Below are 57,671 nucleotides of genomic sequence, written 5' to 3' on the forward strand. Positions count from 1 at the left end.
CGTGGGATAGAGCACGACCTTGGTCGAGGCGGCGACACGCTGCGCGAAGTACTCGGCCAGGAGCCAGTCGTTGTTGAGCGGGAGGTGAGGGCCGTGCTCCTTGGCCTCGGCGCCGATCGGAATGACGACGATGGTGGCGGTGTCGAGGCGGGCGATGGCCTCCGTCCAGGGGAGTTCGGCGATGCGGACGCTCCCGACCGCGGCCAGCGCACGCTGCTCCTTCGTGCTGTGCGCGTTGGTGGTCGCGCGCGCCTGCGCGCCGGCCCTCGTGCTCAGCGACGCGCACAGCGCCGCCCACAGCGTGACCACGGTTGCGAGCGACCGCCGGTGTGAACGGCGCGGGGAGGGGAGGAATCGGACGAGCGGCATCGGTGGCCAGGGCAGAAGGAGGTCGTCGGAAGTTGCCAGCTCTCCGCTCGCTGTCAACGAGTGGCCAGCACGATTGCCGATCGCCGGACCCCCGGGCATCTTCGTCGCCGCACCACGCCCCCCGTTCGGGTGTTCGCCTGCTCCTTTTCGACTCGTCCGATGTTCGCGTCCCGCCTGCGCCACCGTCCCCTGCTGACCCTCGCCCGGCTCCTGCTCGCGGGGAGCGCGGCGTGCGCGTCGCCTGGCGCGACCTACAAGAATGCAGCGCGCACGCCGGACGACCGCGCGGCCGACCTCCTGGCCCGGATGACGCCGGAGGAAAAGTTCTGGCAGCTCTTCGCCGTCCCGGACGATACGACCCTCGACCTCACTCGCCTGCAGCACGGGATCTACGGACTCCAGGTACGCCCTGGCCCTGGCGGTGGCGCTCGAGAGGTGGCCGAACGCATCAACACGATTCAGCGCTACCTGGTGACCCGCACGCGCCTCGGCATCCCGATGATCCCTTGGGAGGAGGGGCTGCACGGGCTCGCACAGGGCGGGGCGACCGTCTTTCCGCAGGCGATCGCCCTCGCCGCCACGTGGGACTCGTCCCTCGTCGCGCGTGTCGCGGCGGCCACGGCACGCGAAGCGCGCGCGCGGAATCCGTCAGCTGCTGTCGCCCGTGCTCAACCTCGCGACCGACGTGCGGTGGGGACGCGTGGAGGAGACCCTTGGAGAGGATCCGCTCCTGGCCGCTCGCCTCGGCGTGGCCTTCGTGCACGCGGTGGAGTCTGCGGGAGTGGTCACGACGCCCAAGCACTTCGTCGCGAACGTCGGTGATGGAGGGCGCGACAGCTATCCCGCGGAGGTCAGCCGCGGCTGGCTGGAAGCGCTGCACTTCCCGCCGTTTCGCGAGGCGCTGCGCGCCGGTGGGGCGCGCTCGGTGATGGCGTCGTACAACTCGATCGACGGCGCGCCGGCCACGGCAAGCCGATGGCTCCTCACCGACAAACTGCGTGGTGACTGGGGATTCGACGGCGTGGTCATTTCGGACGCCGGGGCCGTCGGCGGGGCCAACGTCCTGCACATGACCGCGCCCGACTACCCCACCTCCACCGTGCGCGCGCTCGATGCCGGGCTCGATGTCATCCTGCAGACTTCGGTCGATCACGCCGCGCTCTTCCGGCCGGCTTTCGCCCCCGGGCGGCTCTCGCCAGCGGTGATCGACCGGGCCGTGCTGCGCGTCCTGCGCCTCAAGTTCCAGCTCGGCCTCTTCGAGCAGCCGTACGTCGCGTTCGACAGCGCCGCCGACGCGTCGATGCGTGCCGAGCACCGTCAGCTGGCCGAGGAGGCGGCACGCGCCTCGTTCGTCCTCCTGCATAACGACGGCGGCGTCCTTCCGCTCGATTCGACGGTCCGGTCCGTGGCCCTCATCGGCGTGGATGCGGACGAGCCGCGACTTGGCGGCTACTCCGGACCGGGCAATCATCCGGTCTCGATTCGCGATGGGATGGCCGCACGACTCGGCGGGCGTGCGGAGGTGCGCTACGCCCCGGGGCCGGGGCGGGGGAGCGCCGAGTTCGTCCCGGTCCCCGCGTCGGCGTTAGGCGACGGGCTGCGCGGTGAGTACTTCGCGAACACCGCGCTCCAGGGCGCGCCCGCCGTCATCCGGACGGACGCCGCCATCGACTTCTCCTGGCCGTTCGGTGGCCCGGACTCAGCCCTGGCGTACGGCTGGTACTCCGTGCGCTGGCAGGGGACCCTGCGTGCGCCCGCCGGCGGCGTGTTGCGCCTGGCCGTCGAAGGGAACGACGGATATCGACTGTACGTCGACGGCGCGCTCGCCATCGATCGATGGGGGAAGCGCGGGCACTCCCTCACGAGCGTCTCCCTTCCGGTGGCGGCGGGGCGCGCGGTGGCGTTGCGGCTGGAGTACTTCGAGAGCAGCGGCGCCGGGCGCATTCGCCTCCTGTGGGATCACGGCACCTCCACCGATTGGCGCGGCGCGATTGCGACGGCCGCTGCCCTGGCGCGCCGTAGCGACGTCGCGGTGATCGTCGCCGGAATCGAAGAGGGGGAGTTTCGCGATCGCGCGTCGTTGCGGCTCCCGGGACACCAGGAGGCCCTGGTGCAGGCGGTCGCGGCCACCGGTCGCCCAGTCGTCGTGGTGCTCATCGCGGGAAGCGCCGTGACCAGCGCCGACTGGGGGAGCCGCGTGGGGGCCGTGGTGCAGGCCTGGTACCCGGGCGACGCGGGCGGTGATGCCGTCGCGCGACTCCTGCTCGGTGATGCGGCGCCCGCCGGCCGACTCCCCTTCACCGTGCCGGTCGCCGAGGGACAGCTCCCCCTGACGTACTTCCACAGGCCCACCGGGCGGGGCGACGACTATCTCGACCTCACCGGTCGCCCCGCCTATCCCTTCGGCCACGGGCTCGGCTACAGCGCGGTGGAGTATGAGTCGATCCGCGTCGAGCCCTCATCGCCGCGTGCGGGGGATAGCGTCATCGTGCGCGTGAGGCTGCACAACACGGGGCGGCGCCCCGCCGTGGAGGTCGTGCAGCTGTACCTGAGGGACGAGATCGCCTCCGTCGCCCGTCCGGTGCTGATGCTCGCGGGCAGTGCCATCGCCCCGCTGGCCGCGGGCGAGGCGCGCGAGGTCGCGATCGTCGTGCCGGCGGCGCGCTTCGCCATGCGCGATGCGCAGCTGCAACTGGTGACGGAACCGGGACGCTTCGTGGTGCTGGTCGGGGCGTCGTCCGCCGATATTCGGCAGCGGGCGGTCGTGACCTTGCGAACGCCCTAACGATACCGCGCTGGGTCGATCCCCACCCGCTGGCATAGCTCGTCGAACGCCGCGTCGCGCGCCGCGCGATCGTCGGTGTTGAAGCGCAGGAAGAACGGCCGGTGCTCCCAGTCGAACGGTTCCTCGGTGAGCCCGTGCACGTGGAAGAGGAGCGCGGCACAGTGCACCGCCTTGTCGCCCGGCCCCTGCAGCGCCTCGCGAAAGAGCGCGTCGACGACGGCGGGCGGATGAAACTCCGCCGCGTCGTCCAGCATCTCCGAGAGTCCCCCGAAGAACGACGCCTCCCGCAACCCACGCACGAGCGAGTCGGTTCGCGCTTCCTCGTCGACGAGTTCGGGCGCGTGCCGCACGACGGCGGCACGCACCTCGGCCCCCCCGTCACGCAGCGCCGTGCGCAGGGCGTCATGCGCGCGGTCAGTCGCCAGCGCCGCGAGCGCCTCGACGTCGCGCCACCCGCGCGTCGCGTGGGGCAGGAGCATCTGTTCGATCGTCGCTCGTTCGTTAGGCGTGGTGGCCGCCAGCGCGTCGAGATCGTAGCCGATCCCCTCGCGCCACTTGTCGTAGTCGATCGCCATGCTGTCGACGAAGCGGTCAAAGGCCGAGCGTGCCGCAGTCGCCGGAGTCACCCGCTCCAGATCGGGGCTGGACGACTCGGCCGATCGCGACGCGTCAGCATGCTCGGGCAGACCCAGACGCCGACGCGACGCGCGCTCCTGTGCCTCGAGCGCCTCGCGGATCGCATCCATGTCGGGAGGCGGCTCGGGCGGCAGCGGCGCCTCGAGGATGAAGAAGAAGCGCTCGCCGTCGTGGAACTCGCCGGCGTACTGCGACGAGTTGCGATGAAAGAACGCGACGCCGGCGCTCGGCGCGCGCGGGCGCGTGCTGACCGGATGGGCCAGCATGAAGTACACTCCCGCCGGCGGCGCCGGAAAGTGGCTCGCGACTTCCACGATGGAATTGCCCGCCGCGAGCTCCGCCTCGAGGAGTTCACGCAGTGGACGCGGGAGGCGGTCGGCCTCCGATCGAAACGGTTCGGGAATCACGAGTGCATCAGGGCGATGACGGCGCCACGAAGGAACGGACGCGCTGCACGATCAGGCCGGCTCGCCGGCGAGTCGTGCGCGCACGACTGCCTCGACCAGGTCGACGGCGCCGGCGATGCCGAGCCACGCCGTGTTGACACAGACGTGGTAGTGCGCGGCGTCGAGCCATTCGCGGCGCCAGTGGCGACGCACATACGCCTGCCGTTCGCGGTTTGTCTCATCGACGAGACGCGCGGCCTGCACCGGCGACAGCTGTTCGCGGTCGGCGACCCGGGTGATGCAGGCGTCGCGCGGCGCCACGCACAGGACGTGTACGGCATCGTGCCTGCTGGCGAGCCACGCCTGCGCCCCTCGTCCCACGAGGACGACCGGGCCGCGCGCCACCGCCTCGTCGATCACCCGATGGGTGACCTCGAGGATGCGTTCCTCGGTGGGCGGAAGCGGCGCGCCGAGTGGCGCGGAGAGCATTTCCTGCGAGCTGTAGGCAAAGGCGTCGGCGATGCGCTCGGCGAGCGACGGGCGACGCTCCTCGATCGCCTGCACGTGCGCCGGCGTGATGTGCAACCCGACGGCGACGCGCTCGATGAAGGCGTTGTCGAGGAGGGCCCAGTGCAGGCGTCGCGACAGCGCAGCGGCCACCTCGCTCCCGCCGGAGCCGAACATGCGCGAGACCGTAATCAGGGGCATGCGACTAGTCCGTGGGGAGTACACGGCGACGCACCACCTCGGCCGGCGCATAGCCGAGCGCGTCCCAGGTGAGATTCCCCTCCACGTTCTCGATCGTGCAGTGGAGGCGTACCTCGCGCAGCCCGTGCGTTCGGCACCATAACTCCGCCTCGGCCAGCAGCAGGCGCAACACCCCGCGCCGCCGGTGCGAGGCCCGCACGAACGCCGAGGTGATGAAGCCGTAGCGCGTCGGGTGCACCAGGCGCGCGCCCCGCGACACGGAGACGCGAAGCAGCCCGACCGCTTCCTCGCCGTCGTGCGCCAGCAGCGTGACCTCGGTGCGCGCCGTCAGCTGTGTGGCGGTCAGTTCACGCGTCAGCGCCGCGAGGTCCCGCCGCGGCCGGGCAAAGAGCGGGCTTCGGCGCTCCTCCCGCAGCAACTCCAGCCGCAACCCGACCACCACGTCCATGTCCTCGACCGTCGCCGCGCGCACGACCACCGGCGTGGCCGGGCGCGGGGAGGCGGCGCGACGGGTGGTCGTCACCGGCGTCAGGCGGAAAGTCCGCCCCCGAACTCCTGCTGCCCGCCGCGAGGACGACGTTCCTGCGGCGCGCGTCCGTAGTGCCCGGCATCGGAGCGCGAGATCTTGCGGCGCGCCACCAGCGACTCGAGCACGAGTTCGCAGGCCGCGGAGGTGAAGCCGTCATCCTTCGCCGGCGCGAGCCCCACGCGATGCACCAGCGCCACGAGCCCGGGGACGACGTCGAAGGCGCGTGCGAGCGTCCCGGCATCCACGTCGTCCGTCACCTGCAACGCCGCCCCATCCTCGAACCAGAGGATGATGTCATCGACGTTCACCCCCCCCGCACGGTCGCGGAAGACGGCGTCGGAGGCCCGGCGAATCAGCTCGCGCGCGATGTTGGCCGCGCCGACCAGCTCCCCCTCGTACTCCAGCTCGATCTTCCCCGTGATGGCCGGCAGCGCGGCGTACAGGTCGGAGATGCGCGGGACGATCTCGGTCCCCCCCAGGCGCAACGTGCGTCGCTCGGCGTTGGACACGACGCTCTCCATCACCGAGATCGGCATGCGCTGCGACACCCCGGAGCGCCGGTCGATGCGCTTGTCGGTGCGCGCCTCGAACGCAATGCGCTCGATCACCTCGGCGACAAACTCCGGAATGCGAACCGGGAGCGCGTCGCGCTGCGTCCAGGCCTCCTGCGCCGTGATCTGCATCCCCAGCGCGACCGTCTCGGGATAGTGCGTGATCACCTCGCTGCCGATGCGGTCCTTGAGCGGGGTGATGATCTTGCCGCGCGCGGTGTAGTCCTCGGGATTGGCCGTGAAGCAGAGGAGCACGTCGAGCGGAAGGCGCACGGGATAGCCTTTGATCTGGACATCGCCTTCCTGCATGATGTTGAACAACCCCACCTGCACCTTGCCCGCCAGGTCGGGGAGTTCGTTGAGCGCGAACAGCCCGCGATTGGCCCGCGGCAGCATCCCGTAGTGGATCGTCAGTTCGTCCGACAGGATGTGACCGCCACGCGCCGCCTTGATCGGATCCACGTCGCCGATGATGTCGGCGATCGTGACGTCAGGCGTCGCCAGCTTCTCCACATAGCGATTGCCGCGCTCCACCCACGCGATCGGCGTCTCGTCCCCCATCTCGTCGAGGCGCTGCCGCGCGTACTTCGAGATCGGCGCATAGGGATTGTCGTTGATCTCGCTCCCCGCCACGATCGGCATCTTCTCATCCAGCAGCGTGACGAGCGCGCGCAGGATCCGCGACTTGGCCTGCCCGCGCAATCCGAGGAGGATGAAGTTGTGCCGCGCCAGGAGCGCGTTCACGATCTGCGGCATCACGGTGTCCTCGTACCCGATCACCCCGTCGAACAGGGTGCCACCGGCCCGGATGCGCGCGATGAGATTCTCGCGCAGTTCGTCCTTCACCGATCGAAGGACGCGGCTACGCTCGCCGAGCGGATGGGCCTTGAGGGCGCCGAGGGTCGTGGGAAGGGCGTGCGAGGACACGGGAGCTCCGGAGGAGAAGGGTCGAAGCTACAACACCGGGCGACGGGGGGAAGTTCGAGCGCCCTGTTCGCCCCCCCCTCGTCGCGGCGCCGTCAGTCGGTCGCGCTGACCTCGACCAGGTTGTCGTAGAAGACCGGCCCGTGCCCCAGGTCGGTCTCACGTTGCGACGTCGTCGCGTTCGCATTCTGGCCGTCGGGCGAGAACTTCCCCCACCAGATCGACGGCGCCCACACGACCCCCTCGCGCACCCCCTCGTCCACGCGCAGCACCACGGCGAAGTGCCCACGGTCGTTGTGCACCACCACACGGCGTCCGCTCACCAACCCCCGCCGCTCCGCGTCGCGTGGGTGCATCACGCACTCCGGCTCGGCACGCTTCCGCAGAGAATCGACGTTCACGAACGTCGTATTGAGGAAGTAGTGCCGCGGCGACGAGATGAGCGAGAGCGGAAAGCGGGCGGCGAGTTCGGGGGCGGTTTCGGGGAGCTCGTACGGCGGCGTGTACGTCGGGAGCGGGTCGAGCCCCATCGCCGCGAGGCGTGCCGACCGGAACTCGCACTTGCCGCTCGGCGTCAGGAAGCCGCCGTTGGCGTACGGCGTGTACGGCGAGGGGATGTTTAGCCGAACCCACCCGTGCGCCATGAGCTGCTCGAAGGTCACCCCGTGCATGCGCTCGTGCGTCGAATCGAGCGCCACGCGCACCAGCTGCTCATCGTCGTCCTCAAAGAGTGCGGGGTCGAGACCCATTCGCCGTCCCAGCTGCCGGAAGACCTCCGTGTTCGGCTTCGCTTCGCCTAACGGGGCGATGGCCGGGCGGTTGAGCGTCGCATAGTGATGGCCATAGGCCAGGTGCACGTCCCAGTGCTCCAGCTGCGTGGTCGCCGGGAGGACGAAATCGGCCCAGTCGGCGGTGTTGGTCTGGAACTGTTCGAGCACCACCGTGAAGAGGTCCTCGCGCGCGAGGCCCCGCAGGACCGCGTTGCGGTCGGGGGCGACGTCCGCGGGGTTGGAGTTGTACACGACGAGCGCCCGCACCGGTGGCCCCCCCACGCCGGCGTCCGGCGTCGTCAACGCCTCGCCCAGCCGGATCATGTTGATGGTCCGGACGTCGGGATGCAGGTCGGGGCGTTCCAGCGCCTGGGCATTGAAGCGGAAGTTCGCGCTGGTGGACAGTTGCACGCCGCCACCGGGGTGGCGCCAGTGCCCGGTGACCGCCGGGAGGCAGGCAATGGTGCGCACCGCCATCCCCCCGCCGGCGTGTCGCTGGAGGCCGTAGTTGATCCGCACGAAGGCCGAGCGCGCCCGACCGTAGCGGCGCGCAAGGTCGCGAATCGTGCTCGCGTCGAGCCCGGTGATGGGGGCGGCGCGCTCCGGGCTCCACTCCTGCACCCGTTCGCGCAGTTCGTCGGCGCCCAAGGTGTAGCGGGCCAGATAGTCGTCGTCCTGCATCCCCTCGGCGAACAGGACGTGCATGATCGCCAGCGCGAGCGCCGCGTCAGTCCCGGGGCGTATCCCCAACCACTCGTCGCACTGTTCCGCCGTGCGCGACCGCACCGGGTCGATGGCGACGACGTGGGCGCCCCGCTCCCGTGCCTTGAGGATGTGCGGCCAGAGGTGGGGGTTGGAGGTGAGCGTATTGGTCCCCCAGAGGAGGACCAGGTCGCATTCGGGGACCCCTTCGCCATCGGCGCCGATATTGGCGCCCACGGTCATCATCATCCCCACCCGGCCAGCGGTCGCGCAGATGGTGCGGTCGAGGCGGGAGGCGCCTAACGCGTGAAAGAAGCGCCGGTCCACGCTCGACCCCTGCAGCAGCCCCATCGTCCCGGCGTACGAGTACGGCAGGATCGCCTGCGGGCCATCCGGCGAGTTCGCGATCTCGGCTAGGCGGCGCGCGATCTCCGACAGCGCCACCTCCCAGGAGACCTGCTCGAATCGCCCCTCACCCTTGGGGCCCACCCGGCGAAGCGGGTGCGTGAGCCGGTCGCGATGATACGTGCGCTCCAGATAGCGATTCACCTTCGCGCAGAGGAACCCAGCGGTGAAGGGGTGCTCCGAGTCGCCCTGGATCCGGATCGCCTCCCCGTCGCGCACGGTCACGAGGGTCGCGCAGGTATCGGGACAGTCGTGCGGGCATGCGCCGCGGACGATCGTGTCGGTCGCGGCGCTCGTCTCAGCGTTGATCACGGGACGCGAGGGAGAACGTGGTCATTACCGGGGCGAGAGGGGCCTGCGCCGGCCCGCTCAGTGTAGCACTGGGGCCCACGGGAGAAAACGCCCGCTCGCGCAGTATCCGTCGGGCGCGAGGTCAGTATGCCGTTCGCGATTGACAGGGATTCAACGATTCCGGCGGTAAAGGTGATGGGGAAACATGTTGCCACGTCATGACTTGAGTCGTCCGCCGCACTTGACTACTGCGCCCGAAGACATAAATTCACTGCGCTGTTGGGAGGCGGGCGGAAATCCCCGTGGGATGTCTCGACCCTTTGACTGCATCCAGGCGCACGACGCAGTCGACAACCTCCTGATTGCACGGAAGCTGAGAGCGCGGCGTGCTGCGGCCGGACTGGCCAAAGACGCATTGGTCTTGTTGTCCGGCTGTCTCTTGTTTTTTCCTTTCCCCCGTCCCCTGGAGAATCTGCAATGAAGCGTATCGCTCTCGCTGCCGCCGTCATGTTCGTCGCCGCTTGCGGCGGCGCCAAGGAAGAGGCCGCCCCGGCCGCTGATACGGCCGCCCCGGCCATGGCCCCGGCTCCGGCTCCGGCTGACAGCGCTGCTGCCGCCCCGGCTGACACCGGCATGAAGACCGACTCGGCTGCTGACACGACCAAGCACTAACTCTCACCCCTCGGTGAGCAGGAGCGGGCGCGACCTTCGAGGTCGCGCCCGCTTTCGTTGTACCGTGCGACACCCCCGTGCTGCCGCACGGCGTCTGGCGGCCTAACGAGCGTTGTGGTACCCCGGGCGCCGGTGCCCGGTCGAAGGTGCCCTAGCCGAGCGGGAACGGCAGCGCGACGACCCTCGCCCGCACCGTCGACTCGGCCGCGACGACTTCGACCTCGCTGTCGACCTCGATCTCGCGCCGGACCATCGCCAGCGCCACGCCCCCCAAGCGGGGCGAAATGACGGCGCTGCGCACGTCGCCGACCGACTTGCCCGCCGCGTCGCGCAGCCCGCTCCCGCGCGTCAGCATGTGCGCTTCATCGAAGCGAAGGCCGCGCAGGTGACGGTTGACATGCCCGCGGAAGTGCACGCGCGCGACCGTCTCCTGTCCCGTGTAGCATCCCTTGGTGAACGAGACCGCGTGGAGCTCCTCCATGTTGGCTTCCTGCGCCAGTGTGGCGTCGTCCATCTCGATCCCCCACTCCGGACGCCCCGCCTCGATCCGCGCGATTTCGAAGGCGTCGAGTCCGGCCGGGTGCGCGCCGCTCGCGCGGAGCGACGCCCAGAGCGTGTCGCGCGCGGCGATCGGGGCGATGATCGCGAATCCCTCGAGCTGCAGGTCCGGGACGCGGATCAGCTGCAACGTGTGCCCCAGCGCCACGAGTTGTCGGTGGGCAAAGGGCGCCATGTCCGCGAGTGACTCCCACGGCACCCCCAGCGCGGCCGCTACGACAGCGTGGGCACGCGTCCCGTACACGCTGAGGTCCACGGTCGATGCCGTGATGTCCGCATACCGCGAGAGGCGTGGGTTCACGTACTTGCGCACCATCCCCCACCATCCTGCGGCGGCACGCGGCGGCACGTCGACGAGAACGTCGTCGTCACGCACGAGGATGCGGGCGTCGCTCAGGATCTTCCCCTTCGGCGTCAGGGCGGCCGCGTAACACCCCGCGCCGGGGGCGAGCGCCAGCACGTCGTTGGTGACGAGCCCCGTGATGACGTCGCGCGCCTTCGGCCCGGCAAAGGTCCCACGCGAGCGGTACGAGCGGTCGACGAGGATGGCGCCACCGACCGGTCCGTGCGCCGGGTCGTGCCGAAGGGCCGAGTACTCGCCCGCGACGTCGCCGTAGTCGCGGACGGCGTCGATGGCCGAAGCCGCTGCAGCGGCAGGCGCTGGCTCCGGAGGCGTTGCGCCTGGCGGTGATGGATCGTGGCTCATGCGAAGCGTTCTCCCCCGCGGGCAACAAGGTGCTCGATGGCGGCGATGTCGAGCCTGGTGATGGCGGGAATGACCGCCTCGGCCTCCATCGCCACGTGCGCGGGGAGGTCTCCGACCGCGATGCACCGCAGCCCCGCCCCACGGGCCGATCGGATCCCGTGGCTCGAGTCCTCCAGCGCGACGACCACACCATCGCTCGGAACCGGGCGACGGCGTTCCAGTCGTCGCATGGCGGCAAGATATGGGGCGGGGGACGGCTTCGCGGGATAGACGTCTTCTGCCCCGATCACGCAGGCGAAGAGGTGATCCAGCTGCGCGAGCGAGAGGACGAATTCCACATCGCGGCGTCCGGCACGGGTCACGATGCCGAGTCGCGCGCGCGCGGCCAGTCGCTCCACGGCCTCGCGTGCCCCATCGGCGAGCATCAACCCCTTGCTCACGTGCGCGGTGAAGGCGCGATCGACGCGCAGCGCCAGCAGTTCGACCCCCGTCTCGTCCAGCGTCACGCCACAGCGTGCCAGCGCCCCACGCACGGCCTCAGGGGTCGGCAGCCCCGCGCAGCGATCGCGATAGTCCGTGTGCGACAGCGTGATCCCCTCCTCGGCGAGCACGGTCAGCATGGCGTCACGGCGCGCGGCGGCGGTATCGGCCAGCACCCCGTCGAATTCCATCAGCACGGCATCAATCACTCGATGAGGCATCGGCGTCGCACGTTAGGTGTCGCGCCGCGCGTACGAGGCGTCGAGCAGGTCGACCGGGTGCACCACACGGGTGGCGCTCCCGCTGCGAGACAGCCCGGCGCCGATCTGCATCAGGCACCCCGGGTTTCCCGTGGCGACGAGCGCCGCGCGCGTGTCGGCGATGCGCGCCAGCTTGGGGGCCAACACGGCGTCGGACGTCTCGGGTTCCACGAGGTTGTAGATCCCCGCACTGCCGCAGCACTGATCGGCGTCGGCCAGCGGGGTGAGCGCCAGCGACGGGATCGCCGCCAGCACCGCCATCGGCGGCGCGGTGATGCGCTGGGCGTGCACGAGGTGGCACGGGGCGTCGTACGTGACCGAGAGCGGCAGCGCCCCGCCGCGTTTCGGGCCGGCCGCGGCGAGCAGCTCGCTCACGTCGCGGACGCGCGCGGCCAGCGCGACGGCGCGCGCGTGCCAGGTCGGATCATCCTGCAGGAGGTGCCCGTACTCCTTCATCATCGCGCCGCACCCCGAGGCGTTGACCGCCACGAGGTCGGCGCCGGAGGCCTCGAAGGCCGAGATGTTGCGCCTGGCGAGCGCGCGTGCCGCCTCGACGTCACCCGCGTGCGCGTGCAGCGCGCCACAGCACCCCTCGCCCCTCGCATCCACCAGGCGGTAGTCGTTGACGGTCAGCACGCGCTCGGTAGCGCGGTTGGTGTGGGCGAAGAGCCCCTCCATGACGCAGCCGTGCAGCACGGCCACCGTGCCGCGCGATCCGTCGCCGCGAGCCGCGTAGCGCCCTGCCGCCACGGGTGGCTCCGTCGACTGCAACATCGCGAAGGCAAAGCCCAGTCGACCGTCGAGGCCGGAGAGGAGGCGCGAGAGTCCCACGGCGCGTGTCAGTCGCCCCATGACGAGTGCCACGCGCAGCGCCCACGGGCGCGCGAAGACGCCGAGGATGAGGCGCGCCACCAGCGGGAGCGGGCGCTGCATCGCCATGGTGGCGCGCGTGGCCTCGAGCAGCTGGCCGTAGGGGACGCCGCTCGGGCACGCGCTCTCGCATCCGCGGCACCCCAGGCAGCGATCGATGTGCGTCTGCACCGAGGGGTCGTCGAGGGCAAGGTCGCCTTCCACCAGGGCGCGCATGAGGACGATGCGTCCGCGGGGAGAGTCGTTCTCGTCGTTGAGCGCCAGATACGTCGGGCACGCCTGCAGGCAGAAGCCGCAATGGACGCAGTTATCGATTCCCGGCAACGCCCGTGCAAGCGGCGTGTCCGGGATGGCGCAGGGGCGAGTCGTCGGGAGGACGCTGCTCATGCCGTCGAAGCGGGAGTCACGAGTCCGGGGTTCAGCAGGTGCCGTGGGTCGAATGCCTGGCGCACGTTCGACGCGAGGCGCGCGTTGGCCTCGCCTGGGAGCAGTCCCCAGCTCTCAGCCGGCAGTTGCTCCCCGATGAGATGCCAACGCTCGGCGAGCCCCGCCAGTTGCCCGTGCAGCGCAAGGGCGGCGTCGGCGGGGACGATGAGCCGAACGATCCCTCGTTCGAGCGTGGCCTGCCGATACGCGCCCGGGATGACGGCGACGCAGCGTCCCAGGTCGTGCCAGAGGGCGGCCAGTTCCGAGGGGCGTCGCGAGGCACGGATGGTATACGCGCCCGGTGGCAACGATCCCTGCAGCCGCCCCCAGCACTCGGTGGGAACCTCGTGCGTGATCCCTAACGATTCCACGAGCGTTCGCTGCGCGGCGAGCGCGGCGTCATTCCCCGCGAGGCGCACCAGGATCGTCGCCTCGTTCCCGACGTCGAGCCGCCGCGCGAGCGCCCCATCGACCAGCTCGAGTGCCAGCGGCGTGAGCGGGGCGTCGCGCAGCGTGCGCAGGAGCGGGGCCAGCGCTTCGGGCGCCCGCGGAGCGTCGAGGGCGAGCGTACACTCCCGTGGTGGTCGCGCGCGCAGGCGCACGCTCACCTCGGTGATGATGCCGAGCGTCCCCCAGGCGCCTACCGTCAGCCGCACCAGGTCGAAGCCGGCGACGTTCTTCACCACGCGACCGCCACCGCGCACCACGATGCCGCGCCCGTCCACGAACTCGAGGCCGATCGTGAGGTCGCGCGGGAGGCCGATCGACCCGCTCAGCGGCCCCCACGACGCGGTGGCCAGCGTCGCGCCCAGCGTGGCGCCCGGTGCGGCGAACGGGTCGAGTGGGAGCCACTGCGCGTGCGGCCGCGTCGCCTCGTCGATCTCGGCGAGCGTGGTGCTCGCGCGCGCCGTCAGGGTCAGGTCGCCCGGGACATACTCCACGATGCCGCGGAGGGCTCCCACATCGAGCGTGCGCAGTCCCGGAGCGACCGGCGTGCCGGCCTCCATCCAGGTGCCACCGGCACGAATGCGTAACCCCGTCCGTGAGGCGTCCGCGTCGCGCACGGCGTCGGCGACATCGCGGGTATCGCGCGGGGCACCGGCGTGAACCGGGGATGCATCGGACGCCGTCATCGGAGCACCGGGGTCTGCATCCACTCACGGCAGGAGTGCACCGGGACGACCTTCCCCGGATTCGCACGTCGCTCCGGGTCGAAGGCGTCGCGCAATCGGCACATCGCGTCCAGCGACTCGGGGGTGAAGATGAGGGGCATGTAGTCCAGCTTGTCGAGTCCGATGCCGTGCTCACCGGTCACGCTGCCGCCGGCGTCGACGCACGTCTGCATGATCGCCTTCATCGCCCGGTGGACGCGCGCGCTCTCCTCCGGGTCGTTGGCGTTGTACGGGATATTGGGGTGCAGGTTGCCGTCGCCGGCGTGAAACACGTTGCACACGGTGAGCTGCTCCCGTTCGCCGATGCGGGCGATGGCGCGCAGCACCTCCGGCAACCGCGTGCGAGGGATCACGGCGTCCTGCACCACCAGGTGCGACGAGACGCGTCCCATCGCGCCGAACGCCTTCTTCCGTCCCTGCCAGAGCCGAGTGCGCTCCGCCTCGTCGCGCGCGACGCGCACCTCGCGCGCCCCACCGTCGAGACAAATGGTCCGCAGCCGATCGGCGTCCTCATCGATGCCTGCGGCCAGTCCGTCCAGCTCCAGCAGCAGGACGGCGGCGGCATCCACCGGGTAGCCGGCGGCATAGATCGAGGCTTCGACCGCCGCGATCGTGGCCTGGTCCATCATCTCGAGCGCCGCCGGTACGATGCCGGCGGCAATGATCGATGAGGTGGCGCGCGCGGCGGCGTCGAGGCTGGTGAAGTCGGCGAGGAGCGTGCGCACCGCCTGCGGATTGCGCGACAGGCGCACCGTCACGTCGAGCGCGACACCGAAGCATCCCTCGCTTCCGACGAAGGTGCCGAGCAGGTCGTAGCCGGGCACCTCGCCATCGGCGCTCCCTAACGAGACGATCTCGCCGTCGGGAAGGATGACCGTGAGCGCGACGACGTGGTTGAGCGTCACCCCGTACTTGAGGCAGTGCGGGCCCCCCGCGTTCTCGGCCACGTTGCCGCCGATGGTGCACGCGGCCTGGCTCGACGGGTCGGGGGCGTAGTGCAGGCCGAGTGGCGCGACCGCCCTCGTCAGGTGCACGTTCACGACCCCGGGTTCCACCACCGCCAGCCGATTCTCGGCGTCCACCGACACCACGCGCGTGAGCCGGTTGAGGCCAAGCAGGACCGTGCCCTCGGCGAGCGCCCCACCCGAGAGTCCGGTGCCGGCGCCGCGCGGGACAAAGGCGACCTGTTCGCGCGCGAGCAGGCGGACGACGGCGATCAGTTCGTCGCGCGTGCGCGGGAAGACGGCGAGTGCCGGGTGATGGCGATACCCCGGGAGCCCATCGGAGGTGTAAACGAGTAGCTCGCTCGGGCGCTGCAGCACCTGGCGCTCACCCACGATGGCGGCCAGCGTCCGGCCTAACGACTCGCGATTCATCCGTGCGCCCCGTGCCCGTTGCCCTTGGCGCGTGCGTGGACGCGCGCCCGGAGTTCGATCGATTCGACGATCGGCGCCAGCACCTCGTCCAGCTGCTGCAGCCGCTCCCGTGGCGAGCGCGAACGGAGCAGGCGCTGCTTGTCGGCGAGGTCGAGGTCGATGAAATGGGCGATCGCGAACGATAACTCCGCCGGCGAATCGGGGAGGTCGGGGAGTGCGGTGCTGTCGTCCTGCAGGGAACGCGCGGCGCGCGCCACGCGGACGAACAGCTCGCGAAGCCGCTGGGCCACCGGGGCGGCCTCGAGGCCGGGTTCCGCGTGGTCCTCGAACGTCGTCACGCGCGCCACATGGTACGGCGCCGCGTCGTCCACGAACGCGTCGAGCGTGAAGCGCCCGTCACCCGTCACGACGATGTTCGAGCGCCCGTCCGGAAGCGACTGCGCCGACTCGATTCGCGCGATGCAGCCCGCCGTCCCCGGGGCGATCTCCCGCTCCGCCACCTCCGGCGTGCGGCAGATGATCCCGAACTCCCCCGAACCCGCGAGGCAGTCGCTGAGGAGCTGCCGATAGCGCGGTTCGAAGATGTGCAACGCCTGGGTCGCTCGCGGGAAGAGCACGAGCGGGAGCGGGAAGATCGGGAGGCGGCGGGACGACGTCATGGGGTGGATCATGTTACCACCGGACACCCATCCACGGGAATCGGGTGATCCGGGGCGAGCGGGTCAGACGATCGACGCGTCGCGGCGGCCGGCCCGCGGGTGGAGCGGCGTCCTGCCGACGGGCGTGCGGCGTGGGGGCGCCCGCGTGACCGTCGAGGGGCGGAGACGGCGCCGGTACGCAGCGCGCGACGGGAAGCGCGCGACTCCTCACGGGTGACGAGGCGCCCCCGGTCGCTGTGCTGAGTTTGGCCCGAGGGGTGCGTTTGCCGGAGCCGCGCGGCCAATCCGTCAGCGCGGTCGGCCAGCGGCGACGCACCGCGGGCGAGTCAGGCTGCCTGACGAGATCCGCGGCGCGTTCGGCTCAGGGATGGTCGGCGGCGACCACGCGCTCCACGACCTCGCGCAATGCCGCGAGCTCGAAGGGCTTCTGCAGCACGACGCAGTCCGTGTTGCGCACGAACGTCGCGGCCTCCTCGCTCACCAGGTCGCCGGTCGAGAAGATCAGGCGGCGCAGGACGTCGGGGTGTCGCACCTTGAGCTGGTCGTACATCTCCATGCCGTTGAGGCCCGGCATGCGCAAGTCGGACACCACCACGGAGAAGCGCGGCGCTTCGTCCTGCGAGGCATCATTCGAGAGCAGGTGCAATGCGCTCTCCCCGTTCGAGGCTTCCTCGACGGACCATCCCAATCGCGTGAAGAACCGTCGCAAGGCGATGCGAATGGTGATCTCGTCGTCGACGATCAGCACTCGGTGCACGTGCGTCCGAACCGCGGCATCCATGTCCATGCATTTCCTTTGGCATCCCTGCCAGTCGGCCACGCACGTATCCGGCCTGCGTCGCCTCGGCGCCTCAGTATAGCTCGCCGGCAGATCGCTCGCATTAGTCGCGCCTAACCACGACCGTCTGGGGAAGCAGAACGGCCGGGAGTCTCCTCCCGGCCGTTCGTTCGGACTACCCCTTCGATGCGTGCGAGCTTGGTCGCCTTACGCTGCCGACCAGAAGCCGGCCAGCGCGCGACCGTCGGGCGATTCGCGAAGCTTCTCGAACGCGCGTTCGCGAATCTGGCGAATGCGCTCGCGCGTCACGCCCATGAGCGCGCCGATGCGCTCCAACGTCATGGCTTCGGAGCCTTCCTCGAGCCCGTAGTACAGGTAGAGGATCTTGCGCTCGCGCGGCGTGAGGTACTTCCGGAAGACGCGCTCGATGAACTCGCGCATCAGCTTGTAATCGGTGACTTCCTCGATCTCGGCCCCGTCGACGCCGGCGAAGCGCTCGCCTAACGTCGATGCTTCGCGGTCGCTCCGATCGATCGGCGCGTCGAGCGATACTTCGGTCGCCGACATCTGCCGGGCGGAGCGGACGTTCTCGGGCGTTTCACCGATCAGGCGGGCAACTTCGTCGTCGGTCGGATCGCGCCGCAGGACCTGTCCGAGGATCGTTTCGGCTCGCGAAAGGCGAATCAGCTGCGAGTTCTGGTTGAGCGGGATGCGGACCGACCGCGTCTGCTCCGCCAGCGCCTTGAGCACGGCCTGACGCACCCACCAGACCGCATAGGAGATGAACTTCACTCCCTGGTCCGGATCGAACTTGCGGACCGCCTTGAGCAGCCCTTCGTTGCCGATGGCCACCAACTCGCTCAAGTCGAGTCCGTGTCCCTGATACTTCTTCACGTAGGAGATGACGAACCGCAGGTTCGCCGTCACCAGACGTTCGGCCGCGCGCTCATCTCCCTTCTGCGCGAGGCGAGCGAGACGCCGCTCCTCGGCAGGGTCGGTGATCAGTGGGAGCTTTTGTATGTCCTGGAGATACTGATCGAAAGCGGTGGAAGGTGAGGAACGGACGAATGTCTTGGTTCCTTTGGGCCGGCTCTCGGTCACTTGCTGCATACACGCCCCTAACCGTCTATGTGGCAGATCGAGCGACAGTCACTGGTCGGCTGACCAGCTGAACGGGCGGCCACGATAAGAAAGGGCCCATGAGCCGTCAACAGCCAATTTTGGTGCCAGAATCCCCTGACGCGCTCGTAGGAATGTATCTGACAGCAGGGCAACAAGTTGGCGACTTTGAAGAAATAATGTGGAACGCGGAACTCCCCTTGGAATTGTATGCAAAATTGGCGGCACCACCCGAAAAGAACCCGGCCGCCACACGTCAGCGGGGCTCCGGCGGACGCCGTTTCGCTCCCGCCAGGAGGATGACACCGATCGCAAAGGCGGCCGCGATCACGACGACGGCAATGGGCACGTCGAGCAGGTAGGAGCCGAACGAGAGCAGGAGGATGAAGGCGATCATCCCAAGAATACCGGCGCCGCGAGCCGTCATGCCGCACCCTCCAGTGTCAGGAAATCCCTGCCGCCCGCCCCCGGTCGGGTGTCGCGGCGATGACGCTACTGCAAGACGCCGAGGATCTCATCGTCAGCGACGGCGATGCCGTAGCGCGTCTCGGCGCCGGCCATGCGCCCGACGGCGGCGGGGAGCGAGCAGATGATCCGTCCGCCGCGCCCCTTCTTGTCTACGCGCATCAGTTCGAGAAGTGTCGTCGGCGCCTGGTCGCTCGGGCGATCGACCGGAAGGCCGAGCGTGGCGAGCGCCTGCTGCACGGTCGCGCTGGTTCCCGGCTCAGCGAGGCCGAGTCGCTCGGCGAGGCGGCTCTCGAGGACCATGCCGATCGAGATCGCCTCGCCGTGCAGCAGGGAAAAGCCGCTCGCGGCCTCGATCGCGTGCCCAATGGTGTGCCCGAAGTTGAGCACCTGGCGCAGCCCCCCTTCGCGTTCGTCCTCGCGCACCACGCTGGCCTTGATCTCGATGCTGCGCGCGATGAGTGCGGCGAGGGCGTCGCCGTGCCACGCCACGTCGGTGCCGGTGATCAGGGCGGGACCTAACGCGACGGCCTGCTCGAGATACCCAGCGTCGGCGATGATCCCGTGCTTGAGCACCTCGGCCATGCCCGCGCGCCGGTGCGTCGCCTCGAGTGTCTGCAGGACGGTGGGATCGACGAGCACCGCCTGCGGCTGGTGGAAGGCCCCGACGAGGTTCTTTCCGGCCGGCGTGTCGACGCCGACCTTGCCCCCGACCGATGCGTCGACCATCGCCAGGAGCGAGGTCGGCACCTGCACGAATGGCACGCCGCGCATGAAGGTGGCGGCCACGAATCCCGCGAGGTCACCGACCACGCCGCCGCCTAACGCCACGACGGTAGTGTCCCGGCCGCACCGCTCGGCGAGCATCCAGTCGGTGAGGGCGTTCCACGTTTCGCGCGTCTTGTGCTGCTCGCCGGGGGCGATGGCCCGCACGAGCGTGCGCGTGTGCGGCAGGAAGTGGCGCAGCGACCCCACCACGGCCGGCAGCTGCAAATCGGCGACATGGGCGTCGGTGATCACGACGACGGTGTGGGCGGGGGCGACCTGCGCGACGCATCGGCCGACGTCGTCCACGAGCCAGGGGGCCACGTGCACCCGGTAGCCGAAGACCTCGATCGTGCGTTCCGTTGCGCGCGCGCCCCCGCCCGCGGCTCCTACCACGTCACCTCGCCCGCCCCGGCCCGCCGGTTGGCCACGCGGGCCAGCATGAACAGCAGGTCCGAGAGCCGGTTCATGTAGATCACGACCAACTCGGGGAGCGGGTCCGCACGATGCAGGGCGACGATCCGACGCTCGGCGCGTCGGCACACGGTGCGCGCCACGTGCAAGGCGGCCGACTTGGGCGTCCCGCCGGGAAGGATGAACGACCGCAGCGGCTCGAGTTCCCGCTCGCACTCGTCGATCGCGCGTTCCAGCTCGGCGATCCGGTCACTGTCGATGCGTGCCTTGAGCAGCTGCTCCCGCATCTTGTCGTGATCGGGGGTGGCGAGCAGGGCGCCGATCGAGAAGAGGTCGCGCTGGATCGGGACGAGCACCTCATCGATGCGCGGCATCATCTCGACGGCGCGCGCCATCCCGAGGAAGGCATTCAGTTCGTCCACGTCGCCGTAGGCCTCGACACGCGGATGGTCCTTCTCGACGCGTCCGCCGCCGAACAGCGCGGTCTGGCCGTCGTCGCCGGCCTTGGTATAGATCTTCAAAGTCATGGGATGAAAGTAACAGGCCGGGTGGTGGGAGACGCGAGACGGGAGAGTCGGCCGGATCCGCGTCGGCCAACGCACGACACGAGCGGGCCGTTCGCGGTTTCGGCGGGACGGGGCATCGTGCGTCGGCTCAGACCTCCGTCCACGCTTCCAAGCCCGATTACATTGCCCGCATGCCTACACACGACCTCGTCGACATCACGATCATCGGCGGCGGCCCGACCGGGCTGTTCGCACGGTTCTACGCCGGCATGCGCGGCGCCAGCGCCCAGATCATCGATGCGCTCCCGCAGCTTGGCGGGCAGCTCACGGCGCTCTATCCCGAGAAGTACATCTTCGACGTCGCCGGATATCCCAAGGTCCTCGCGAAGGATCTGGTCCGCGCGCTCGTCGAGCAGTCGACGCAGTTCGGTGGCCGGGAGTTCCTCAACCAGGAGGTCACCGGGCTCCGGGAGCAGGACGGGCACTTCGTCCTCAGCACGTCCGCCGGCGAGTTCCCCACGCGAGCGATCCTGATCGCCGCGGGGATCGGGGCCTTCTCGCCGCGCCGTCTTCCACAGGCGTGTGCGGAGCCGTGGTACGGCCGGGGGGTGCATGACGTGGTGCTCGATCCGGAGGAGTACCGCGGCAAGCGCGTGATCATCATCGGCGGCGGCGATTCGGCCTTCGACTGGGCGCATCAGCTCACGGGGAAAGCCGCACACGTCACGCTCGCGCATCGGTCGGACCGTTTCCGCGCGCACGACGCCACCGTGGTGGAGGTTCGGAAGGCGGCGGCCGAGGGAGTAGTGGACATCCTGACCTTCCATGAGCTGCACGACATCCTGAGCGACGGCGACCGGATGACGGGGGTCGTCCTTCGCGAGACCAAGACCAAGGCGACTCGCGAGCTGGCTTGCGACGCCGTCCTCCCGATGCTCGGCTACGTGAGCAACCTGGGCGAGCTGACCAAGTGGGGGCTGTCGTTCGAGAAGGACGAGATCGTGGTGAACTCGCTGATGGAGACGGGTCGCGCGGGGATCTACGCTGCGGGCGACGTCACGACGTTCCCTGGCAAGCTCAAGCTGATCGCGGCGGGCTTTGGCGAGGCGGCGACGGCGGTGAACCAGGCGGTGCACTGGATCTACCCCGAGAAGAAGGTGACGCCGGGGCACTCCTCGAACATGGCGATCTTCGGGCAGTCGGCCGAATAGCGGCGGGCGCTCGGCGGGCGCCACCTGGCGGGCGCCACCTGGCGATCGGGCGATGCACGCCGCGCAGATGACGGGTCCGGGTCCCTCCATACGAGGGGGCCGGACCCGTGTCGCTATCGGCGGGGGGCGTCCTCGTCGGCGCGGGCGGCGGCGGCGTCGGGGGAGAAGCCGTCGGGGTATCGGCGGCGGAGCTTCTCGAGGTTCGTGTGCGCTACGTCACCTAACGAAAGTCCCAGCGACGTGGCGACGGCTCCCAGGCACCAGAGCGCGTCGCCTAACTCGCGTGTGATGGCGTCCCGGTCGAGGGGGCGCTGCTGGAACTGGTGCTTGCGCACCGCGCCGAGGATTTCACCCGCTTCCTCCGCCAATCCTGCGGCGGCATCGAGCAGGCGCGCGTCGTCGCTGAGCGACGGGTTGAGGGTGCGGCCAGCGAGCGACTGGTAGGTGTCGAGGTCCACGGGGGAGGTGCGGAGGGGGGACGCGGGGGCACGGCGGTGCGTCGTGCGCCGTCGACCGGCGGGTGAAGCGCTGGGTGAACCGGTGGGTGAACCGGTGGGTGAAACGGCGTCGAGATCTTCGGGGCGCTGCGATTGACAGTATGGGTGAACGCGCGAGAACTTACGCCAGCCGATCGCGACCCGTCAAACACGAGGCAAGTGCGCGTCTCTCCGTGAGTTATCTCCTGCTGGCCGACGACAACGAAGACATGCGCCTGATGCTGCGCGAGCTGTTTCGCGCCTCGGGGCACGAGGTGTCGATGGCCGCCGACGGCGTCGAGGCGCTGGCATCGATTGCCGCGCGCGAACCCGACCTCGTCATCCTCGATCACTCGATGCCGAACATGAGTGGTCTCGAGGTCTGCCGACGCCTCAAGCAGAACCCGTTCACGGCGCGCGTCCCGGTCATGATGCTCACCGCCCAGAGCGGGGTGGAGAGCAAGGTCGAGGGTTTTGCCGCGGGGGCCGACGACTACATCGCGAAGCCCTTCGATCCCCGCGAGCTGCGCGCGCGCGTGCAGGCGATGTTGCGCCTCGTGCAGCGCGAGGGCGATCGCAACCCTACCAGCGGATTGCCGGGTGGTCGCGCGATCGAATCGGAGATCCTGGGGCGCGTGCAAGCGGGCGCGCCGTTCTCGGTCTGCTACCTCGACCTCGACAACTTCAAGCCGTTCGCCGACACGTTCGGCTTCGCGATCGCGGATGAGGTGATTCGCGGGCTCGGGTCGGCCATTCGCGACTCGTCGGCGGCGGTTCCCGGCGATGCGCAGGACGACTTCGTGGGGCACATCGGGGGTGACGACTTCATCGTGATCACCTCGGCTGACCGCGCCGAGCCGATGATGGGCGAGTGCGCGCGGCGCTGCTTCCAGGTGATCCAGACGGCGGTGGGGCCCAAGGCGGCGGCGCTTGGCTGCTACACGGGCGTCGATCGCGAGGGGCGGGTCCGCGAGTTCCCGCTGGCCGGCGCGTCGGCGGCGGTGCTCCACGTCACCCCGGCGTCGTGGGTGAACCTGGCGCACCTCGGGATGCGCGCGGCGGAGGTGAAGCGTCGCGCCAAGATGAAGGGGACCGGCGCCGTCCTCGTCGAGTCGGCCTGAGATGCGCGGGCGCGCGGGCGCGCGCGGGCGCGCGGGACGGCGCTGGTGTGCGACGGCGGCGCTGGGGCTCGCGTCGCTGGCGGCCCCTCGCGCCCTCGCGGCGCAGGCGCTGGCGTGCGACGACACCTCGATCGAGGTGCACAAACTCTCGTTTGCCGGCAACACCACCTTCCGCAGCAGCGACCTCGCGAACGGCGTGGCGACGACACAGTCGTCGTTCACCCGCCGCTTCTTCCGCGTCTTCGGCAAGCGGTACTGCCTCGACGCCCCGACGGTCACGCAGGACTCGCTCCGCCTCATCATCCTCTACCGCAACGCAGGATTCTCGCAGGTGCGGGTGGCGAAGGAACTCACGATGCGCTCGCCGCGGCAGGCGGAGTTGCGCTTCGTGATCGACGAAGGGACCCCCGTGCGCATCGACAGCGTCTCGTACGTCGGCTTCGAGGAGGTCCCGCAGTTCGACCGGCTGCGCCGCGGCATCGAGGTCAGGCCGGGGATGCGCTTCGACAAGTCGGCGGTGCTGGCGTCCCGCGACTCGCTGGCGCGGCGCCTGCGCGATCGCGGCTATCCGCTGGCCGAGGTGCTGCGCAGCTTCGATACCGACACCGCGCGCCATACGGCCGTGGTCGAGTTCAGTGCGTCGACGGGGCCGCGGGCCCGCCTTGGCGCCATCAACGTCACGGTCGACGTCCCGCCCGGCGAACGCCGGCGCATCGACCCCGGCCGCGTCAAGGGCGTGCTTGGCATCCGCGAGGGGCAACTGTACCGCGAACGTTCGCTGGAGGGGGTCAAGCGCGGTTTGTACCTGGCGGAGGCGTTCCGCCACGTGGACGTGCAGGTCGACTCGGCGTCGCTGGTCGATGCGGTGGACTCGCTCGTGTCCGTCAACGTGCAGCTGACGGAGGGTGACCTGCGCGCCTCGCGCGTCTCGCTGGGCTGGGGAAACCTCGACTGCCTGCGGACGCAGGGGAGCTACTCGGATTACAACTTCCTGGGGCGGCTGCGGCGGCTCGACCTCAACGGACGCCTCTCGAAGGTTGGTGTCGGCGCGCCGTTCGACTTCGCCAGCGGCCTGTGCCGGCAGGAGGTGAAGCGAGACATCTTCAGCGACACGCTGAACTACTACGCGGGCGCGACGCTCTCGCAGGCTTCGCTCTTCGGGTTGCGCACGATTCCGACGGTGACGGTGTACAGCGAGCGACGCTCCGAATTCCAGGCATACCTGCGCGATACACCCTTCGGCGCGATCGCCTCGGTGCAGCGTGGCGTGGACGGGGCCTTGCCGCAGAGCTTCTCGTACCAGCTCGAGTACGGCAGTACCTTCTCGTCCCCCGCCTTCTTCTGTGCGGTCTTCAATGTGTGCGAGGAGGCCGCACAGGCGCGCCTCCTGAGGCGCAACCGACTCGCCGTCGCCGGCTGGAGCGTGACGCGCAATCGCGCCGACGACTTCGCCAATCCGCAGCGCGGCTCGGTGATGCGATTCGAGGTGCGCCACGCGTCGCGCCTCATCGGATCGAGCACCGACCAGCAGTTCAGTCGCGGAGTGATCGACGCGTCGTTCTATCGCCCGGTCTTCGACGGTGGGGTCTTCGTCTTTCGGCTGCGCGGCGGGACGGTGCTCGGGCGCCGGCTCGGACTCGATGGGAGCCGCACCTTCGTGCCCCCGCAGGAGCGCCTGTACGCGGGCGGTCCCAACACGGTGCGCGGCTTTCGCCAGAACGAACTCGGGCCGGCGATTTATGTGGTCGACACCTTCAGCGTCGCGGCGGCCGCGGGCGACACCTCGTTCTTCGAAACGAACGACAACCGCGTGGCGAGTCGCGTCGTTCCATCGGGGGGCGACAACGTGGTGATCGCCAACGCCGAGTTGCGGCTGCGATCGGTCTTCCTCCCCGAACTCATCCAGTACTCGATCTTCGTGGATGCGGGCGAGGTGTGGAACCGCAACGGGTCCACGGCAAGCCAATCGACGATCCAGGTGAAGGTCACGCCGGGGGTCGGCGTGCGCGTCTTCACTCCGATCGGACCCGTGCGCGTGGACATCGGGTACAACCCGTATCAGGCGCCGAGCGGGCCGGCGTTCTTCAGCGCACAGCAGCGCGTGGGCGGTGAGGTGGAGCGCGCGCTGTACTGCACGAGTCCCGGGAACCGACTCGCGGTGACGCCCGGGTTGACGCTCCCCGGCGGGACGAGGCGCGCTACCGGTGCAGGCGGCCGGGGCCTGCCCGGCGACGTTCCAGCCGCCGCGGCGCGCCACGTTCCTCAGCCGTCTCACGTTCAACTTCTCCATCGGGCAGGCGTTCTAAGCCATGTCGCGCCGCCGAACCGTCGTCCTCGCGAGTGCCGCCACGCTGTTTGCGTTAGGCGGCCTGCTGGCGGGCGCGGTGGCGTTTGTGACGCAGACCGGCTGGGGGCGCGAACAGATTCGCACGCGCGTCATGGCCTTGATCAACAGCAAGGTCCAGGGGACGCTCTACATCGGGCACCTCGAGGGGTCGCTGTTCACGAACCTGGTCGTCGATTCGTTCGCCATTCGCGAGAAGAACGATTCGCTCTTCGTTGCCACCGGCCCGATTCACATCCGGTTCGACCCGCGCGACTTGCTCGATCGCCGCATCGTGGCATCGGAGGTGACGATCGAGCGGGCCTTCGTGCACATCCACCAGGATTCCACGAAGCAGTGGAACTATCGGCGGATCTTTCCGTCGGGGCCCAAGGGGCCGCCGAAGCCGGTGACGGTGCGCAACTTCGGCGACTACATCTTCGTGAACGCGGCGCGGGCGAAGGACGTCACCTTCCTCCTCACCATGCCGTGGCACCCGGACGACTCGCTCTCGGGCGCGCGCGCCGACAGCGCGGCGCGCGTCCAGATGGCGCGCACGGACAAGCACATCCGGCAGGTTGGGAGCCAGTACGAGGTGCAGCGGCGCTGGACCAACGGTCAGCTGCAACTCGGGCCGTCGCGCATCGATGACCGCGACGCGCTCGGGCGCCAGTTCGACGTGGTGCGCCTCGACGCCGACGAGTTCGACCCGCCGTTCAAGTTCCGGGAGGCGCGCGGGGCGCTGCGCAACAAGGGCGACTCGTTGTGGGCCGACATCTCGCACTTCCGCCTCCCGGGGTCGCGCGGGACGGCGAAGGGGAAGGTGTGGTGGGGGAGCGACCTTCCGACGCGCTACGACCTGACCTTCACCTCCGATTCCCTCTCCCTCGCCGACGTGGCCTGGGTCTATCCCACGCTGCCGACGACGGGCGGCGGGCGCATGACCCTGCACATCGGCAACGGTCGCGACCTGCGCCAGCTCGAGTACGCGCTGCGCGACATGGACGTGCGGACGATGAACTCGCGCCTGCGCGGCAACATGACCTTCGGGACGGGGGCTCCGGTCCTCATCGTGAAGGACATTGACCTGCGCGCGGACCCCATCGACTGGGTCCTGATCGAACAGTTCACGGGCGAGCCGCTGCCGTACCCGTTCAAGGGAGAGATCACCGCGACCGTTCAGGCCAGTGGCGGTCCGGTGAACCGGTTCGTCGTCGACCGCGGCGAATTCACCTGGCGCGACGGCAACGTGCCGGGGGCGGTGAATCGCGGGACGGTGAAGGGGACGCTCGACATCCTGGCGCCGGCTTTCACGACCTTTCGTGGCTTCGACGTGGCGCTGGCGCAGTTCGACTTGCGCACGATCCAGTTTGTGAATCCGGCCTTCCCGCGCTTCTTCGGCCTGATCTCGGGGACGGCGACGCTCGATTCGGTCTGGACCGACATCCGCTTCCGGAACGCCGACATCACGCATCGCTTCGAGGATGCGGAGCCCTCGCGCTTCACCGGCAACGGCCGCGTGACGATCGGCGAGACGTTGCTCACGTACGACCTCGCGGTCGATGCCAAGCCGCTGAGCCTGACGACGGTCGCCCGCGCCTATCCCGAGGCGGAGCTGATCTACAGGGGGACGTACACCGGGCCGTTGCGCCTGCAGGGCCAGGCCGATGACCTGGCGGTCGTCACGGAGCTCGTGGGGCCGCCGGGTCGGCTCGCCTACGATGGGCGCGTGGACGCCGATTCGGTCGGCGGCTACGGCTACACCGGGACGCTGCGTTTCAACGACCTCGACCTGCGCCTCCTGCTCGACACCGCGACCGTCCCGCATACCTCGCTCAACGGGACGATCGACCTCGACGTGCTCGGCGACTCGCTCCCCAATTGGGAGGGGCCGTTCGACCTCGCCCTCGACCGGTCGCTGGTCGACTCGGTGCGCGTGTACGCGGGGGCCCGTGCCCGCATGCGTTTCGGTGGCGGGCGGTTGCGGATCGACACGATGCACGTGGAAACCGCGCTGCTCTCGGCCACGGCGCAGGGCGGAATCGGGCTCATGCCTGGCATGCGCGACTCGCTGGCGTTCACCATCGCGGCCGACTCGTTAGGGGCGCTCCGGCAGTACCTGGTGCGGGCCAGTTCGGGTGACAGCGCCGCGTCGGCGTCGGCGCTGCGCGATTCGCTGGGGGCGGAGATCACCGGACGTGGCGTCCTCTCCGGTTCCATCGATTCGCTCGACGTGCGGGGGGCGCTCGACGTGCGTCGCCTCACCTACGCCACGTATGGCGCACGCGTGGCGCGCGTCTCGGCGGATCTCAAGCGTGTCGCACTTCCCGACATCAGCGGGACCGTCAACATCACGGCCGACACCCTCTCGCTGGGGGGCGTGGCCGTCTCGAGTGCGGGGCTCGACCTCGAGGTGCAGGGACGTTCTCGCGTGAACTTCGGCGTGCTGGCGACCTTGTCCAACGGCCCCGTGCTGGAAACGCGCGGGATGTTCGGCGTCTCGGGCGACACGACGCGCGTGGGGCTCGACGCCTTCCGCCTCGCGCTCGAAGGGCGCGCGTGGACGCTCCAACGACCGGCGACGCTATGGGCCGCGGGTGGTGCCTTCTCGGCCGACACGGTGCGCCTCCTCGGGAGTCGCGGCGGCGAGATCCTGCTGGCGGGGACGTCGACCGCCGACAGTGTGGTGCGCCTGCGCGCGCAACTCGACAGCGTCTCGATGGCCGACATGGCGAGCTTGTCTCAATCGAACCTCCCGCTCACCGGGTGGTTCTCCGCTCGGGTGGACGCCGAGGGGACGCGCTTGGCGCCGACCATGACGCTGACAGGGGCGATCGACGGGGCAAAGGTCGGGCAGGTGAACGTGGCGCGGGCAACGTTGCAGGGGACCTACGCGAATCGCCGCCTGCAGTTCGGTGCGGACCTGCTGCGCAACGACTCGACGGTCGTCACGCTGCGTGGCAATGCCCCCGTAGACCTGTCGCTCGTCCCGGTGGACCAGCGCCTGCTGCGCGACACGTTGCGGGTGGCGATGCGTGCCACGGAGCTCGACATGTCGGTGGTCGAGAGCTTCTTCCCGACGTTGACGAACGCCAAGGGGCGCCTGACCGCCGACATCTCGCTCGCCGGGACGAGCGATCGCTCGGCGCTGGAGGGGTTCCTCCGGCTCGACTCGGCGGCCGCGACGATTCCCGATCTCGGGATCCGGTTGCGCAACATGTACGCCGACCTGGTGGCGTCGCGTGACACGCTGCGCATCCGTCGCTTCTCGGTCGTGAGCGGCAACGAGCCGCGCGACTCGCTGTGGATGGGGGGATGGGTGGCGCGCCTCATCGACCAGGGGGGCGGGGCGGCGTTCGATGTGTCGTTAGGTGCGCGCGACTTCCAGGCGATCGCCAATCGGCGGGTGGCCGACCTGTCGCTCTCCGCCGGGTTGCGCCTGAACGGGACGCTCGACCGCTCGCGCCTGTCGGGGAACGTGACCGTCAACCGCGGGGTGATCGTGATCCCGCCGTTCACCGGGAAGCAGCTCATCTCGCTCGACGATCCGGAGCTGTACAACGTGGTCGACACGACGGTGTTTGCGAACCGGGCCCTGCTGCCGCGGACGCCGCCGGAGTTCGTCAACAACCTCACGGTCGACAACGTGCGCATCACGATGGGGCCCGACGTGCGCGTGCGATCGGAAGAAGCGGACATCAAGCTGGGCGGGGCGGTGAACGTGACGGTGGGCGAGCGGCGCGGCGGGAGTGCGCCGCAGCTCGCCCTTGACGGCGCGCTGCAGACGGAACGCGGATACTACCGGCTCGAACTCGGCGGGTTGGTGCAGCGCACCTTCACCGTGGAGGGCGGGGAGCTGCGCTTCCTGAACGAAACGGAGCTCAACCCGATCCTGAACATCAGCGCCCTGCACACGGTGCGGCAGATCTCGAGCAACTACGGCGGGCGCAACGACGTGCGCATTCGCGTGCGGGTGCAAGGCACGCTCATCCGCCCCAGCCTCCGCCTGGAAAGCGCCGATTCCTTGCAGCTCTCGGAGTCGGATCTCATCTCCTACCTGGTGGCCGGTGTGCCATCGTTTGGCCTCGGGGGGCAGCTGAGCGCCAATCGCTTCAGCGCCTCCTCGATCGCCCTCAGCACGATCTCGAGCTACATCTCGGCCAAGTTCTCGGGCGGCCTGTTCGACTACGTGAACATCCAGACCACCACCGGGGGGACGTCGACGCAGCAGCAGTCGCGTCAGGGGCTCCTCAATGGCGTGCAGTTCGGCATCGGGAAGCAGTTGGGCGAGCGTACGTTCCTGTCGCTCACGACCGGGTTGTGCAGGTTCGGGGCGTCGGGGGGACAGCTGAATCCGGTCTCCCTTGGCCGCTCGATCGGTGCGAAACTCGAGCAGCGCCTGTCGGCTGGCTATGGCTTCTCGTTCTCCCTGGAGCCGCCGCTCGACGAACTCTTCTGCTCCACCGGGACGGACCGCAGCTTCACCACCACGCGCCGCCAGTACGGCTTCGACCTCTTCCGCGCGTGGCGGTGGTAGACGTCCGGCGGGCGCTGTTGATCGTCAATCCTGCTGCTCGTCGTGGCGCCGCTGCTCTCGATGGGGTGGCACGCGTCTTTTCCCGCGCCGGCGTGCAGTGCACGATCCAGCAGACCGCGCACCGCGGGCACGCGGAAGCGATCGCACGGGCGCAGGCGCATGCGCACGACGCCGTTTTCACCCTTGGGGGTGATGGAACGGTGATGGAGGTGCTGCGCGCGCTCCTCGGTGACGCGACCCCGGTCGGGGTGATCCCAGGGGGGACGGGGAATCTCGTCGCGCGTGCCCTCGGGATCCCGATGTCGCCGGCGCGTGCGGCCTTCGCGCTGCTCGGCGGGGAGACGACGACCATCGATGTCGGGACGCTCGAGGACGGGCGGGTCTTCGCCTTCGCGGCGGGGATCGGGATCGACGCGACGATGATCGCCCGCACGAGCGCCGCGGCCAAGCGCCGGTTCGGCGTCCTGGCCTATGTCGTCGCGGCGACGCGGGCGACGCTGGCGCTCGATTCGTTCACCTTGCGCGCGACCGTGGACGGCGTGCCGCATACCTTTCGGGCGACGTCGGCCATGGTCGCCAACTTCGGGGCGGTCCTCGGCGGCCTCATCCAGCTGGGGCCGGGGATTTCCCCGAATGACGGAATGCTCGACTTGTGCGTCTTTTCCCCGGCGAGCGTCGGCGACGCGTTTCGCCTGGGATGGCGCCTCCTGCGCCACGATTTCGGCACCGATCCAGCCATGCACTTCCTCCGCGGCCGCACCCTGCACCTCGAGACCGATCCGCCCGGCGATACGCAGGCGGACGGCGAACTGCTCGCGCCGGGATCGTTGCGCGTGACGGTGGCACCGCGCGCCGCGCGGTTGCTCGTGCCGCGCGGAACCCGTTAGGCGCCGCGCGTGATCCCGACGGAACCGCGTGAGCGGGTGACGCCCGCGGGCGGCGGGGCGGTCGATCCCCTGGACACCCTGCTGTCCGGGCTCGAGCCGTCGGCCGCGGAGCGCGTGCGCGCGCTGGTGGAGCGTGGGCGTCGGCATGAGGCCCGCTTGCAGCTGCTGCAACAGATTGCCGCCGCACTGGCGCGCACGCTCGACGAGGATGAGATCCTCGAGGAGCTGGCGCGCGGGGTGCGGCGGGCGGTGGCGTGTGAGGGGGTCGTGGTATCGCGCGTCGACCTGGACCGGGCGCTGGTCGAGGTCGTCCACCACAGCGTGGGCGAGCACCTGGTGCCGGGGCGTGTGGCGCCACTGGGACACGGCCCGCTGGGCGAGGCGGCGCGGAGCGGCGTGGCGGTGCTCGTGTCGCCGTACGATCCCGCGCGCGCGCCGCTGGCGGCCGCCGACGACGTGGCGGCGGGGACGGCGGCCGGGGCGGTGCTCGCGGTGCCGATGATGCACGGGCGCCGCCTGCTCGGCGTGGTGGCCCTGCACGATCCGCGCGAAGACGCCTTCGACGGTGACGCGCGCGAGGTGATCGGGATGCTGGTGCGCCACGCGGCGGGGGCGCTCAGCAACGCCCGCCTGTTTGCCGACAGCGAGCGGGAGCGGCGCCAGAGCGAGGCGATGGCCGAGATCGCGCGCGCGGTGGGCGAGTCGCTCAAGATGGGCGAAGTGCTGCGCCTCATCCTGCGCCACGCGGTCGCGCTGCTGCAGGCGGAAGGGGCGTGCGTGGCGCTGCGCGAGGGGGAGTACCTCCACGTCGTGTCGGCGTTAGGCATCACCGAGGTGCTGTCCGGGGTGCACATGCCGATCGCCGGGAGCCTGAGCGGGCGCGTGGTGACGAGTGGCGCGGCGGTGGTGACCAACGACATCGCGGCGGAGCCCGATGTGCACCGCCCGACCGTGCGCCTGGTCCCGATCGCGCGATCGGTCATCGTCCCGCTCATGACCGCGCGCGGCATCCTCGGCGTGATCGCCGTCTACAATGGCCCGGCCGACTTCACGACCGACGATGCGCGGGTCCTGCAGCGGCTCGCCGACCAGGTGGCCGTGGCCGTCGTGAACGCCCGGTTGTACGAGGACGTGCGCGACGCCACGCGCGAGTGGTCGGCCGCCTTCGACTCGATCGGCCTCGGCATGTGCCTGGTCGACGACGAGGGCAAGATCACGCGCTCCAACTCGCGGGCGTTGCAGCTCACGGCGGATCCGTCGCTGCGCATCCTGATGGGGCGCCCGTTCTACGACACGGTCCTGGGCGCACACCCCGAGGCCGATGGCGATCCGCTCGCCCGCGCCATCGAGGACGGGATGCAGTCGCGCACGGTGTGCGAGGGGGTGAACGGGCGCTGGCTGGAGATCATGGCGGTCCCGCACCCCAACGGCGGCGCCATCGTCACCTTCGACGACGTCAGCACGCAGCGCGCCGTGTGGGATCGCCACCGGCTCATCGTCGAGGCGTCGGCCGACGCGCTGTGCACGCTCGATCGCGAGGGGCGGGTGATCTTCGCCAATCCGGCGGCCCGCGCCCTCTTTGCCCGCGACGACCTGACCGGCGCCTACTGGAGCGACCTGGTGCTCCACGAGATGGCCGACGAGGCGCGCGTCCACGTGCAGCTGGCGGCCGCCGACTCGCCGCAACGGCACGAGTACGTCGTGGTGCGCGGCGATGGCGAACGGCGCGTGGTCACGGCGGCCCTCGCCCCGGTGCATGAGCGTGAGGCGGTCGCCCTGGTCGTGGCCTCGTTGCACGACGTGACCGACGAGCGGCGCGCCCGCGAGGCGGTCACGAGCTCCGAGGCGCGCTACCGGCAGCTCTTTGATTACGCCACCGACGCGGTGCTCACGCTCAACCTCACCGGGGCCATCACCTCCGCCAACCCGGCGGCCTGCGAGGTGTTCGACACGCCGGGCGAACTGCTCCTCGGGCGCCATTTCCACCCGTTCCTCGCCCCGGGCGATGTCGACCGGGTGACGACCTTCCTCCGCGACGCCCGGCACGGCGAGCCGCGTCCGTGGGAATGCACCGTCGTCAGGCGCAACGGCTCGCCGAGGACGCTGGCCATCACCGCCATCCCCATGCGTGAGGGGCGCGCCGTGATCGGCCTGCTCCTCGTGGCGCGCGACGTGAGCGAGGAGCGGGCCCGTGCCGACGTGCTGCATCGCAGCGAGGCACGCTACGCCCTGCTCGTCGAGTCGGCCTCCGATGCCATCTTCACCGTCGACGAGGAGGGGAACTTCACCTCGGTGAACCGCGCCTTCGAGGCGGCCACCGGGCAGGGACGCGACGCGATCACGGGGCACCACTTCACCGCGATGCTCGACCCGCGCGACCGCGAATCCATCTGGGAGCTCTTCGTCGCGGTCCTGCACGGCGAACGGGAACTGCGCGAGATCCGCTACCTCGACGCCACGGGGCGGTCACGCTGGGGATCGTTGATCGCCTCGCCAATCGTCGAACGCGGGCGGGTGACCGGGGTCATGGGAGTCGTGCGCGACGTCACCAGCGAGAAGCGCCTGCTCGACGAGCTGCTGCGCCGCGAGCGACATGCCTCGGTGGGGCAGCTCCTGGGTGGGGTCGTGCATGAGCTCAACAACCCGCTCTCGGCCGTCCTTGCCTTCAGCGAACTCCTGATCGACGAGCACGATGCCACCACGGAACCGTCGCAGCGGGAGGGGTTGGAGACCATCCGGCGCGAGGCGGAACGTGCGGCGCGCGTCCTGCACAACCTCCTCGATCTCACGCGCGAGCGCCCGTTGCAGCTGGCTGCCGTGCGGCTGGCGGAAGTCGTGACGCGGGCCCTCGACGTGCGGCGCTACGCGCTCGGCTTGGCGGGCGTGACCCTGGTCGAGGAGCTGCCGGCCGACCTTCCGGTTACCTGGGGCGACCCGGCGCGCTTGCAGCAGGCGGTGCTCCACCTGGTCACGCGCGCCGAGCATGCGATGCGCGAGTGGCGCGGGATGAAGCGCCTCTCGCTGCGTCTCTCGCGGGTCGCCAACGCGCTCGTGCTCGTGGTCGAGGACTCCGGCCCCGGGATCGCCGCGGCCGACCTCGAGCGGCTGTTCTCGCCAGGGGTCACGATGCGTGAGGGGCTCGACCTCGCCGGGTTGGGGCTGGCGGTCGCCGAGGGGATCGTGCGCGAGCACGGCGGGCGCATCCACGTCGATTCGACCCCGGGCGATGGGGCGACCTTCGTGGTCGAGATCCCGATCACCCCCGCCCCGGACGAGGCGCCGCCAGTCCGCATTGGGGCGCCCGACGAGGGCGACGCGTCGTCGCTCGACATCCTCGTCGTCGACGACGAGCCGGCGATTCGCGCCGCGCTGGCGCGCATGCTCGAACGACTGGGCCACCGGGTCACGCTCGCGGCCGACGGCGAGGAGGCGCGTCGCGCCGTCGAGGCGCTGCCCTTCGATCGGATCATCCTCGACTTGCGCATGCCGCGGTTAGGGGGCGAAGCCCTCTTCGCCGAGCTCAAGGCGCGCCGTCCCGACCTGGTCCCGCGCGTGGTCTTCCTGACCGGCGACCTCGAGCGCGAGGCCGCCCAGCAACTCGCGCGCGACAGCGGACTCCCCGCGCTGTGCAAGCCGTTCACGCTCGACGACGTGCGACGCGCACTCGCGGGGACCGCCGCTCCGAAGCCGTGACCAGGGGGCGGACGCCATGGCCGACCTCCTGATCGTCGACGACGAGCCGATGCTCGCCGAGAGCTACGGGCGCTTCCTCGAACGCGCCGGGCACACGGTGCGCCTGGCGACGTCGGGTGAAGGGGCCCTCGCGGCGTGGCGCGAACGACGTCCCGACGTGACGTTGCTCGACCTGCGCCTGCCGGACATGACGGGGTTCGATGTGTTCGCCCGCATCCGCGACGAGGCGCCCGTGGTGATCATGATCTCGGGCCACGCCGACGTGCCGCTCGCCGTGCGAGCCGTGCAGGAGGGGGTGGAGAACTTCCTCACGAAGCCCGTCGAACTCTCGCACCTCGGCGTCGCGCTCGACCGCGCACTGGAAAAGGTCCGGCTGCGGCAGTTGTCGCGCTACCTCACGGCGCGTCGCTCGACCGGCGGGAGCCTGGCGATCGGGTCGTCACCGCGCATGCGCGAGCTCGCCGGCCAGGTCGAGCTGCTGGCCGCCAGCGAACGCACGACCGTCCTCTTGTTAGGCGAGAGCGGGACGGGGAAGGGGCGGATCGCCGAGCTCATCCACGCCCATTCGCCGCGTGCCAACGGGCCATTCGTGGAGGTGAACTGCGCGGCGCATTCCAGTGAAGCGCTGGACGCCGAGTTGTTCGGGGCGGAGGACGTCGCACGTGGCAGCTGGCGGGCCGGATTGCTGGAGGTGGCCACGGGGGGCTCGCTCTTCCTCGACGAGATCGGGGCACTCCCCGCGCCGCTGCAGCCCAAGCTCCTGCGCGTGCTGGAGGGGAAGTCCTTCCGGCGCGTCGGCGGGACGCGCGAGATCGCCGTCGACGTGCGCATCATCGCCGCGACCAACCAGGACCTCGTCAACGAGGTCAACGCCGGGTCGCTGCGCGAGGACCTGTACTATCGGCTCAGCGTCATGCCGCTCACGCTCCCTCCGCTGCGCTCACGCTCGCGCGAGGACCTGGTCGAGCTGATCGCGCGCCTCATGGATGAGCTGATACCACACCTGCCCAACGCGCCGCGCACGGTGAGCGAGGAGGCACTCGACGCCCTCCTGCGCTACGCCTGGCCGGGCAACATCCGTGAGTTGCGCAACGTGCTGGAGCGCGGCATGATCGTGGGGCGCGGGGCGTCGCTCCTGGAACTGCAATCGCTTCCGGTCGACGTGCGTGGCGCGGCACCTGGCGGGTCCGTGGCGGACCGGCTCGAGGGGCAGTCGCTCGCGGAGGTCGAGCGCGGGCACATCGAGCGCACGCTGCGACTGCACGACGGCAATCGTACGCACGCCGCACGCGCGCTCGGGATCTCCCGGGCGACGCTCATCAAGAAGATCAAGGAATACGGACTCCCCGTCGCGACGGGGTGACCGAACGAGCGAGGGATGCCATGAGCACGCAGCAGCACGAGCGCGACGCGATGATTTGCCGGGCCTGCGGAAACGAGGAACGCGCCTCGGAAGGCTATCCGTGCAACGACTGCGGCACCTTCATCTGTGTCATCTGCAACATGAAGGGGATCACGCAGTGCAGGACGTGCGCGGCGGCGGCCTCGGCGGCGGGCGCCGCGCCTAACGTGCCCCCGTCACCCCCAGGCTGACCCCGGGCGGCGGGATCACCCGCGCCCCCCGTATCAGGAGACCATCGCCCCCGCGGGCGTCGGGGCGACGAACTGCGGTGGGGCGGCCCGTACCATCAGTCCCACCTCGGCACGCGGCGTCTCGTCGAGCGCGATGCGCATCGTGTAGGCCCCCGACTCATCGAGCGGGAGGTCGATCGCGGCGATGAGCGGCAGGTCCATCTCGACCGCCAGCGGCGGGACCCCCTCGACGTCGAGCTGGCCGTCCGACGACCAGAGCTCGACCCCACTCGGGTTGACCCAGCGCAGGTTGACGTTGTGGCGTCCCACGTCGGCGGCGCCCCCCTTGAGCCGCACCACGAGGTGCGCCCGCGGATGTATGGCGGGAAGTTGTCCGACCTGCACGGCATCGAAGACGCCGAGGATGTTGAGCTTCCCTTCCTGGGACAGGTTCGCCGCGTCGGCGAAGAGTGCGAAGGAGACATGCATCCCGAAACTTAGGGAGGGCGTCTAGCTTTCGGCATGGCTGTCAGCGCGTCTGGAGTCGTCGCCTCGGGCGACGTGGTGCCGTCGGAGGCCGAGGCGCGGTGGGTGACCGACCTCCTCCTCCTCCTGATGGCAACCATCTGGGGGATCAACTTCTCGGTCCTGAAGTACGGGACGCAGTACATCGCCCCGCTCGCCTTCAATGGCGCCCGCATCCCGATCGCCGCGGCAGCCCAACTCGGGATCGCAGGTGCGATGCGGCTCGAGCGCGTACCGCGCCGCGTCCTGTGGCAGCTCCTCCTGCTCGGGATGCTGGGGAACGGCGTGTACCAGATCCTCTTCATCTTGGGGATCGTGCGCTCGCGCGTGGCGACGGCGGCGCTCATCGTGGCGTCGACGCCGGCGTTCGTCGCGATTCTCGGACGCCTGCTGGGCACGGAGCGGTTGACGTCGCGGCAGTGGGGCGGGATCGCCCTGCAGATCGTCGGGTGCTCGACCGTGGTCATGGGGTCGGCGCGAGGTGGGGCCGGTCACGATTCCCTGGCGGGGGGGATGCTCCTGCTCGGGGCATCCCTCAGCTGGGCCGTGTATTCGGTGGCCCTCAAGCGGGTCTCGACGCAGGTGCACGCGTTGCAGCTCGGGGGCTACACCATGCTGGGCGGGGCCATGATCACCTGCGTGATCGCCGCCCCCGCCATTCTGGCCACGCCGTGGACGAGTCTCCCCCTCGGCGTGTACGCGGCGCTGTTCTACTCGGCCATCCTGGCGATGGTCTTCGCGTACATGTTCTGGTATCGTGGCCTGCGCATCCTCGGGCCCACCCGTACCGCGGTGTACTCCAACTTGCAGCCGATCATCGCGGCGATCGTCGCGTACCTCGCCTTCCGTGAGGTGCCGACGTTCCCACAGGTGATCGGAGCGTCGTTCGTGATCTCCGGCCTGCTGCTCACGCGTCGGTAGCACGCGTCGTCCCACTTCTCGCCTGCCGACGCCATGAAGCTCGTCTTGTTCGACATCGACGGTACGATCCTCTCCACCGAAGGGGCAGGGCGGCGCGCGATGGAAGGGGCGCTCGTCTCGGCCTTCGGGACCCCGGGGGCGCCGGGGTATCGCTACGATGGCAAGACCGACGTGCAGATCGTGCGCGAACTCATGCGCGAGGCGGGGATGGACGACTCGGCGATCGAGGCGCGCCTGCCCCAGGTGCTCGACGACTATCTCGTGCGCCTGGAACAGGAGCTGGCGGACGCTTCGTTGCGCGTGCTGCTGTATGACGGCGTGCTAGCGCTGCTCGAGGCGCTCGAGGCGCGCGACGACCGGGAGATCGGGCTCCTGACGGGCAACGTGGCGGCGGGGGCGGAGCGCAAGCTGCGCGCCGTCGGGATCGACCCACAGCGGTTCCGCATCGGAGTGTTTGGGTCGGATCACGAGCATCGACCGGCGCTTCCCGGCATCGCACTCGAGCGGTCGCGCGCGGCGCTGGACGCGTCGCTCTCGGGCGATCGACTGGTGATCATCGGTGATACCCCGGCCGACATTGCGTGCGGGCGCGGGGTGGGGGCGCGCGCGATTGCCGTCGCCACCGGCCACTACTCCGTCGACGATCTTGCCGCGCACGCCCCGGCGGCGGTCTTCGCCGACTTGCGCGACACGGCGGCGGTGATGCGCGCCATCGACGATGCGTGAAGTCGAGTTGAAGGCGGTCGTCCCCGACGAGGCGGAGGCGCGCCGACGGCTGCTGGAGGCCGGCGCGATCCTCGTGTTCGAGGGGACGATGAGCGACCGTCGCTACGATACCGCCGATCGGGCGCTCACCGCGCGCGACCACGTGTTGCGGCTTCGCGTGCAGCGCGACGCCGCCGGCGAGCGCGCCGTCGTCGAGTTCAAGGGATCGGCCTCGATCGTCGACGGCTTCAAGATTCGCGAGGAGACGGGGACCTCGGTCGGCGACGCGGAGGCGTTCGATGGCATCCTGCGATCGATGGGATTCCAGGTCACGCGGGAGATCGACCGCGAGGTCGCGGTCTTCGCCGCCGCTGGCGCGACGGTGCGCCTCGAGCGCTACCCTCGCATGGACCTCCTGGTGGAAGTCGAGGGGGAGCCGGCGCACATCGAGTCGGCGATTGCGCTGCTGGCGCTGCCACGCGCGGGCTTCACCGCCGAACCGTTGATCGCGTTCGTCCTGCGCTTCGAGGCGCGGACCGGTGAGCGCGCCGCGATCTGTCGGCGCGAGGTGGCCGGCGATTTCCGGTATCGTCTCGATGACGCCTGAGCGCGAGGGGCGACTCGCCTTCCGGGCCGGCGCGGTGTCCGGGCGCTGGCGCGGGCGCGATCTCGCCGGCGCGGTCACGCTCTTCGTGGAGCAGGACGAGGTTGTCGTCCGCCTCGAGGCGACGGGGGACGAGGTCGCGGTCGCGCTGCCGCAGCTCACCGGGGCGGCGTGGCGCGCCGGGGTCCTCTGGTTGCACCTGCCGGATGAGGAGTTGCAGCTCTCGGACGGCGAGTCGCTCGACCGCGCCTGGTTCGCCGTGTCGCAGCGGGCCTGCGCCCTCCCCGAGGTCGCGCGCGCCATGCGCGCCCTCCGTGCCGAGTCGGCCCGGCATGCGATGGCACGCGAGCGCTTCTTCGCCCCGCTCCTGCAGGCGCGCCGACGCCTCGAGGGCGATGAGCCGGTCGATTGGCGCGTCGCCAGCTTCGACGCCGACGCGCTAGCCGAGCGGTTGCGCGGTACGCTGGCGGCGCTGGCGCTCGAGCGTCACGCGGAACGACCGCCGCATCGACGCGCTCTCGAGGCCGGCCTTCTCGATGCCTGTGACGCGCTCTTCGCACAGCTGCGGCGCGTGAGCGACGCCGGTCGTGCGGTGCACGAAGCGCCCGACGCGCACCGGTTCGTCGAGTGGCGGGCGTGGGCGGCGCAGCTGCGGGCGCTCTTCGTGCATGCCGACCAGGCGTGGCAGGCGATGACCGAGGTGCTCGCGGAGGGCGATCGCGGACATTTCCTGACGTTCGAGCGATGATCGGTCGGGGAATCCCTCTCAGCAAAGTGCCATCCGGTTTGCAGTATTCCGCGCCATGGTCGTAGGCCTCGGGATGGACCTCGTCGAGGTGGAGCGAGTCGTGCGAATGCTGGAAAAGGAAGGGCAGCCGGTGACGACGCGCCTGCTCACCGAGGGGGAGTGGGCGTACTGTGCCCGCATGCATACGCCGGCGGAGCACGTGGCGGCGCGCCTGGCAGCCAAGGAGGCCGCGTTCAAGGCGCTGTCCGGGACGGAAGACGCGCGGGGAATCGGCTGGCGCGAGATCGAGGTCAGCCACGACGACCATCGGCGCCCCGTGCTCACCTTCCATGGAAGGGCGGCGGCCCGAGCACGCGAACTGCAGATCTCGCGGGCGCTGCTCACGCTGACCCATTCGCACCACACGGCGGGCGCCGTCGTCATTCTGGAACGGGACGGCTAGCCGGCGATGCCTTGTGCCGATAGTTTTACTCGGAATACGGTTGAGAATCATTCTCAACCGTGTGAGAGATGGGGAGACCGACCGTCGCCCCGTTTGCCATCACCTGACCTCCACCGGCCCGCGCCCGCCCCTCGCCTGACGAGACAAGCGATCGCAAGCCGGCGTGCCCCTTCTGCGCTGAACCCCTTCGCCGTGACTGGTTTTCATCGTTGGTCGGCCCGAGTTGCCGTCGCGCTGGGACTCCTGGCCGTGGTCACTTCGACCGGCGCCACCCAGGAGCGACCGGCCAAGCGCCTGTCGAGCATCGTGGGCGTCGCGGTCGAGGAGTATGCCAAGGCGATCGATGCGCAGGGGCGCCTCATCTCCGACATGGAGTACGAGGAAGCGGTCTCGTTCCTGGCCGATGCGCGTGAGGTCGCGCAGCGACTGAGCGGCGACAAGGTGGGGATGACGCAGGCGCTGCTCGATTCGCTCGCCGCGGCCGTGCAGGCCAAGCGCCCGCCGGCCGAGCTCGCGCTGCTGCACGAACGCTTCAACGGGTCGTTAGGCGCCGATGGTGCGCTCGACCTCCCGACGCGCCCCGTCGACCTCGGCGCGGGACGCGCGATTTACGAGCAGCAGTGCGCGAAGTGCCACGGCGTGACGGGACAGGGAGACGGGCCGCAGGCGGCCGGGATGACCCCGCCGCCTCCCAAGCTGGGTGATCCGGTCACGATGCGCGATGTCTCGCCGGCGCTCATGTTCCGCATCGCTTCGGTGGGGATCGCCGGCACGTCCATGAAGGGGTTCGCCGGCGAACTCTCGCCTGACGACCGCTGGAACGTCATCTCCTACATCAATTCGCTGCGCGCCCCTGTCACCGTCGCCCCGGGAGAGGGGATCTACGCACAGCGTTGCGCGGGTTGTCATGGCGCCGGCGGTGCGGGCGACGGTCCCCTGGTCGCTGCCCTCAGCAAGATCCCGGTCGACCTCAACTCGTTTGCATGGCAGGCCGAACGGAGCGACGCGCAGGTCATCGAGGCGATCCGTGCGGGGGTGAAGGGGACGGCGATGCCGCCCACGCGCGACCTGGACGACGCGGAGTACGCGCAGCTCGTCGCGCACGTACGCTCGCTCTCGCTGCGCAATCCGGCCGCGCAGGCGGAAGCGTCCAGCGATTCGCTGGACGGGGCGGGGGTGTCCAAGAAGGTCATGGCGATCCTCGACGAAGCGCTAACCGCCGCCCGCGGCGGGCGCCGGAGCGAGGCAGGCGACCTCGCCTTCGATGCGTACATCGCGTTCGAGCCGCTCGAGACGCCTGCACGTGCCCGCAATCCCGGGTTGGTGGCCACCATGGAGCGCCACTTCGCCGACTTCAAGGGCGCCGTGAAGGCCAACGACGCACGCTCGGCCGAACGTGCGCGTGATGCGATCGCGGCCGGGATGCCGGAGATCATCGCGATGACGAAGCCGGCCACCGGCTTCTGGGGGGCGTTCTTCCAGTCGTTCCTGATCATCCTGCGCGAGGGGTTCGAGGCGATCCTGGTCATCGGAGCGATCGTCGCTTTCCTCATCAAGACGGGGAACCGGAAGCGGCTGCGCGACATCTGGATCGGCGTCGGGGCCGCGCTGGCGGCGAGCGCCGTGACGGCGGTGATCCTGGCGACGGCACTCAAGGCGCTGCCGGCCACGCGCGAGATCATCGAAGGGGCGACGATGCTCATCGCCGTCGCGGTGCTCTTTTCCGTGAGCTACTGGCTGATCTCGAAGGTCGAGGCGGCCAAGTGGCAGGCGTTCATTCGCGACAAGGTGAACACCGCGCTGAGCCATGGCGGCGGGACGGCGCTGACGGTGGTCGCCTTCCTGGCGGTGTATCGTGAAGGGGCCGAGACCGCGCTCTTCATGCAGGCGCTCTTTGCCGAGGGGGCGGCGATCCCGCTCTCGCTGGGGATCGCGGTCGGCTTCGTGGTGCTGTCGATCATCTTCACGCTCTTCCATCGGTACGGCGTCAAGATCCCGCTCCGGCCGTTCTTCGCCGTGACGAGCGCGCTGCTGTACTACATGGCCTTCGTCTTCATGGGGAAGGGGATCCGCGAGCTGCAAGAAGGGAACGTCGTTCCCATCACCATCCTCCCGGGGTGGCCGTCGGTTGAGGGCATGGGGATCTTCCCGAGCGTGGAGACGGTGCTGGCGCAGCTCGCGCTCGTGGCCCTGTTCGTCTTTGCGCTGGCCAAGACCTTCTGGCCACGGCGGTCGGTCGCGCTGCCGACGGTGCCGCCGTCGCGCCGCCCGGTGAGCGAGCCGATCGAGGACCGGGTGCGCGAGCTGGAGCGCAAGGTCGAATCGATCGAGCAGGCGGTGGGGAACGAAGGGATCAACCGTTAGGCATTCGACCGTCCAACGCACGACGCCCGCGGCATCTCGCCGCGGGCGTCGTCTTGTCTGGACCCTGCATGGCGCTGCCCCCAGGTGTTGCGGGCGAGCGGATGAGCGTGTGCGCCGCCGTGCGCGATGGACTCAGGCCGTGGCCGCGTAGATCCCAGGTCGCCCGGGGCCCGTGCGGGAGCGCATCACCATCACGACGACGCCGATGGCGGCGATCGTGAGGCCGATGACCTGCGCTGCGGTGAGCGGACCGAAGAAGCGGTCGTCCTTGGCGCGGAAGAACTCGACGATGAAGCGCTCGATGCCGGCGAGGACGCAGTACATCCCGAACAGCCATCCCTCGGCGTGCTTGTGATCGCGGAAGCGCCAGATGATGAGGAACATCACCAGCGCCATGCCGGTCTCGTAGATCTGCGTGGGGTGCACGGCCAATACGGTATCGGGCGTTGCGCCTGGCGGGATCGGCGTGCCGAACAGGCGGTTCATGATCCCGGCGGTGCTCGGCGGTGCCCCCTCGGGGAAGGCGACGGCGAAGCGCGAGTCCCACGGACGCCCGTAGTCGTCACCGACCGCCCAGCATCCGGTGCGCCCGACGGCGTAGCCGGCGGCGATCGCCGGTCCCGCGACGTCGCTGAAGCGGGCGAACGAGAGCTTCTTTCGCGTGATGTACAGCCAGCAGAGGAAGACGCCCCCCATCAATCCGCCCCAGAAGACGAAGCCCGCGCGCGTGAAGAAGTCGCGCCAGTCGTGCGTGATGACGAGGATGTAGTAGAGCTTTCCGCCGAGCAGCATCCCCATGACCGAGGCGAAGACGATGTCGGGGATGGCCTGCGACTCGAGCTCATGCCCACGGCGCGTGAGTTCGTGCTGCGTGACGATCTGCGAAATCATGAACCCCATCAGCACGGCAATCCCGAACCCGGTGAGCGAGAGCGGGCCGAGGTTGATCTGCCAGGGGTGATGTACGATGTGATCCATGGACGCGGTGCGCGATGTGTCGAATCAGCCCGCGAGGCCCGGAAGGGGCAGCGCGGCGTGTGCATTGAGGGTCCAGTCGCTCGACGTACCCCGCTCGGCGTGGAAGAGTGCGGCGCGGGCGATCATGGCAGCGTTGTCGGTCGCCAGGCGCGACGACGGTGCGTACACGGTCGCCCCGAGGTCACCAAGTCGCCGTTGCATCGCCTGCACGAGCGCGCGGTTGCAGGCCACGCCGCCGCCCAGTACCACGCGGCGGCGTCCGTGCTCCCGCGCCGCACGATACGTCTTCTCTACGAGCGTGTCTACCAGCGCGTCCTGAAAGGCGCGCGCGATGTGCGGCGCCTCGACGGCCAGGTCCGCGGCGTCGCGCACGGCGTGCAACACCGCCGTCTTGAGGCCACTGAACGAAACGTCGTAGAAATCGGCGTCGCCGGGATGCTGGTCCCGTCGCAGCATCGGGCGAGAGAAGCGAAGGCGTGACGGATCGCCCGTGGCCGCGAGCTGCTCGATGGGACGTCCGCCGGGATACGGGAGGCCGAGCAGCTTCGCGACCTTGTCGAAGGCCTCACCCGCCGCGTCGTCGCGCGTGGCGCCGAGCAGGCGATACGCCCCCCACTCGGCGACGTCGAGCAGGAGCGTGTGTCCCCCTGAGACGAGCAGGGCGGTGAACGGGGGGACCGCGTCGGCCGACTCGAGGGAGGTGGCGAAGAGATGCCCTTCCATGTGGTGCACGCCTAACAACCGCTTCCCGGAACCCAGGGCGAGTCCCTTGGCGTAGCTCACGCCCACCAGGAGTGCCCCCACCAGCCCGGGGGCGTGGGTGACCGCGATGGTGTCGACGTCGGCGAGCGAGCATCCGGCCTCGTGCAGCGCCTGGTTGACGACCGGGACGACGGCGGTGAGGTGGGCGCGCGAGGCGATCTCCGGCACGACGCCGCCGAAAATGCGATGAACATCCTGCGAGAGGATCACCAGCGACTGCAGTTGCACGGCGTCGCCGCGACCCTCGATGACGCTGGCCGAGGTCTCGTCGCACGAGGTCTCGAGCGCGAGGATGCGCATCAGGCGCTCCGCGCGTTGGCGCCGCAACAGGGATGGGAGCGCCCGGTCGTCCGCGCGACGGCGCGTCCGCTCACGGCGCGGCCGACTCGTTGACGCCGAGCAGTTGCGCGACGACAGCCCGGTTGGCGGCCGAGTCCCAGTTGTCTGCACCGAGACTGAGCTTGCGGATGCGCCCGTCGCGTCCGATGAGGAAGGTGGCCGGGATGCCCTGCGTCTGGAACGCCTGCTCGATCTTGCCGGTCCCTTCGTGCAGGATCTCGAAGGTGAGCTTGTGCTCGGCGACGAAATCGAGCACGCGCTGCTCGTAGCCGGGATCGTCGACGGCGACCGCGACGACCTTGAGGCCCGCGTCGCGGTAGCGATCGTACAGTCGCTGGATGCTCGGCATCTCGATGACGCACGGGCCGCACCAGGTCGCCCAGAGGTTGATCAGGACGACCTCGCCCTTGTAGTCGGCGATGCTCTTGGTGCGCGCCGAGCCGTCGAGCGTGGCGGCGTGGAACTCGGGCGTCCGTGCCCCCACGCGCACCTGCTCGACGGCACTGCCGCCTAACGTTGCACTGTACACTAGCCCCGCGCCGAGCAGTGCGACGATGAGCCCGACCACCTGCCACTGGCGAGCGGTACTCACACCGACTCCTGGCAGAGCCCGCGCAACGCCGCGATCTCCGCCTTGGGGTCCTTGGCGGCGAAGATCGCGTTGCCGGCCACGAAGGTGTCGGCACCCGATCGCCAGCAACTGGCGATCGTGTCGCGCGAGATGCCGCCGTCGACCTCGATCATCGCCGTGCGGTTCCCGGCCTCATCGAGGAGGGTGCGTGCCTGGCGGATCTTGTCGAGCGACCGCGGGATGAACTTCTGCCCGCCGAAGCCCGGGTTCACGGACATGATGAGGATCATGTCCACGTCGGCGGCGACATCGACGAGCGTGGCCACCGGGGTCGACGGGTTGATCGTGACCCCCGCCTTGCACCCCAACTCGCGGATGCGCGCGACCTGTCGGTGCAGGTGCGGGGCCGTTTCCTGGTGGATGGTGATGATGTCGGCGCCGGCCTTGGCGAACGAGTCGAAGTACTTCTCCGGCTCGAGCACCATCAGGTGGGCGTCGAGCGGCATCGTCGTCAGGCGCCGGCAGGTCTCGATGACCTTGGCACCATACGTGAGGTTGGGGACGAAGCAACCATCCATGACGTCGATGTGGATCCAGTCGGCGCCGCCGGCTTCGCACATGGCGATCTCGTCGCCCAGGCGGGCGAAGTCAGCGCTGAGGATGGACGGGGCGATGCGGACTTTCATGGCGTGCCTGCGACGCGAAGCGTGATGGTCGTGCCGGCCGCCACGGAGGCGCCGGCGGCGGGTGATTGGCTCACCACCGCCCCCCGGGGGAGGGTGGAGTCGGGGTCGTGGTCGGGGGGGGCGGTGACCAGGCCAAGCTGGGCGAGCAAGGCCGCGGCGGACTCGAAGTCCTGTCCCACCACGTCGGGCATGGTGAGCTGGGCGGGGCCGGCGCTCACGATGAGGTCGACCCTCGTCCCGAGCGGGACGACCTGCCCATCCGACGGATTGGAGCCGAGCACGAGGCCCCTCGCCGAGTCGGACGGCTGCTCTTGCAGCTGCCCCAGCTGCAACCCGGCCTTCTTGAGTTCGCGCTCGGCGTCCTCGCTCGCGAGGCCGACGAGCGCCGGGATCGTTGCCCGTTGCTGGCCGGCGCTCACGTCCAGCGAGATCGTCGTGCCGGGGGCGACGACGCTCCCCGCCGGCGGGTTCTGTGCGAGGACAGTGGACTTGGGGGCGTCGGCCGAAAAGCGGGATTCGCCTAACGAAACCTTGAGGCCGAGACCGGAGAGTCGGCGCTGGGCATCGGCCTGCGTGAGCCCGACCACGCCGGGAATGGTGATGTCGCCCAGCGCGATGTCGTCCGGGAGCACCACGAAGGCGATGAACAGGTAGGCGAGAAGAAAGCCGCCGGCCGCCATCGCCAGGTGCTGGAGCCACGCGCTGACGCGACGGGTGGGCTTCACCCGGCGCTCCGTCGCAGGCGTGCGGCGAATGCCCCGTCGGCGCCGTGGCGCTGGGGAATCACCCGCAGCATTCCGGCATCGATCGTCGACTCGGGGACCGTCCCCGCCGGAGGCGGCTCCAACTGAAAGTCGGGATGCTCGGCCAGGAACTGCGTCACCTGCGCGTCGTTTTCCTCGGGCTCCAACGAGCAGGTGCTGTAAATGAGCAGGCCGCCCGCGCGCACGAGGGCGGCGGCTGCGCGCAGGATGGCGCGCTGGGCCGCCCCACTCACGGCAAGGTCGGAGACCCGGAGGCGCCAGCGGGCATCAGGGTGCCGGCGGAAGGTCCCCGTGCCGGTGCATGGCGCGTCGACGAGTACCGCATCGACGGCGCTGAGCGCGGTCTCTCTCGCGTCGGTGGCCACGAGCGTGACGTTGCGGGCGTCGAGCCGCTGGACGTTCTGCCGCATGCGCTCGAGGCGCGCGGGCGAGCGATCGCACGCGATGACAACCGATGCCGTGCGGGCCAGCTCGAACGACTTGCCGCCGGGGGCCGCGCACAGGTCGATGACCGTGGCGCCCGGCGGGATCGCCGCATAGCGCGTGACGAGCGTGGCGGCCGGATCCTGTACGAAGAACAGCCCCTGACGAAAGGCACCGACCTCCGCGAGGGCGACGTGCCCCGCGACGGCGAGTCCGTCCTCGACGAGCGGGGCATCCTCCACCTGGACGCCCGATCCCTCGAGCGTGGCCTCGAGTTGCTCGCGCACGAGCCCCCACGGCCGCAACACCATCGGCGCCTCGGTGTTGTTCATGTCGAGAAGCGCACGCGTCTCGTCCATTCCCCACCGTTCGGCCCATCGGGCGACGAGCCAGCGCGGATGCGACCCCTGCAAGGCCAGTTGATCGATCGGGTCGAGGCCAGCGGCGCTGGGCGACGGCGTCTCATCCTCGCGCTCGCGATCGACACGACGCAGCACGGCGTTCGCGAGCTTGCTGGCCCCGATGCCGTGCCGCCGCTTGGCGAGTTCCACGCTCTGGGCGATGGCCGCGTAGGGCGGGACGGAGCGCATGTGCAGGAGCTGGTAGACGCCGAGCCGCAGGATGTCGGTGAGGTCGGCGTCGAGGCGCGCGAGCCCGCCGCGCACCCGGTCGGCGAGATACGCGTCGAGCAGGGCACGGCGCCGCAGGGTGCCGTAGACCAGCTCCTGGACCCAGCGCCGGTCGCGGGCGTCGAGCCCGGATGCCCGTCGGTCGAGCGCGGCGTCGAGCAGGTCGCCTCCCCGCAGGTCGGCCATGATGTCGGCGGCCGCCACGCGCGCGTCGGTCACCCCACCCCGGAGCAGGGTGGAGCCGCGGGCACGCGAACCGTCGGTTGGAATCATGCGAAAAAGATAGTCGGTCCGAGGGAGGGACGAGGTGGGGCGAATCACCCCATGGGCGTCATGCACCGGGAAGGGTGGCGCACCGTGGGCCCTATCTGTCGCGCCGGGCGCCGCACGATTCCCGCACGACGAGTTCGCATGACAGCCGCGTGTCGCGCGGCGGGAGGTCGCGCTGTGCGATGCGCTGCAGCATCACGCCAAGCGCCACTTCACCGATCTGTCGTGTGGGCTGCCGCAGCGTGGTGAGCGGGACGGGGAGGAGGGACGCGTACTCCACGTCGTCGATCCCCACCAGCCGAACGTCGCGCGGCACGCTGTAGCCCAGTCGTCGGAGGGCGTGCATCAAGCGTCCCGCCGTGCGGTCGTTGGCGCAGACGATGCCGTCCGGGCGCTCGCGCATCAGACTCGCGACCGCCTCCTCGTCGTCCGGGTCGAGCCGCCGCGCGAGGGCGCGGTCCACGAGCGCACCGCGTGTGTAGAGTGCCTCGCGATACCCCGCTTCGCGGGCGTCGACGGTGGCGGCGGCGTGGGGAATCGCGACGAAGGCCAGGCGTTGGCAGCCGAGGCGCAGGAGGTGATCGGCGGCGACGGCGCCGGCGGCGCGATTGTCGATACCGACGACATCGTGTCTTCCGGGGATGGGATAGGGGTCGAGGGGGCGATCGAGCAGGACAAGCGGGATGCGCGCCTCGTCGAAGGCGCGGGCGATGCGTTGGTTGACGGCATCGCGCTCCGGCGTGTGTTCGAGCGGGGCAAAGAAGATCCCCGAGACACCGCGCTCCAGATAATGGAGGGCGAGTTGCCATGCGCGCTCGGCCTTGGACGGCGCATCACCGGCACCGCTCCCCCACACCAGGGCATGCTGGCGTGCGAGCGGGGAGTCCATCATTCCCTGGCACATCGGCTCGAAGATGTCGGTCTCACCCAGATCGGGAATGAGGAGACCGAAGGAGAGGGCACCGCTTGCCGACGGCCCGCGAACATATGTGCCGGAGCCCGCGCGCCGTTCGATGAGCCCCTCGACCTGCAAGTCGCGCAGGGCGCGACCGACGGTGATGCGGGAGTGACCGAATCGCCGGACGAGTTCGGCCTCGCTTGGCAGGCGATCGCCCACCCGCCAGCGCCCCGACTGGATCTCTCGTCGCAGCGTGGCGAAGACGTGCGCGTGTTTCAGTCCGGTCGGCGCGAACTGGCTCATACGGTAGCGTCAGTTTGACATGACAAATTCATTCTCGTGATGCGCCGGTAAACTTCGTGTAAATCATTGTCATTTATGAAGTTATGAGGCACAGATCCTTGACGGACGTCGCGGCAATCGGCTACGATAGCGTCATCTCATTGCTATAGCAATAAGAGTCTCTAGCGGAGGAACACGCATGACCGTTTCGACCACGACTCGCCATTTCCTCCTCGCATCGGACTTCGACCAGACGCTGAGCTTCAACGATTCCGGGCATGTGCTGGCCGAGCTGTTGGGGATCTCGGGATATGAAGCGAAGGTGGAAGGGCTCGCGCGCAGCAGCCTGGTCCAGCAGGGGGGCGAGCTGGCGTACCTGATTCGACACGATCCGGAGTTTCGCGGCGTGCGCCGGGCGCACCTCGCCGAGGCGGGGCGGCGTGTTCGGTTGAAGGGGGCGATCCCGGCGCTGGTGCAGTTCCTCGAGCGTGGCTTCGACGACGCCCGTTTCTCGTTCTACGTGATCTCGGCGGCGCCTCGCGACGTGGTGGAGGCGGCGCTCGAGGGGATCGTGAAGCCGGAGCACATCATCGCGACCGAATTCGATTTCGAGCCGGGCTCGGGAGAGGTCCGGGCGGTGCGTCGCGTCGCGGCGGGCTACGGCAAGGTGGCGGCGATCGAAGAGCTCGAGCGCACGCTCGGCATCCCCCCCGATCGTGTCGTGTACGTGGGCGACGGAAGCTCCGACGTGCATGTGATGCTCCACGTGAACAACCGCGATGGGCTCACGATTGCCGTGTCGGAGAACCGCCAGTTGGCGCGCATCGCCAAGCGCACGGTCCTGAGCGACAGCGCCTTCCCGGTCCTCATCCCGATCATGGAGCAGGTCTTTCACTGGAAGCCGGCGGCGATCCGTGCGCTGTTCGAGGTCAACGGCTTCACCCTCAGCGACTGGGAGCGGGAGCGCACGGATCGGGTGACGGTCTCCTCACCCGGCGGGGAGACGGGGCGCGAGGCGGCATGACGATGCTCTCCGCGTACGTGACGCCCTACCTCGGCTGGATGGCGACGATCGTCTTCACGGCGTCGTACTTCGCGCGACGCGCCGAGACCCTGCGCGTGCTGCAGATGGCGGGGGCGACGCTCTGGCTGCTGTATGGCGTGGCGATTCGCGCGACCCCGGTGATCGTGGCCAACGTGCTGGTGCTGGGGGCGGCGACGTGGACGACGCTGGCGCCGCGTGTGGCGCGCGGTGGGGCGGTGCGTGGGGAGGGCGTACGCTGAGCGTCGTTAGTCGCTGATGCCGTCGCGCCTGCGGACGGCCATCATGCTCCCCTGCATGGCGGCGATGAGGCGCGGCACCTCGCCGTCCACGGCGAACGCCTCGCCTCGGCGTGCAGGAAGCCGTGCTGTCGCAGCAGCGCATCGTTGCGGCTGACGGTGATCGCCACGAGCCCCGGAGCGACGCGCTGAACCGCCGCGCCCAGGTGCGCCATGAACGATTGCCGGGCGAAGGAGCGCCTGACGCGCTCCTGGACGGTCACGCCGCGGTTCCCAGGACGTCGCCCACGGCGATGCCGCGTCCCTGCGCCCAATCGAGCGAGGCGAGCCGGCGCTTGCCGGCGGGGTGCACGTAGGCGATGCGCACCCCCCCCGCCCCGCAGGCGACCAGCATCCCGCTCTCGTCGATGCCGAGCACGGTCCCGGGCTCCCCCTGCGCATCCATGGCCACGCGCACGCCGTACAGCTTGACGTCGAGGCCACGGAGCGTGGTGAAGGCCCCTGGTCGCGGGTCGTAGGCGCGGATGCGGCGCGACACCGCGTGGCCGTCCTGCGTCCAGTCCACCTGGGCCTGCTCACGCTCGACCTTCGAGGCGAAGGTGACGAGCGCCTCGTCCTGTGGCACCTCGGTGACGGGGCCGAGGGACAGGAGGGTGAGCGCCTCGACGATGGCCAGGGCGCCGAGCTCGGACAGTCGCAGCTGCAACTCGCCGTAGGTCTCGTCGTCGAGGATCGGGGTGGGGACCTGGAGCAGCACGTTGCCCGCATCCATGCGCTTCACCATGCGCATGATCGAGATCCCGGTGTCGGCATCGCCGGCGAGCAGTGCCGCTTGGATCGGGGCGGCGCCACGCCAGCGTGGGAGGAGCGAGGCGTGGATGTTGAGCGTGCCTAACGGCGGGAGGTCGATGACCGACGTGGGGAGGAGGTGCCCGTAGGCGACCACGACGGAGAGGTCCGGAGCGAGCGACCGCAGGGCGCGCTCGAAGTCGTCGCCGCGCGGCTTCTCCGGCTGCAGCACCGGGAGTCCCTCCTCCTCGGCGATGACCTTGACGGGGGACGGGACGAGCACGGAGCGCGATCGCCCCTGCGGTTTGTCGGGCTGGGTGACGACTCCGACGACGTCATAGCCCTCGCCCAGCAGGGCGCGGAGCGGCGGGCAGGCGAAGTCGGGGGTCCCCCAGAACAGGACGCGCATCTACAGGCGCTCGTCGTCGTGCTCGTGGTCCTCGCGCAGGCGCTTGACCACGTCGGGGGTCAGCTCGCGCACGAGGTCCGGATACTTCGACTTCTGCAGTTCCCACTTGGCGATGGCCGCGCGCCGCTTGAGGAACGACAGGTAGTCGATGAACAGCTTGCCGTGCAGGTGGTCGATCTCGTGCTGCAGGCAGCGGGCGAGGAGTCCGTCGGCTGCAATCTCGAAGTGCTTGCCGTGGCGGTCCATCGCGTGGACGACGACCTGTGTGGAGCGCTCGACCTCGCCATAGATCTCGGGGATCGACAGGCACCCTTCTTCGTCCTTGGCGCTCCCGCTCTCCTCGACGATCTCGGGGTTGATGATGACGTACTGCTCCCCCTCGATCTCGATGACCGCCAGGCGTTCACTGCGCCCCACCTGCGGGGCGGCGAGGCCGATCCCCTGGGCGGCGTGCATCGTCTCGAACATGTCGTCGATGAGCAGCTGCAACTCATCGGTGATCTCGGCCACCGGAGTCGTCTCGACCCGCAAGATCGACGAGCCGAGGACCTGGATCTTCAACAGGCTCACGGTGTGGGGGCGGCTGAGGGTTCACCGGAGAGGACGCGTGCCACCTTGCCACGCTCGACCACGACGCGCGACTCCCCGCTCTTGATCGTGATGTGATCGTCCATCGACTTCTCCGCGGCCCCGTCCTTCGCGGATTCCTTGATGTGCATGACCTCGCCGACGAGGCCGCCGGCGGTCACGACCGTGTCGCCACGCTTGAGGGCACGCAGGCGGGCCTCGTGTTCCTTCCGCTGCTTCTGCTGCGGGCGAATCATGAGGAAGTAGAAGATCCCGAAGATCGCCGCGATCTGGAACAGGAAGGGGAGGAGCGGCGAGGATGCACCGGCCGCCTGCAGCAGGAACGGCACGGGGAGCATGGAGACGATCATTGCGGAGGGGTGGCGCGGGACGTCAGGCGAAGGAGCCAGTCGCTGCTCCACGACTCGAAGCGGTGCTCGAGGATCGCGAGGCGCGCCTGGCGCATGAGGGAGAGGAGGAAATGTACATTGTGCAAGGAAAGGAGGCGCAGTCCCAGGATCTCGTCGCTCACATAGAGGTGGCGCAGGTAGGCGCGTGAGAAGCGGCTGCAGGTGGCGCAGTCGCAGGCGGGATCGAGGGGGCGCGGGTCGGCGCGCAGGTCGTTGCGCTTGACATTGAGCCGCCCCTCGCTGGTGAAGGCGGTCCCGTTGCGCCCCATGCGGGTGGGGGCGACGCAGTCGAAGAGGTCGACGCCGCGTCTGACCCCCTCGATGAGGTCTTCGGGGAAGCCGACGCCCATCAGGTACCGCGGACGGTCGACCGGGAGCTCGGGATCGACCACGTCGAGCATGGCGTACATGTCGGGCTTGGCCTCGCCCACCGAGAGCCCCCCGATTCCGTAGCCGACCCACTCGCCGGCGCTGCGGATGGCGCGTGCGGCCTCGCGCCGCAGCTCGGGGTGGATACCGCCCTGCACGATGGGGAAGAGTGCCTGCGGGGTGCCGTGCGGATCGCCCTGCTCGCGCTGCAGACGCTCGAACTCGCTGCGGCAGCGGTCGAGCCAGCGCAGCGAGCGCTCGCTGGCGTCGCGCGCGGCGGCGAGTTCGGACTGCCCCGGGATGACGTGATCGAACTGCATGATGACGTCGGCGCCGAGGTTGCGTTCGATCTGCATGACGCGCTCTGGCGTGAAGAAACGCTTCGAGCCGTCGATGTGCGAGCGAAACTCCGCCCCTTCCTCGGTGATGGTGCGTAGCGTCTCGAGCGAGAAGACCTGGAAGCCGCCGGAGTCGGTGAGGATGGGGCGGTCCCACTGCATGAAGCGATGGAGTCCCCCCATGTCTCGCACGAGCTCATCGCCGGGGCGCAGGTGCAAGTGATAGGCGTTGGCGAGGATCATCTGCGCGCCCGCGGCGCGCAGGTCGTCGGGGTCGAGCGCCTTGACGGTGGCGAGCGTCCCCACCGGCATGAAGATCGGCGTCTCGACGACGCCGTGCGGCGTGCTGAAGCGGGCCGCGCGCGCGTGTCCGTCGGTGGCGAGGCGCTCGAAGGAGAACGAGGTGTCGGTCACCGATCAGCGCGCCGGCGTGGTGACGGTGACGTGCGCGCGGTCGCCGTCGCAGCGATAGGCGATGCCGACCGGCTCGCGGTGCGCCTTGGGGGCCGCCGCGAACTTGAGCTGCGCCGCGACGGTGCCGAAGACGCCATCGAGCAGCGGATCGGGGGTGCCCCGTACCAGCTCGGCACGCGTGGCGGTGCCGCTGGTGTCGACGTCGACGACAAAGCGTGCGCTGCCAGTGTCGGGGTGCTGTGCCTTGCGCAGCGCCTCGCACTGGAGCCGCACGTACTCGGCGAGCACCGGCTCGGCCGTCGTCGTGGTGTACGTCGGGTTGGCGGGCGACGGGAGCCAGGCGCGCGTGGTGGTGGTGACGCACGCTGCGGCCACGGCGCACAGCGCCAGCCTAGAGAATGACCATCGCATCGCCATAGGAGTAGAAGCGGTAGCCGTCGCGCACCGCGGTGCGGTAGGCGTCCATGATGAGCTCGTGGCCGGCAAAGGCGGCGACGAGCATGAGGAGCGTGGAGCGCGGCAGGTGGAAGTTGGTGACCAGGTGATCCACCGCGCGAAACGTGTAGGGCGGATAGATGAAGATCGAGGTCTCGCCTTCGCTGGCGTGAAAGCTCCCGTGCGCGTCGACGTTGGACTCGAGCGTGCGCACGGAGGTGGTGCCCACGGCCCAGAGGCGCGCGCCGTCGGCGCGTGCCGCGTTGAGCTGGCTCGCGGTGGCGGCGTCGAGGCGATACCACTCCTCGTGCATCACGTGCTGCGTGACGTCGTCGACCTCGACCGGCTTGAACGTCCCGGCGCCCACGTGCAGCACGACGTCCGCCAGCTGCACACCCTGACTCGTCAGGCGCGCGAGCAGTTCGGGGGTGAAGTGGAGTCCGGCGGTGGGGGCGGCGACGGAGCCGGCCTCCCGGGCATACACCGTCTGGTAGCGCTCCACATCGGCACCGGCGTCGGCACGATGGATGTAGGGGGGGAGCGGGATGTGGCCGTGCGCCTCGATGGCGGCGCTGTCGTCGAGCGCGCAGGCCAGCCGCACGATGCGGGTGCGGCGCTCGGTGACCGACTCGATGTGCACGTCGAATCCCGGCGCCACGTGCACCACGCGCCCCGGGCGCAGCTTGCCGCCCGGGTGGATCATCGCTTCCCAGCGGTGATCGCCTAACGGCTTGAGCAGCATGACTTCGGCAGGGGCGCCGGAGTCGCGCGTGCCAAGGAGGCGGGCGCGAATGACGCGCGTGGTGTTGCGCACGAGGACGTCGCCCGCCGGGACGTACTCGGCGAGGTCGGCGAAGGTGCGGTGCGTGATGCGACCGGTGGCACGATCGACGACCATCAGGCGCGACGCATCGCGCCGGTCGCTGGGCGACTGGGCGATGGACGACTCCGGGAGCTCGAAGTCGAAGGCGGCGGTGGGATAGGTCGGTATGCGCATGCGATCGGGGTGTCACGCAAAATCGCCGGGTGCGTCGGCTCGTCCAAGCCCGTGCACCCGGCGAATGTCACGCGGGGGAGCCGCTGGCTAGCCCTGCAGCAGCTTGAGCAGCGTGTCGGTCGATGCCTTGGCGTCGCCGTAGAGCATGCGCGTCTTGGGCTTGAAGAAGAGCGGATTCTCCACACCGGCGTAGCCGGCCCCCTTGCCGCGCTTGAAGACGATGCAGCTCTCGGCGTCCCAGGCGTGCAGCACCGGCATCCCGGCGATCGGCGAGCTGGGATCGTCCAGCGCGCTGGGGTTCACGATGTCGTTGGCCCCGATCACGAGGACGACGTCGGTCTCGGGGAAGTCGGCGTTGATCTCGTCCATCTCGAGGACGATGTCGTACGGGACGTTGGCTTCGGCGAGCAGGACGTTCATGTGCCCCGGGAGGCGTCCGGCCACCGGGTGAATCGCGAAGCGCACGCTGGTCCCTTGCTTGCGCAGGACCTCGACGATCTGGCGGAGCGGATGTTGCGCGTGCGCCACCGCCATGCCGTAGCCGGGGACGATGATGACCGAGCGTGCCTGCTTGAGCTGATCGGCCACTTCTTCGGCGGAGGTGGCGACCATCTCGCCTTCCACCACGGCACCGCCAGCCGGCGCGGCCCCTTCGTCGGCACCGAAGCCGCCCAGGATGACCGAGACGAACGAGCGGTTCATCGCCCGGCACATGATGTACGACAGGATTGCACCTGACGAACCCACCAGCGCGCCGGTGATGATCAGCAGGTCGTTGTTGAGCATGAAGCCCGCCGCCGACGCCGCCCATCCCGAGTAGCTGTTGAGCATCGAGACGACGACCGGCATGTCGGCGCCGCCGATGGCCATCACGAGGTGAATGCCGATGACGCCCGAGATGGCCGTCATGATCAGGAGCGACTGCAGCGCCTGCGGGCCGTCCTGCACGAAGACGACGCCGAGATACAGCGACGCGACGAGCATGGCCACGTTGAGCAGGTGGCGACCCGGGAGGAGGAGCGGCTTGCTGCGAATGACCCCCTGCAGCTTGCCCCACGCGATCACCGAGCCGGTGAAGGTGAGGGCGCCGATGAAGACACCGAGGAAGGTCTCGACGGCGTGCACCGTCTTTTCGGCCCCGGTGAGCTGCTCGAGCGGGCCGAGGTGCGACGAGACGCCGACGAGCACGGCGGCCGCCCCAACGAACGAGTGCAGGATGGCGACGAGCTGCGGCATCGACGTCATCTGGACGCGGGCCGCGAGGACCGCGCCAATGCCGCCGGCGACGATGATGGCGCCGATGAGGAGCGGCGAAGTGATGATCTGCGCCTGGATCGCGACCGCCAGGACGGCGATCGCCATCCCGATGGCGCCGTACGTGTTGCCGCGCTTGGCCGTCTCGGGATGCGAGAGCCCCTTGAGGCTCAGGATGAAGAGAACGGCTGCGCCGATGTAGGCGGAGTTGAGGAGGGAGTCGCTCACCGGTGGAACATCCTCAGCATGCGCTGCGTGACGAGGAAACCGCCGGCGATGTTGATCGTGGCGAGGACGACGGCGGCGAGTCCGACGAGGGAGGCTGCGGAGCTTCCCTTCACCTGCAGCATGCCGCCGATGACGATGATGCCGCTGATGGCGTTGGTGACGCTCATGAGCGGGGTGTGCAGCGCCGGCGTCACGCTCCAGATGACCTGGTAGCCGATGAAGCAGGCGAGGACGAAGACGGTGAAGTGCGTGATGAACGAGGCCGGCGCGGCGTAGCCGACGGCGAGCAGCGCCAGTCCGGCGACCAGGAGTCCCCAGCGCCCGAAGGCGGAGGATTCACCCGACGGTGCACCGTGACCGTGGCCGTGCCCCTGTCCGTGCGCCGGAGCCTTGGGCGCCGCCGCGACCACCGCCGCGGGAGGCGGAGAGGCCGGCGCTGGCGGCGGCCACTTCATCTCGCCCGCCTTGAGCACCGTCATCGGCCGCACGATGTCGTTCTGGTCGCTGACCGAGAACTTTTCGGCGCCCCCCATCTCCTCGAGGAGGTGGGTGATGTTGGTGGCGTAGAGTGTCGAGGCCTGCTGCGCCATGCGCGACGGGAGGTCGGTGTAGCCGATGACCGTCACGCCGTTGACGTCGACCGCCTTGTCGCGCTGCGTGAGTTCGCAGTTGCCCCCCTGTTCGGCGGCGAGGTCGACGACCACCGATCCGCGCTTCATCGCCCGCACCATTTCGGCGGTGATGAGCGTGGGGGCCTTCTTTCCCGGGATGAGCGCGGTAGTGACGATGATGTCGACTTCCTTGGCCTGCGCCAGGAAGAGCGCCATCTCCGCCTCGATGAACGCGGGGCTCATCTCCTTGGCGTAGCCGCCGGTACCGCTGCCGTCTTCGTCGAGGTTGATCTCGAGGAACTCGGCGCCCATCGAGACCACCTGCTCCTTGGCCGCGGGGCGCGTGTCGAACGCGCGGACGATGGCGCCGAGGGCGCGCGCCGCACCGATGGCCGCGAGGCCGGCGACGCCGGCCCCGATCACGAGCACCTTGCAGGGGTGGATCTTGCCAGCGGCGGTCGATTGGCCACGCAGCGGGCGCTGCATGACGTTGACCGCCTCGACGATCGCCCGGTATCCCGAGAGATTCCCCATCGACGACAGCGCGTCGACCTTC

Annotated in this window: 51 protein-coding genes (2 of these 51 running past the window's edge); 17 read left to right on the top strand and 34 right to left on the bottom strand. The window is 69.7% G+C overall.

Features of this window, described 5'->3' with window-relative positions; all coding sequences use genetic code 11:
* A protein-coding gene (locus IPN47_04605; GenBank protein ID MBK9407327.1) for a creatininase family protein crosses the window boundary here: on the bottom strand, positions 1-369 show its 5' end (the start). It extends 546 nt beyond the left edge of the window; 369 of the gene's 915 nt are visible here — the first part of the coding sequence; the start codon lies at positions 367-369; the stop codon falls past the left edge of the window.
* Between the two features lie 700 nt (positions 370-1,069).
* On the opposite strand from IPN47_04605, the gene IPN47_04610 reads away from it, so the two are divergent.
* Positions 1,070-3,154, top strand: a complete 2,085-nt coding sequence (locus IPN47_04610) for a glycoside hydrolase family 3 C-terminal domain-containing protein (GenBank protein ID MBK9407328.1) — start codon at positions 1,070-1,072, stop codon at positions 3,152-3,154.
* Here the strand turns inward: IPN47_04610 and IPN47_04615 are convergent.
* The 5 genes from IPN47_04615 to IPN47_04635 form a co-directional block, all read right to left on the bottom strand.
* Positions 3,151-4,197, bottom strand: coding sequence for a hypothetical protein (locus tag IPN47_04615; GenBank protein ID MBK9407329.1), 1,047 nt, complete (start codon positions 4,195-4,197; stop codon positions 3,151-3,153). The genes IPN47_04610 and IPN47_04615 overlap by 4 nt on opposite strands.
* Before the next feature lie 51 nt (positions 4,198-4,248).
* The gene (locus IPN47_04620; GenBank protein MBK9407330.1) at positions 4,249-4,884 is read right to left on the bottom strand and encodes a cytidylate kinase-like family protein; all 636 of its coding nucleotides are present in this window, start codon (positions 4,882-4,884) and stop codon (positions 4,249-4,251) included.
* Between the two features lie 4 nt (positions 4,885-4,888).
* Positions 4,889-5,407 (bottom strand): GNAT family N-acetyltransferase, encoded by a 519-nt coding sequence (locus IPN47_04625; GenBank protein ID MBK9407331.1) that lies wholly within the window; start codon positions 5,405-5,407, stop codon positions 4,889-4,891.
* 5 nt (positions 5,408-5,412) lie between these two features.
* Complete coding sequence (locus tag IPN47_04630) at positions 5,413-6,891, bottom strand: magnesium chelatase (protein ID MBK9407332.1); 1,479 nt, start codon at positions 6,889-6,891, stop codon at positions 5,413-5,415.
* Between the two features lie 92 nt (positions 6,892-6,983).
* Positions 6,984-9,077, bottom strand: coding sequence for a molybdopterin oxidoreductase family protein (locus IPN47_04635; protein ID MBK9407333.1), 2,094 nt, complete (start codon positions 9,075-9,077; stop codon positions 6,984-6,986).
* A 456-nt stretch (positions 9,078-9,533) separates the two neighbouring features.
* On the opposite strand from IPN47_04635, the gene IPN47_04640 reads away from it, so the two are divergent.
* Positions 9,534-9,728 carry a hypothetical protein gene (locus IPN47_04640; GenBank protein MBK9407334.1) on the top strand — a complete coding sequence of 65 codons (195 nt, stop codon included), beginning with the start codon at positions 9,534-9,536 and terminating at the stop codon, positions 9,726-9,728.
* Between the two features lie 151 nt (positions 9,729-9,879).
* Here the strand turns inward: IPN47_04640 and IPN47_04645 are convergent, their stop codons facing one another.
* The 11 genes from IPN47_04645 to IPN47_04695 all read right to left on the bottom strand — a co-directional run bounded on the left by IPN47_04645 (position 9,880) and on the right by IPN47_04695 (position 20,297).
* Positions 9,880-10,992 (bottom strand): folate-binding protein YgfZ, encoded by a 1,113-nt coding sequence (locus IPN47_04645; GenBank protein MBK9407335.1) that lies wholly within the window; start codon positions 10,990-10,992, stop codon positions 9,880-9,882.
* Complete coding sequence (locus IPN47_04650; GenBank protein MBK9407336.1) at positions 10,989-11,693, bottom strand: HAD hydrolase-like protein; 705 nt, start codon at positions 11,691-11,693, stop codon at positions 10,989-10,991. The genes IPN47_04645 and IPN47_04650 overlap by 4 nt, the downstream gene beginning before the upstream one ends.
* Positions 11,694-11,705: 12 nt before the next feature.
* On the bottom strand, positions 11,706-12,989 hold the full coding sequence (locus tag IPN47_04655; GenBank protein MBK9407337.1) for a 4Fe-4S dicluster domain-containing protein: 1,284 nt from the start codon (positions 12,987-12,989) through the stop codon (positions 11,706-11,708).
* Complete coding sequence (locus tag IPN47_04660; protein ID MBK9407338.1) at positions 12,986-14,161, bottom strand: FAD-binding oxidoreductase; 1,176 nt, start codon at positions 14,159-14,161, stop codon at positions 12,986-12,988. The genes IPN47_04655 and IPN47_04660 overlap by 4 nt, the downstream gene beginning before the upstream one ends.
* Complete coding sequence (locus IPN47_04665; protein ID MBK9407339.1) at positions 14,158-15,576, bottom strand: FAD-binding protein; 1,419 nt, start codon at positions 15,574-15,576, stop codon at positions 14,158-14,160. The genes IPN47_04660 and IPN47_04665 overlap by 4 nt, the downstream gene beginning before the upstream one ends.
* Positions 15,573-16,235 (bottom strand): LON peptidase substrate-binding domain-containing protein, encoded by a 663-nt coding sequence (locus IPN47_04670; GenBank protein ID MBK9407340.1) that lies wholly within the window; start codon positions 16,233-16,235, stop codon positions 15,573-15,575. The genes IPN47_04665 and IPN47_04670 overlap by 4 nt, the downstream gene beginning before the upstream one ends.
* A gap of 361 nt (positions 16,236-16,596) precedes the next feature.
* Complete coding sequence (locus IPN47_04675; protein ID MBK9407341.1) at positions 16,597-17,022, bottom strand: response regulator; 426 nt, start codon at positions 17,020-17,022, stop codon at positions 16,597-16,599.
* A gap of 198 nt (positions 17,023-17,220) precedes the next feature.
* Positions 17,221-18,114, bottom strand: coding sequence for an RNA polymerase sigma factor RpoD/SigA (locus tag IPN47_04680; GenBank protein ID MBK9407342.1), 894 nt, complete (start codon positions 18,112-18,114; stop codon positions 17,221-17,223).
* A gap of 274 nt (positions 18,115-18,388) precedes the next feature.
* Entirely contained in the window at positions 18,389-18,559 is a 171-nt protein-coding gene (locus tag IPN47_04685; GenBank protein MBK9407343.1) for a hypothetical protein, read from the bottom strand.
* A gap of 65 nt (positions 18,560-18,624) precedes the next feature.
* Positions 18,625-19,758: a 3-dehydroquinate synthase gene (gene aroB, locus IPN47_04690; GenBank protein ID MBK9407344.1), complete on the bottom strand. Its 1,134-nt coding sequence runs from the start codon at positions 19,756-19,758 to the stop codon at positions 18,625-18,627.
* Positions 19,752-20,297, bottom strand: a complete 546-nt coding sequence (locus IPN47_04695) for a cob(I)yrinic acid a,c-diamide adenosyltransferase (GenBank protein ID MBK9407345.1) — start codon at positions 20,295-20,297, stop codon at positions 19,752-19,754. Before IPN47_04695 ends, aroB begins: the two co-directional genes overlap by 7 nt.
* A 176-nt stretch (positions 20,298-20,473) precedes the next feature.
* On the opposite strand from IPN47_04695, the gene IPN47_04700 reads away from it, so the two are divergent.
* Complete coding sequence (locus IPN47_04700; GenBank protein ID MBK9407346.1) at positions 20,474-21,493, top strand: NAD(P)/FAD-dependent oxidoreductase; 1,020 nt, start codon at positions 20,474-20,476, stop codon at positions 21,491-21,493.
* Positions 21,494-21,606: 113 nt separating this feature from the next.
* Here the strand turns inward: IPN47_04700 and IPN47_04705 are convergent, their stop codons facing one another.
* The gene (locus IPN47_04705) at positions 21,607-21,951 is read right to left on the bottom strand and encodes a nucleoside triphosphate pyrophosphohydrolase family protein (protein ID MBK9407347.1); all 345 of its coding nucleotides are present in this window, start codon (positions 21,949-21,951) and stop codon (positions 21,607-21,609) included.
* A gap of 212 nt (positions 21,952-22,163) precedes the next feature.
* Between IPN47_04705 and IPN47_04710 the strand changes: the two genes are divergently transcribed.
* From IPN47_04710 to IPN47_04735, 6 genes are all read left to right on the top strand, one after another.
* Complete coding sequence (locus IPN47_04710; protein MBK9407348.1) at positions 22,164-23,090, top strand: response regulator; 927 nt, start codon at positions 22,164-22,166, stop codon at positions 23,088-23,090.
* Between the two features lies 1 nt (position 23,091).
* Positions 23,092-26,064, top strand: a complete 2,973-nt coding sequence (locus IPN47_04715; protein ID MBK9407349.1) for a BamA/TamA family outer membrane protein — start codon at positions 23,092-23,094, stop codon at positions 26,062-26,064.
* Between the two features lie 3,903 nt (positions 26,065-29,967).
* Entirely contained in the window at positions 29,968-30,837 is an 870-nt protein-coding gene (locus tag IPN47_04720) for a diacylglycerol kinase family lipid kinase (GenBank protein ID MBK9407350.1), read from the top strand.
* A 9-nt stretch (positions 30,838-30,846) separates the two neighbouring features.
* Complete coding sequence (locus IPN47_04725) at positions 30,847-34,530, top strand: PAS domain S-box protein (GenBank protein MBK9407351.1); 3,684 nt, start codon at positions 30,847-30,849, stop codon at positions 34,528-34,530.
* A 16-nt stretch (positions 34,531-34,546) separates the two neighbouring features.
* Positions 34,547-35,893 carry a sigma-54-dependent Fis family transcriptional regulator gene (locus tag IPN47_04730; GenBank protein ID MBK9407352.1) on the top strand — a complete coding sequence of 449 codons (1,347 nt, stop codon included), beginning with the start codon at positions 34,547-34,549 and terminating at the stop codon, positions 35,891-35,893.
* 20 nt (positions 35,894-35,913) lie between these two features.
* Positions 35,914-36,123, top strand: coding sequence for a hypothetical protein (locus tag IPN47_04735; protein MBK9407353.1), 210 nt, complete (start codon positions 35,914-35,916; stop codon positions 36,121-36,123).
* Between the two features lie 33 nt (positions 36,124-36,156).
* Here the strand turns inward: IPN47_04735 and IPN47_04740 are convergent, their stop codons facing one another.
* Positions 36,157-36,591: a hypothetical protein gene (locus IPN47_04740; GenBank protein MBK9407354.1), complete on the bottom strand. Its 435-nt coding sequence runs from the start codon at positions 36,589-36,591 to the stop codon at positions 36,157-36,159.
* A 33-nt stretch (positions 36,592-36,624) separates the two neighbouring features.
* Between IPN47_04740 and IPN47_04745 the strand changes: the two genes are divergently transcribed.
* The 6 genes from IPN47_04745 to IPN47_04770 all read left to right on the top strand — a co-directional run bounded on the left by IPN47_04745 (position 36,625) and on the right by IPN47_04770 (position 42,411).
* Positions 36,625-37,548 (top strand): EamA family transporter, encoded by a 924-nt coding sequence (locus tag IPN47_04745; protein ID MBK9407355.1) that lies wholly within the window; start codon positions 36,625-36,627, stop codon positions 37,546-37,548.
* A 33-nt stretch (positions 37,549-37,581) separates the two neighbouring features.
* Positions 37,582-38,274: an HAD family hydrolase gene (locus IPN47_04750; protein MBK9407356.1), complete on the top strand. Its 693-nt coding sequence runs from the start codon at positions 37,582-37,584 to the stop codon at positions 38,272-38,274.
* A complete protein-coding gene (locus tag IPN47_04755) occupies positions 38,267-38,860 on the top strand; it encodes a class IV adenylate cyclase (GenBank protein MBK9407357.1) in 594 nt (197 codons plus the stop codon). The genes IPN47_04750 and IPN47_04755 overlap by 8 nt, the downstream gene beginning before the upstream one ends.
* On the top strand, positions 38,850-39,605 hold the full coding sequence (locus IPN47_04760) for a hypothetical protein (protein ID MBK9407358.1): 756 nt from the start codon (positions 38,850-38,852) through the stop codon (positions 39,603-39,605). The genes IPN47_04755 and IPN47_04760 overlap by 11 nt, the downstream gene beginning before the upstream one ends.
* 55 nt (positions 39,606-39,660) lie before the next feature.
* The gene (acpS, locus tag IPN47_04765; protein ID MBK9407359.1) at positions 39,661-40,047 is read left to right on the top strand and encodes a holo-ACP synthase; all 387 of its coding nucleotides are present in this window, start codon (positions 39,661-39,663) and stop codon (positions 40,045-40,047) included.
* 249 nt (positions 40,048-40,296) lie between these two features.
* Positions 40,297-42,411: a cytochrome c/FTR1 family iron permease gene (locus IPN47_04770; GenBank protein ID MBK9407360.1), complete on the top strand. Its 2,115-nt coding sequence runs from the start codon at positions 40,297-40,299 to the stop codon at positions 42,409-42,411.
* Between the two features lie 132 nt (positions 42,412-42,543).
* On the opposite strand, the gene lgt is transcribed toward IPN47_04770, so the two are convergent.
* The 7 genes from lgt to IPN47_04805 all read right to left on the bottom strand — a co-directional run bounded on the left by lgt (position 42,544) and on the right by IPN47_04805 (position 49,034).
* Complete coding sequence (gene lgt, locus IPN47_04775; protein MBK9407361.1) at positions 42,544-43,389, bottom strand: prolipoprotein diacylglyceryl transferase; 846 nt, start codon at positions 43,387-43,389, stop codon at positions 42,544-42,546.
* A gap of 24 nt (positions 43,390-43,413) precedes the next feature.
* On the bottom strand, positions 43,414-44,451 hold the full coding sequence (tsaD, locus tag IPN47_04780) for a tRNA (adenosine(37)-N6)-threonylcarbamoyltransferase complex transferase subunit TsaD (GenBank protein ID MBK9407362.1): 1,038 nt from the start codon (positions 44,449-44,451) through the stop codon (positions 43,414-43,416).
* A 70-nt stretch (positions 44,452-44,521) separates the two neighbouring features.
* Complete coding sequence (locus IPN47_04785; GenBank protein MBK9407363.1) at positions 44,522-45,082, bottom strand: TlpA family protein disulfide reductase; 561 nt, start codon at positions 45,080-45,082, stop codon at positions 44,522-44,524.
* Positions 45,079-45,747, bottom strand: coding sequence for a ribulose-phosphate 3-epimerase (locus IPN47_04790; GenBank protein MBK9407364.1), 669 nt, complete (start codon positions 45,745-45,747; stop codon positions 45,079-45,081). The genes IPN47_04785 and IPN47_04790 overlap by 4 nt, the downstream gene beginning before the upstream one ends.
* A complete protein-coding gene (locus IPN47_04795) occupies positions 45,744-46,472 on the bottom strand; it encodes a PASTA domain-containing protein (GenBank protein ID MBK9407365.1) in 729 nt (242 codons plus the stop codon). The genes IPN47_04790 and IPN47_04795 overlap by 4 nt, the downstream gene beginning before the upstream one ends.
* Positions 46,469-47,836 carry a 16S rRNA (cytosine(967)-C(5))-methyltransferase RsmB gene (gene rsmB / locus IPN47_04800; protein MBK9407366.1) on the bottom strand — a complete coding sequence of 456 codons (1,368 nt, stop codon included), beginning with the start codon at positions 47,834-47,836 and terminating at the stop codon, positions 46,469-46,471. Before rsmB ends, IPN47_04795 begins: the two co-directional genes overlap by 4 nt.
* A gap of 91 nt (positions 47,837-47,927) precedes the next feature.
* Positions 47,928-49,034, bottom strand: a complete 1,107-nt coding sequence (locus IPN47_04805) for a GntR family transcriptional regulator (protein ID MBK9407367.1) — start codon at positions 49,032-49,034, stop codon at positions 47,928-47,930.
* 178 nt (positions 49,035-49,212) lie between these two features.
* Between IPN47_04805 and IPN47_04810 the strand changes: the two genes are divergently transcribed.
* Both IPN47_04810 and IPN47_04815 read left to right on the top strand, forming a co-directional pair.
* Complete coding sequence (locus tag IPN47_04810; GenBank protein ID MBK9407368.1) at positions 49,213-50,037, top strand: haloacid dehalogenase-like hydrolase; 825 nt, start codon at positions 49,213-49,215, stop codon at positions 50,035-50,037.
* Entirely contained in the window at positions 50,034-50,297 is a 264-nt protein-coding gene (locus IPN47_04815) for a hypothetical protein (GenBank protein ID MBK9407369.1), read from the top strand. Before IPN47_04810 ends, IPN47_04815 begins: the two co-directional genes overlap by 4 nt.
* Before the next feature lie 256 nt (positions 50,298-50,553).
* Here the strand turns inward: IPN47_04815 and IPN47_04820 are convergent, their stop codons facing one another.
* The 8 genes from IPN47_04820 to IPN47_04855 form a co-directional block, all read right to left on the bottom strand.
* Positions 50,554-51,492, bottom strand: a complete 939-nt coding sequence (locus IPN47_04820; GenBank protein MBK9407370.1) for a methionyl-tRNA formyltransferase — start codon at positions 51,490-51,492, stop codon at positions 50,554-50,556.
* A complete protein-coding gene (def, locus tag IPN47_04825; protein ID MBK9407371.1) occupies positions 51,493-52,062 on the bottom strand; it encodes a peptide deformylase in 570 nt (189 codons plus the stop codon).
* Entirely contained in the window at positions 52,059-52,418 is a 360-nt protein-coding gene (gene yajC / locus IPN47_04830) for a preprotein translocase subunit YajC (GenBank protein MBK9407372.1), read from the bottom strand. Before yajC ends, def begins: the two co-directional genes overlap by 4 nt.
* 8 nt (positions 52,419-52,426) lie before the next feature.
* Positions 52,427-53,590 carry a tRNA guanosine(34) transglycosylase Tgt gene (gene tgt, locus IPN47_04835; GenBank protein ID MBK9407373.1) on the bottom strand — a complete coding sequence of 388 codons (1,164 nt, stop codon included), beginning with the start codon at positions 53,588-53,590 and terminating at the stop codon, positions 52,427-52,429.
* Positions 53,591-53,593: 3 nt separating this feature from the next.
* Positions 53,594-53,965 carry a hypothetical protein gene (locus IPN47_04840; protein MBK9407374.1) on the bottom strand — a complete coding sequence of 124 codons (372 nt, stop codon included), beginning with the start codon at positions 53,963-53,965 and terminating at the stop codon, positions 53,594-53,596.
* 16 nt (positions 53,966-53,981) lie between these two features.
* On the bottom strand, positions 53,982-55,022 hold the full coding sequence (queA, locus tag IPN47_04845) for a tRNA preQ1(34) S-adenosylmethionine ribosyltransferase-isomerase QueA (GenBank protein ID MBK9407375.1): 1,041 nt from the start codon (positions 55,020-55,022) through the stop codon (positions 53,982-53,984).
* A gap of 87 nt (positions 55,023-55,109) precedes the next feature.
* Positions 55,110-56,504 carry an NAD(P)(+) transhydrogenase (Re/Si-specific) subunit beta gene (locus IPN47_04850; protein ID MBK9407376.1) on the bottom strand — a complete coding sequence of 465 codons (1,395 nt, stop codon included), beginning with the start codon at positions 56,502-56,504 and terminating at the stop codon, positions 55,110-55,112.
* Positions 56,501-57,671: the 3' portion of a Re/Si-specific NAD(P)(+) transhydrogenase subunit alpha gene (locus IPN47_04855; GenBank protein ID MBK9407377.1), read on the bottom strand. The gene runs 374 nt beyond the window's last position; 1,171 of the gene's 1,545 nt are visible here — the last part of the coding sequence; its start codon lies beyond the right edge, outside the window; it ends in the stop codon at positions 56,501-56,503. The genes IPN47_04850 and IPN47_04855 overlap by 4 nt, the downstream gene beginning before the upstream one ends.

It is taken from the genome of Gemmatimonadota bacterium (genome assembly GCA_016719105.1).
Lineage (GTDB): Bacteria > Gemmatimonadota > Gemmatimonadetes > Gemmatimonadales > Gemmatimonadaceae > SCN-70-22.

Coding starts and splice junctions, on each gene's coding strand:
- IPN47_04670 (MBK9407340.1), bottom strand. CDS start 16,235: ATGACGTCGTCCCGCCGCCTCCCGATCTTCCCGCTCCCGCTCGTGCTC.
- IPN47_04730 (MBK9407352.1), top strand. CDS start 34,547: ATGGCCGACCTCCTGATCGTCGACGACGAGCCGATGCTCGCCGAGAGC.
- yajC (MBK9407372.1), bottom strand. CDS start 52,418: ATGCTCCCCGTGCCGTTCCTGCTGCAGGCGGCCGGTGCATCCTCGCCG.
- IPN47_04760 (MBK9407358.1), top strand. CDS start 38,850: ATGACGCCTGAGCGCGAGGGGCGACTCGCCTTCCGGGCCGGCGCGGTG.
- IPN47_04650 (MBK9407336.1), bottom strand. CDS start 11,693: ATGCCTCATCGAGTGATTGATGCCGTGCTGATGGAATTCGACGGGGTG.
- IPN47_04815 (MBK9407369.1), top strand. CDS start 50,034: ATGACGATGCTCTCCGCGTACGTGACGCCCTACCTCGGCTGGATGGCG.
- IPN47_04750 (MBK9407356.1), top strand. CDS start 37,582: ATGAAGCTCGTCTTGTTCGACATCGACGGTACGATCCTCTCCACCGAA.
- IPN47_04665 (MBK9407339.1), bottom strand. CDS start 15,576: ATGAATCGCGAGTCGTTAGGCCGGACGCTGGCCGCCATCGTGGGTGAG.
- IPN47_04735 (MBK9407353.1), top strand. CDS start 35,914: ATGAGCACGCAGCAGCACGAGCGCGACGCGATGATTTGCCGGGCCTGC.
- lgt (MBK9407361.1), bottom strand. CDS start 43,389: ATGGATCACATCGTACATCACCCCTGGCAGATCAACCTCGGCCCGCTC.
- IPN47_04645 (MBK9407335.1), bottom strand. CDS start 10,992: ATGAGCCACGATCCATCACCGCCAGGCGCAACGCCTCCGGAGCCAGCG.
- acpS (MBK9407359.1), top strand. CDS start 39,661: ATGGTCGTAGGCCTCGGGATGGACCTCGTCGAGGTGGAGCGAGTCGTG.
- IPN47_04700 (MBK9407346.1), top strand. CDS start 20,474: ATGCCTACACACGACCTCGTCGACATCACGATCATCGGCGGCGGCCCG.
- tsaD (MBK9407362.1), bottom strand. CDS start 44,451: ATGCGCATCCTCGCGCTCGAGACCTCGTGCGACGAGACCTCGGCCAGC.
- IPN47_04660 (MBK9407338.1), bottom strand. CDS start 14,161: ATGACGGCGTCCGATGCATCCCCGGTTCACGCCGGTGCCCCGCGCGAT.
- IPN47_04820 (MBK9407370.1), bottom strand. CDS start 51,492: ATGCGCGTCCTGTTCTGGGGGACCCCCGACTTCGCCTGCCCGCCGCTC.
- rsmB (MBK9407366.1), bottom strand. CDS start 47,836: ATGATTCCAACCGACGGTTCGCGTGCCCGCGGCTCCACCCTGCTCCGG.
- queA (MBK9407375.1), bottom strand. CDS start 55,022: ATGCGCATACCGACCTATCCCACCGCCGCCTTCGACTTCGAGCTCCCG.
- IPN47_04685 (MBK9407343.1), bottom strand. CDS start 18,559: ATGACGGCTCGCGGCGCCGGTATTCTTGGGATGATCGCCTTCATCCTC.
- IPN47_04640 (MBK9407334.1), top strand. CDS start 9,534: ATGAAGCGTATCGCTCTCGCTGCCGCCGTCATGTTCGTCGCCGCTTGC.
- IPN47_04715 (MBK9407349.1), top strand. CDS start 23,092: ATGCGCGGGCGCGCGGGCGCGCGCGGGCGCGCGGGACGGCGCTGGTGT.
- IPN47_04810 (MBK9407368.1), top strand. CDS start 49,213: ATGACCGTTTCGACCACGACTCGCCATTTCCTCCTCGCATCGGACTTC.
- IPN47_04805 (MBK9407367.1), bottom strand. CDS start 49,034: ATGAGCCAGTTCGCGCCGACCGGACTGAAACACGCGCACGTCTTCGCC.
- IPN47_04655 (MBK9407337.1), bottom strand. CDS start 12,989: ATGAGCAGCGTCCTCCCGACGACTCGCCCCTGCGCCATCCCGGACACG.
- IPN47_04740 (MBK9407354.1), bottom strand. CDS start 36,591: ATGCATGTCTCCTTCGCACTCTTCGCCGACGCGGCGAACCTGTCCCAG.
- IPN47_04755 (MBK9407357.1), top strand. CDS start 38,267: ATGCGTGAAGTCGAGTTGAAGGCGGTCGTCCCCGACGAGGCGGAGGCG.
- IPN47_04675 (MBK9407341.1), bottom strand. CDS start 17,022: ATGGACATGGATGCCGCGGTTCGGACGCACGTGCACCGAGTGCTGATC.
- IPN47_04620 (MBK9407330.1), bottom strand. CDS start 4,884: ATGCCCCTGATTACGGTCTCGCGCATGTTCGGCTCCGGCGGGAGCGAG.
- IPN47_04745 (MBK9407355.1), top strand. CDS start 36,625: ATGGCTGTCAGCGCGTCTGGAGTCGTCGCCTCGGGCGACGTGGTGCCG.
- IPN47_04790 (MBK9407364.1), bottom strand. CDS start 45,747: ATGAAAGTCCGCATCGCCCCGTCCATCCTCAGCGCTGACTTCGCCCGC.